We start from the raw sequence: 42,141 nt of genomic DNA, 5'->3' as shown, positions 1-42,141 counted from the left end.
GCCCTCCTCCCCTCTCTCCGCGCCGCCCTCCCCACCGCCACCATCTGGGACGCCGCCGAGCTCGCCTCGCGCGATCCCGGCTTCGACACCCGCAATTTCGGCGCCTCGGCTCTGGTGCGTCCGCGCGATGTCGAAGAGGTCGCGGCGCTGGTGAAATTCTGTTCGGAGCGCGGCCTCAGCCTTGTCGCGCAGGGCGGGCGCACCGGGCTGGCGGGCGGAGCAGCCACTTCGCAAGGGCAGGTGATCTGCGACCTTGGCGGGCTTAACAGAATAGAGGACATCGATCCGTTCACGCGCGTGGCGATCGTGCAGGCGGGCGTGACGCTGGGCGCGCTGCAGGAGGCGGCAGCCCAGCATGGGCTCGACCCGGGCATCGACCTTGCCGCGCGCGGCAGCGCCACGATCGGCGGCATGGTTTCCACCAACGCCGGCGGCATCATGGCGTTTCGCAACGGCACGATGCGCCACCGCGTGCTTGGCTTGGAGGCCGTGCTGCCGGACGGGCGGTTGTTTTGCGATCTCACCCGGGTGCTGAAAACCAGCGCAGGCTACGATCTGAAGCATCTCTTCATCGGCGCGGAAGGCACGCTCGGCATCGTCACCCGCGTGGCGCTGCGGCTCGATCCGGTGGCCGGGGCGAGTGCCACCGCGCTTGTCGGCGTGCCGAATGCGGCCAGCGCCCAGCACATCGTGCGGCATTTTTTGACCTCGACCAGCGCGAGGCTCACCGCCGCCGAGATCCTGTGGCGTAATTTTGCGTCCCTCATGCAGCGGTCGCTGAACTATGCCTCGGGCAGCCTGCCGCTTGATGCGCCCTGTCTGCTGGTGCTGGGCCTAGGCGCCGACTCGATCGAGGCGGCGAGAAGCGCGCTCGAGGGCGGGCTGGCGGCGATCTGGGAAGAGGTCGGCATCGTCGACGGGCTGGTCGCGAGCTCCGAGGGCCAAGCAGCAGCGATGTGGCGGCTGCGCGAGGAGACCGTTGAGATCGAGCGCGCGCACCCTATGGCGCCCTCGTTCGACGTCTCCGTGCCGGCCGGCGCGCTGGACGCCTATGTGGCGCGCATCGAGGCGGGGCTGAAGAAGCTCGACGCCTCATATGCGCCCTATGTCTACGGCCATCTCGCCGACGGCAATCTGCACATCTCCCTCAATTGCGAAGGGCCGGTTCCACATGAGCGGCATGAGGCGATCGAGGGCGTGCTCTATGAGGGGCTGCGCGAGGCCGGCGGTTCGTTCTCAGCTGAGCATGGGGTGGGGCTGGAGAAACGCGAGGCCTATGAGCGGCATGCTGATCCGGTGAAGCGGGGATCAAAGAGTTGATCGATCCGGGCAATGTGATGAATCCGGGGAAGGTCGTGGGCTGAGTTTGGCGGGGGAGCGCGAGAGGCTAGAGCGAACCTGCCTGTGTCGCAGCCCCTCTCCAGTCGCTTCGCGATCACCTCTTCGCTGTCGCGGGCCAGAAACACTACTCGCATTGGCGGCGCGGGCCGCCGTCGAAGGGCTGGTAGGTGTTGTCCTGCGGATCGTAGGAGCGGTAGCGGCTGAAGCAATCGTCGATATGGGCGGCCGAGATCTGCCGGCCCTGTGCCCGCGCGGGCCCAGCCTCGGGCGAGATCTCTTCCGGCGGGCCGCCATAGGTGGTGACGTAGCCGTCGCCCGACGGGGCGTAGCCTTCCATCTCGGCCTGGTCGTCGCTCGTCTGATCATCGGCCGCGGCGGTTTGCCGATCGGTCCCGACGGCTTGGCCACCCTGGCCTTGCCGATCGTTTGAGCCGGTCGAGGCGGTGCGGTCGCCCATCGGGTCGTAATAGGGTGAGATGCAGGGGCGCAGCTCGCCGCTGTAGGAGCGGTAGCTGTTTTCCGCCGGACGGTAGCTGCGATAGCGGGCCGAGCACCATTGCAGATGAGCCACGGGCAATTGCTGCTCGGCCTGCCGATCGGCCGGAGCCGGCTGGGAAGGCTGGGTCGCGTCAGGCTCGGCTGCGGGCTGGTTCGGCTGAGCGGTCGTGGGCTGCAACTGCTGCGGCTGCGCGGGTGCTGTCGGCGCCGCGAGCGTCGCCGTCTGCACTGCGCTGTCGGTCTTGGCCGGCTCGCCCGCTGCGGCGGGCGCGACGGCAGCCTGCTGGGCGGGAATGCGCTGAAGATTCTGCTTTTGCGGATCGACCGGCTGAGCGTCCTTGGTCCAGAGCTCGGAAACGCCGATCGCCGGGGTCGCCTGGCGCACTGGCTTGGCGGCGAGCAGCCAGGTGGCGAAGGCGAGCCCGCTGGCGAACACGGCAAGGGTCAGCACGAAGCCGCCGACAATTCCCAACAAAGCCTTCATGCCGAACTCCTTTAGTCCCCGCTGATAGAATGCGAGGCGCGGAATCCGGTTCCCACAGCAAGAGGGCGATGTTGCGACCCGGCGGTAACAAACGAAGGGCCCCGCGTGCTCCGGGGAGGAGCACGCGGGGCTTCGAGAGGATCGCTAGGTGAACCCAGCTGGGGACTAGGCAGCTAAGGGACTTTACGATGATCCAAACGGATCGATGACAGTGTCGCGCCTTTGGTGCGACGCCGCATCGTGCAAACAGAGGAATAAACGCAGGTCGTTCACATGGCGTTCCACGCCTCGGACTCGCAGCCGGCGGCGGCCGGGCAGCGCCCGAGCGGCATGTGGGCACTCAGCAGTCCGCCACGACCTCGCTGTAGCTCCTCGCCTTCCCGTCCTGGCCGCGAATGCGCCACGTTTCGCCGTCCCGCCCCTCGATATGGCTCTCCGCCAGCGGCACCTTGCCGCCGCCATCCGGCAGATCGATGACATAGGTCGGATTGCAGATTCCGGATAAGCGCCGGCGCAGTTCCGCGACCAGCGCCTGGCCTTGGGCAATCGTCGTGCGGCGATGCGCCATGCCGCGCGCGAGGTCGCCGTGGTGCAGGTAATAGGGTTTTACGCCGAGACGGTACATCAGCTCGCGGCAGAGCTCCTCCAGCACCTCGACCTTGTCGTTGACGCCTTTGAGGAGAACACTCTGGTTGAGCAGCACGAAACCTGCCTGGCGCATCGTGCGGCAGGCCGCCTCGGCTTCGGCGGTGAGCTCGCGCGGATGGTTGAAGTGGGTCACCACCGTCACCATCAGCCGTCCCTGCAGCGCCTCGACCAGGCCGGCCGTTATGCGCGACGGCAGCGCCACGGGCACGCGGGTGTGGATGCGCAGAAGCCTGAGATGCGGGATCGTCTCCAGCCGGGCGCGGATTTCAGCCAGCGCCTTGTCCGGCAGCGACAGCGGATCGCCACCGGTCAGGATCACCTCGCGGATTTCCGGGTGCCCGGCGATGTAGGCCAGCGCCGGCTCCAGCGCTTCGCTTGTGTAGCCGCGGCCGATCGAGGTCAGCGATTCCTTGCGGAAGCAGAAGCGGCAATAGACCGCGCATTGATAGGTCGGGAACAAAAGCACGCGGTCGGCGTGGCGGTGCGTCAGGCGCGGCACCGGGCTGAAGGCATGATCGCCGATCGGGTCGTCGAGCTCGCCTTCGGTGGCGACGAGCTCGCCCGGCGACGGGATCACCTGGGCGCGGATCGGATCGTTGGGGTCGCTCCAGTCGATAAGATCGAGATAGGGTTTGGGCACGCGCACCTTGTGCGCGGTCGCGGCTTCTTGCATGACGGCGCGCTCGGCGGCCGAAAGCGGCAGGGACGCGAGGTCGCGGACATGGCGCACGCCGGCGCGGATGTCGGCTTGCCAGGCGGCGTCGGGGGCGGCCGGCTGTTTGAGATTAGTGGTCATTGCGGTTCTCTGGTTCGCCGTCCCTATCGGCCGGATGGTCGATGTGGTCAACCGCATACCGCCTTACGCCGTGTTGGGAACTTGGAACTCTCACCGCTTGAGCTTCGCAATCGCCTCCGCTGTCACCGGCGTGAAGCAAGCAGCTCGGCGAAATCCTCGGTGTAGACCGTGAGCTTGATGCCCGTGACTGTCTCGTAGAAGTCGACGAGCCGCTTGACGCAAGGCATTCAACTGCCGCAAGGCTAGATATCGGCGTAGATCTCCAGCACATTGCCGTCGGGATCGCGAAAGAAAAGCGTGCGGTGACCCCAGGGCCGGTCGGTCGGCCCACTTTCGATCGCCACGCCCTTCTCACGCAACGTCTCGGCGCATTGGTCAACCTGGCTGGGCGTCACCCGGAAGGCGAGCTGCATGGAGAGCGCGCCCGCCGGGGTCGGCAAGTCGTTGAACATCACGCCGCGCTCAGTGAGCGCCAGCAGGCACGAGCCGACCTGGTAGGCGATCCAGCTCTCGCCCAGGCTGGAATGGACGCGAAAGCCCATCACGTCCTCATAGAAACGCCGCATCTCCTTCATGTCGCGGGCGAAGAGGACGGTGTAGTCGATATTCCTGATGTTTTTCAGCGCATTCATTTGCGGAATCCTTTGTCTGGCGCCGCGTTCCGACGCGGCGTGATTGTCGATGCGCTGCCTCATTATACTGGTAGCAAGGTGGTACAAGATGAGCGGCGCTGCTAGTAGCGTCGCCACCCCCTTCGAGGCACGAGCATGCTGGAACAGACCACCGAGATGGACAGGCGTAAGGAACTCGGCCGCTTCCTGCGCGCCATGCGCGAACGCGTCGAGCCGTCACGGCATGGCATCCGCACCGGCACGCGACGGCGCGCAAGCGGGCTGCTGCGTGAGGAAGTCGCGCTGCTCGCAGGGATCAGCGCCACCTGGTATATGTGGCTAGAACAGGGCCGCGAGGCCAATCCTTCCGCGCAGGTGCTCAATGCGCTCGCCGACGTGCTGGACCTCGTGCCTGTGGAACACCAGCACCTGTTCAAGCTCGCAAAGCCGGAATGGCGGCCTGAGGCGACGCCGCTCGAAGGCCCCTCGCCCGATCCGCGCATTGTCGGATTGCTCGCCACGCTCTCGCCCAACCCGGCCTATGCGCTCAACCGCGCCTGGGACTTCATTGCCTGGAACGACGAGGCGGCGGATTTGTTCGGCGGCTTCGATCAGGACGATCCCGCAAGGCGCAACCTGCTGGCGCGGTTCTTCCTCGATCCCGCCTGGCGCGGCCTGTTCGCCGACTGGGAAGTGGTAGCTCGCTCGGCGATCGCGCAATTCCGCGCCGTGACCGTCGAATACGCGTCTGCTGCCGACATCCGCGCCGTGCTCGATCCACTCAAGGCGCTGAGCCCCCACTTCGCGCGCCAATGGGCCGAGATGCGGGTCGAGGAAGCGCCGATCTGGTCGAAGCGGATGGTCGGTCCGAGCGGCGAAATCAGGGTCTATGATTATTTTATGCTGACGCCCGTGGGCGTGGGCAAGGAGATAACGCTGAGCCTTTATCGGAAGCGTGGATAAGGAGCTCCCCGTAAAACGGGGAGAAAGACGCTGCCGCAATCGACCAGCGCCCTCCTTTCATGCAATCTCCTCCGGCGGCGATCATGGGGAAATGATCCGCCGCCGAGGGAGGATTGCCATGACCGACACGCCAGCGGCGCTGCCGCGCTATGAGGATGCCGTTGCGCAATTCCGCATCGAGGACGAGATCGCACGCCTCCACGGCGATCCGGCGACCGGCATCAACGCCTATGTCGAATGCTGCGGCCGCTATACCGGCGAAAACCGGCTGGCGCTGCGCGCGATCTCGGCTGCCGGTGAATTGCGCGAATACTCCTTCGACGATCTGGCCGACATGGCGGGCTGCGTCGGCACCCTGCTCAAAAGTCTCGGCGTGCGCCCTGGCGACGTCGTCGCCGGCATGCTGCCGCGCATCCCTGAATTGGTGGCGCTGATCCTCGGCACATGGCGTGTCGGCGCTGTGTACCAGCCGCTGTTCACCGCTTTCGGGCCGAAGGCTGTCGAGCATCGCCTGAACTACAGCAAGGCGAAGCTGGTGGTGACCAACCCCGCAAACCGCGCCAAGCTCGACGAGGTGGAAAACCGTCCGCGCATCGCCACCATCGTTGGGCCCGGCGACGCCCTTGCAGCAGGCGACGTCGATTTCCGCGCGGCGCTCGCGGCTGCCTCCCTCGATAGCGAGCCGGTCATGCGCAAGGGCACCGACCTGTTCATGATGATGTCGACCTCCGGCACGACCGGGCACCCAAAGGGCGTGCCGGTGCCGCTCAACGCGCTGCTTGCCTTCGGCGCCTATATGCGTGACGCGATCGGGCTTCGGCCCGACGACATCTTCTGGAACATCGCCGATCCCGGCTGGGCCTATGGGCTCTACTACGCCATCACCGGGCCTTTGCAGCTCGGCATCGCCACCACCTTCTACGAAGGCGCGTTCAACGCCAAATCGACCTACGACATCATCGAGCGCCTGGGCGTCACCAGCCTGGCCGGCTCGCCGACAGCCTATCGCCTGCTAATGGCGGAAGGGCCCGAGGCCGCGGCCCGCGTCAAGGGCAGGCTGCGCGTGGTGAGCAGCGCCGGCGAGCCGCTCAATCCGGAGGTGATCCGCTGGTTCGACGCGCATCTTGCAGCGCCGATCCACGATCATTACGGCCAGACCGAGAATGGCATGATGGTCAACAACCATCATGGTCTGGCGCATACGGTCCGCGCCGGCTCGGCCGGCTTTGCCATGCCCGGCTACCGCATGGTGGTGCTGGACGAGGCAGGCAACGAACTCGGCCCCAACCAACCCGGCGTGCTGGCGGTCGATATCGCCAACTCGCCGCTGCGCTGGTTCGACGGCTACCACCAGGCGGAAACGCCGGCGATTGCGGGCGGCTACTACCGCACCGGCGACACAGTGGAATATGAGCCGGACGGCTCGGTCTCCTTCATCGGCCGGGCCGACGACGTCATCACCTCGTCCGGCTACCGCATCGGGCCGTTCGATGTCGAAAGCGCGCTGATCGAGCATCCGGCGGTAAACGAGGCGGCCGTCGTCGGCGTGCCCGATCCGCAGCGCACGGAGATCGTCAAGGCGTTCGTGGTGCTGGCGCCTGCCTTCAAGGGCAGCGAGGCGCTAGCCGAGGAACTCGCCCAGCATGTGAAGAAGCGGCTGTCTGCGCATTCCTATCCGCGCGAGGTCGAGTTCGTCAGCGAACTGCCGAAGACACCTAGCGGCAAGATCCAGCGGTTCTTGCTGAGGAAGGCCGAGGTGGAGAAACGCAAGGCGGAATAAAGATTTGGCTCTCCATGATTTCCGCCACGCAAAAGCCGCCAAGTCGGGCGATGGCTCGCAAGGGCTTTGATCGCTAATTTGGGGTTGCAGTATGCGGTTGGTCTTGACGCTTCTCATTGCGCTGGCGGGCAACGCGGCCTATGCCGCCTCGCCGGAAGATGATTATATCGCCGCGCGCGACAAGGCGATCGCCGATATCACCGCGCAGGAAAGCGCCAATACGGCGATCGAAACTATCGATGCCCAGAACGAGAAGGCGCTGGCCGACCTCCAGCAGCGCCTCGCCACCATTCTCGGTCCGCTCTCCGTCAAAGGCTTTCCGGCGACCGGTACCATCAATGTTCAAAGCCTCAACGCTTCCGATATCGGCTACGGCATGCTGGACGGGCTGCGATATGCGCAGAGCGACGACGGCCCAAGCATCGTCGCCTCGACGCGCGGCTTGACCGAGCGCTGGCTCAAGTCAAAATCGTCCGAAGCGGAAGCGGATTTCAAGCTGCCCGCCGACATCGGCGCGGCGTTGAAGCTCGACAGTTTTTACACCCAGGCCATCGGCAGCGACGCGGCATTCTCGGGCACGCTCGACTTTTCGTTGAAGAAGCCCGACGGCGCCGATGCGGTGGTCGCGCGGCTCGGTGGCTGGACCCAGGATGTCGGACCGATCTACGATCAGCACGTCGTCGTGGCAGTCGTGAAAGGTGACCGCGTGCTGATTGCCGAGGCACCCGCCTCGCCCGCCGTGCCGAAGATCGCGGCCTGCGATTCAATCTGGGCAGCCGCCGACGCCGCCGCGCAGAAAGCCCAGCAGGCCGACCAGGGTTCGGACCAGGACGATCCGCAGGTCTCCGATCCCGCCAACGCCGCCTGGGAAAAGGGCGACGCCGACTACCGCGCCTGCATGGCCCAGCGCCTGCCCGGCGACCCGTCCTTCCCGGCGCTGCTCAAGCAGGCGCAGGACCTTGCCGACGACATGGCTGGGAAATAGTCCGCCAGGGCAATTCCAGGAAAGCGCAGCGGCTCTCGAAGTGGAGCGGTTTCAAACCATAGAGATAGAGCGGGCCGGCGCTGTCGAAGCCGAGCCGCTCGAAACCCTCAGCCTCCGTTCGCCCGCATGTTGCGCCGAGAAACGCGCCGCGCGACGGGGCGCGCCGCTTCCGCGATGATCCCGTTGGTTTGAGGCGCGGCATCCATGCGCGACCTTGCGTCGGTCACCCGATGCAGGCGCTCATAAGGCAGCAATTCCCGGATGCGGGCGTTGAGCGCTTCGACTTCGGCGCGCAAATCCTCGCATTCCTGCTTCTGGATATCGAGCTGGATCTGCTCCGACGCCTGCTGCAGCGAAAGCCGTGAGAAATTGGTGCTGACCTCGGACAGGTTCTTCTTGTCGGCTTCGCTCTCGTCCTTGAGAACGGCGAGCCTTTTCTCCGCAATCTGGCGTTCGGTGACGGCGTCGTTCAGCTGCGCCTTTAGCCTGGTGATCTCGTCCGTGGCTTCGCCATTGTCGGTCGAGACCTTGTCCAGACGCGACTGCAGTTCCTGGATCTCGGCACGCAAACCGCGCATTTCCGCGTGGCTGCGTGCCAATTCGGCGGTGCTGTCGCTCTCGGCGATCCGCGCCGCCTCGATTGTTTCGGCAAGCCTGGCCTGCGCTGCTTCGAGCGCTTTCTGCAGCCGGGTTTCTTCCTTTTCGTGGTTGCCGATTTGAGCCATCAGCTCGGCGATGTGGGCGGTTTCACTGGCGTGGGTTGCCGCGAACTCGTCGAACTTGTGCCGGGCCTCCGCCTCGCGCTTTTGCGCCTGCTCCAGATCGACCGAAAGGCCGACCTGCTTTTCGCGCAGCAGCTTGTTCTCGGCGCCGCGCCTGTCGACTTCGACGGTCTTGGCCGTCAGGGCTTTAACGATCTCGCCGAACTCCGTCTCGCGCCTGGCGGTCTCATTGCCCATCTCCACCAGCTCCAGGCGCACCGCCGCAAGCGCCGAGCGCAGCTGCTCCCGGTCCTGGACGAGGCTCGCCTCGCGCTGCTGCCACGCTTCGGCCGCGCCGTCGCGTTCGCGCTGCCGGCGGGCGGCGTCAAGCAATTGTTCCGACAATGTCTTGTGTTCGGCGGTGAGAGCGAGGTTTGCCAGCTCCAGCTCGTTGGAGCGCAACACGTCGCGATGGAAGACGTTGAGGACTTCGCGCGTCATATGATGCGCAGTGGCGATCTCCGCCAGCTTTGCCTCGATCTCCTGCAGATGGCCCTGCCCGTCCCGGAAAAGCCCGGTGACGGCCTCCAGGGCGGCCAGCCGCGTCTGGGTATGCGGTGTCAGCCGCGATGCCGATGCGTCGGACGGCTCTTCGGCCGGCGGATTCTCGTCGCTTGCAACCAGTTCCCGACCGGCGACGGCGTCGTCTTCCGACGGCGGCTGTTCGTCATCTTTGAGAACGTCCTCGAACGCCTCCGCCAGATCCGATTGGAGTTCCTGAAATTCCTTATCGACGTCCTCGGCCCGCTTGATCAGAGACTTGAAATTCATCACGGCACATCCCTTACGCTCGACGACACATCTTTTACGCTCGCCCCCGGGCGTACTTAACGAATTACTAATCTATCGCGTTACCTTCCGTTCGGGAAGCCTGTGCAAAGGAAACCAAAATTAAGGTTATCGCCGGTCCCAATCTGATGCGGATCCGCGCTAGGTGAGCCCCTCTCCCGTTCCTAACATATGTTAGCTTTCTCTCCGGATAGGTGCTGAAAGCATGCGCAGCAGAAGGGAAAGACAGCGAGCTGCTTGTCATCATTCAGATGAGCGATGCGAAGACTTCTGGACGGAAAAAAGAAGCTCCCGCCGTATAAATTTTCTCTTCCTCGGCCGCCCATGATCGATCGAGTGGAGTTGCTTGCGCGAGCATCCGGTTGCCGTGGCTCTATGGGAGTCGACGCGGGAGGCGGATGGGCCGACCTCCCGCGTCGGTGCATCAACTCTTGATGTCGATGCGCTTGACCTGCGACTGCGCCTTCTCGCTCTTCGGCAAGGTGACGGTCAGCACGCCGTTCTTGAAGCGGGCATCCACCTCGTCTTCCTTGACCTCGTAGCCGACCGGGATGCGGCGCTCGAAGCGGCCGTAATAGCGCTCGGAGAACTGCCTATCCTTGTCCTCCGTCTCGGAGCGCTTCTCGCCTCTCAGCGTCAGCACGCCGTCGTCGAGCAGGACCTCGATGTCTCTCTGTTCGAGGCCCGGCACCTCGGCCATCACCTTGATCTCCTTCTCGCCGTTGGAGATCTCGACGCTCGGCCAACCGGCGCCGAGGGCGGAGACACCGCCAAGTGACGGCAACCGACTGTCGAAGCCGCGGAAAACGTCGTCAAACAGGCGGTTCACCTCGCGATGCAGCGACAGGAACGGATCGCGCTCACTGTCGCGGAAAATGCTTGGAAGCTGGTTGCCGTTGCTCCGGCCCCAGGGGATCAGATCACGGACACTCATGGTTTGCTCCTTTCTGTTCATCGGCTCGAAAAGCACCTACGCGCCGGGCAGCGCCCGGCGCATAGCGCGGATGCGCTCACAAGAAGCCCTCAGGCGGCGTGCTTCTCGCCTTCGATCTTCTTTGTCGTGCCTTTGAGCGTTGCCTTGTCGGCCGCGATCTCGATCCGCCGCGGTTTCATCTCTTCTGGAATTTCGCGCTTCAGATCGATCGTCAGCAGCCCATTGACCAAGCTGGCGCCAACGACCTTGACGTGGTCGGCAAGCTCGAAGCGGCGCTGGAATGCACGGCCGGCGATGCCACGATGCAGGTACTCGCCCTTGTCCTCGCCGGCTTTCTGGCCAGAGACCATGAGCATGTTCTGCTCCTGGGTAATGGCCAGTTCGTCCTGCGAGAACCCAGCCACCGCCATACTGATGCGGTAGTCGTCTTCTGCGGTCTTGGCGATGTCATAGGGTGGCCAATTATCGACGGTCTCGATCCGGCTCGCCGTCTCGAGCGCGTTCAGCATTCGATCGAAGCCGATGCTCGACCGGAACAGGGGACTGAAGTCAAACGTGGTTCTCATAGCTACATCCTCCATTGAGCAACATAGATACGAGGGGCGCCAAGGAAGCGGCGCCCCTTGACCTTGCCGGTCTCTCTCAAGCACCGGCGTAATCGATCTGGGAATTCAACACGGGCACGTCAAGGCCCCGCTTCGAAGCAGCCTTCAGGTCGTGAAAGTCAGCCCTTTCGTCTGCATGCAGGCAGGCGAATCATGAATTGGAGGCGGCCGCACAACCACGACCGCCTCGCGGAGCTGATCTTCAATGGATCGCGATGATCCCGTCGACGGCCCGCCATTCCGACGCCCTGATGAGCCGATAGTGGGCGACACGGACAGAATGCAAGGCGCCAGCCAGCTCGCGCTCCCAAAAGCCCAGAAAGCCCCTCAGCGCCGGGAAATCCGGGGCAAGATCATAGTCCTGCCAGACGTAAAGCTGGAGCAGGCTGGGATGGTCGGGCAGATGATAATGGATCTCGGCAGTGGTCAAGCCATACCCATTCATCTGCAAGCGGAATTCCCTGCTGACCGCCATCGCCTTCGGGCCTTCACGCGCTCAGCCGGTCGACCACCTGCCGGTGGTCGTCATCGGCAGGGCCGCTGGGCGGCGGAGCCAGCGCATCAAGCCGGCGCAGCGCATCCATGATGTCGTCGAAGGAGACCGGCCGCTCGGTGCCCGGCGGCTGGCGCAGCGCCGGCATCGATTCTACGGCGCAAGCATCGGACGCCCAGGACGAAAGGATCGCCCGCTTTTCCCATATATCGAGCGAGCCGTCCTCCAGCACATCCCGCGGGTGCTGAAAATGCCTGGCCGGCGACAACAGCCGGTCGAGCGAAAGGTCTGATAGTTCGGGAGCTAGGGAAGGAATGATCGGCGAAAGCGTCTGTCGGTCCATTTCTGTCCTCCGTCTCCAAAAACTCCTTGCTTCGGGTTCCAATTTCTCAGCGGTCCCGGCGCTGCCGGGCGCCGATAATCTTGTTCAACTCAATCGCGAATTCAAGCCTCTCCGTTATCGGAGCGGGCCAATTTACCGCATGTTTTCAGCGCGCTAGCACTCAACGGTCGAGAGTGCCAAAAAATTTGCGGTACCCCCTTGAAAGTAGATGAAGGCAAAATTAGCTCGACATGCGCGCGATGCCGAAAGGGTCGCGCGAGCCCCGCTCCGGTCCTGCCGGTCCGGAGCGGAGGAACTGCTCGCAATCTGTTTGTCCTGAAGGAGAACGATATGACGTTCCGTCCATTGCATGACCGCGTGCTCGTGCGCCGCATCGAGGCCGAAGAGAAGACGGCCGGCGGCATCATCATCCCCGACACTGCCAAGGAAAAGCCGCAGGAAGGCGAAGTCATCGCCGTCGGGCCAGGCGCCCGCGACGAGAGCGGCAAGCTCGTGCCCCTCGACGTGAAGGTCGGCGACCGCATCCTGTTCGGCAAGTGGTCCGGCACCGAGATCAAGCTCAACGGCGAGGATCTGCTCATCATGAAGGAAAGCGATGTGATGGGCGTGATCGAGCAGGTCGAGACGCTGAAGAAAGCCGCCTGACCGGGGCTTCGATCGAACCGCAACCAGTCAATGAAAGCTGCCTAAACAAGGAGTGATCCAATGGCTGCCAAGGAAGTCAAATTCCATTCCGACGCCCGCGAGCGCATGCTGCGCGGCGTCAATATCCTCGCCGACGCGGTGAAGGTGACGCTCGGTCCGAAGGGCCGCAACGTCGTCATCGACAAGTCGTTCGGCGCGCCGCGCATCACCAAGGACGGCGTCACCGTCGCCAAGGAGATCGAGCTCGAGGACAAGTTCGAGAACATGGGCGCCCAGATGGTTCGCGAAGTCGCTTCGAAAACCAGCGACCTCGCCGGTGACGGCACCACGACGGCCACCGTGCTTGCCCAGGCGATCGTTCGCGAAGGGGCCAAGGCCGTTGCATCGGGCATGAACCCGATGGATCTCAAGCGCGGTATCGACAAGGCCGTGGATGCCGTCGTCGCCGAACTCAAAGTCAACGCCCGCAAGATCACCAGCAACGACGAGATCGCCCAGGTCGGCACGATCTCGGCCAATGGCGATGCCGAGATCGGCCGCTTCCTGGCCGAGGCCATGGAAAAAGTCGGCAACGAAGGCGTCATCACCGTCGAGGAGGCCAAGACGGCCGAGACCGAGCTGGAAGTCGTGGAAGGCATGCAGTTCGACCGCGGCTATCTCTCACCCTACTTCATCACCAACCAGGACAAGATGCGCGTCGAGCTCGAAGAGCCCTATGTCCTGATTCATGAGAAGAAGCTGGGCAATCTCCAGGCCCTGCTGCCGGTGCTGGAGGCCGTGGTGCAGTCCGGTAAGCCGCTGCTGATCATTGCCGAAGATGTCGAGGGCGAGGCTCTGGCCACGCTGGTGGTCAACAAGCTGCGCGGCGGACTGAAGGTCGCCGCCGTCAAGGCTCCGGGCTTCGGCGACCGCCGCAAGGCCATGCTGGAGGACATCGCCATCCTGACCGGCGGCACGGCCATTAGCGAGGATCTCGGCATCAAGCTGGAGAATGTCACGCTGGAGATGCTCGGCCGTGCCAAGAAGGTCGCGATCGAGAAGGAGAACACCACCATCGTCGACGGCGCCGGCAAGAAGGAGGAGATCCAGGGCCGCATCACGCAAATCAAGGCGCAGATCGAGGAGACCACCTCCGACTATGATCGCGAGAAGCTGCAGGAGCGGCTGGCCAAGCTCGCCGGCGGCGTTGCCGTGATCCGCGTCGGCGGCGCAACGGAAGTGGAGGTCAAGGAGAAGAAGGACCGCGTCGACGACGCGCTGCACGCCACGCGCGCGGCGGTCGAGGAAGGTATCCTGCCCGGCGGCGGCGTTGCCCTGCTCAGGGCGGCCAAGGCGCTCGATACAGTCGCCGTCGACAACCCGGACCAGAGATACGGCGTCGATATCGTGCGGCGCGCGATCGAGGCTCCGGCGCGTCAGATCGCCGAGAACAGCGGGTCGGAAGGTTCGATCATCGTCGGCAAGCTGCGCGAGAAGACCGAATTCGCCTATGGCTGGAACGCCCAGACCGGCGAATATGGCGACCTCTACAAACAGGGCGTCATCGATCCCGCCAAGGTCGTGCGCACCGCGCTGCAGGATGCGGCCTCGGTTGCCGGACTGCTCGTCACCACCGAGGCCATGGTGGCCGAGAAGCCGAAGAAGGAGGCCGCTCCGGCCATGCCGGCCGGCGCCGGCATGGACTTCTGAGACGCCGACGGGAGCCCGCTTCCGGCAACGGGAGCGGGCGTTTCGAAACGCACGATGGGAGGCCCTTATGGATATGATGAGCGGCAATGGCTCGGTTCCGGCACCGACGCGCCCGGCAAGCGAATTCCTCGCTTATGAAGCCGAATGTCGAAGCGCATTGAAGCCGTTGCTGGCAGACTTGCTCGACACGGCCGAATCCGCCGGATGGAACCGGCGGACCGTCGCCTCAACGCTGATGTTTCTTGCCGCACAGCACGTGTCGGCCACCGAAACATCCGCGGGCGGCTAGCGAAATCGGGCCCCGCCTTCAAGGCGGGGCCCATGTGACTGCGAACGGACGAGGATTGCCATGATTGCAGGACGATTGCGCGAATGCCTGAGAATCTTGCGATGGGAAGCTGCCGACGTCGCCGAGGAGCTTGGCTGGCCCAGAAACGACGTGACGCGCTGGCTCGAGGGGCGCGCGCCGGTGCCGCTGGCGGTCGCCGCCTGGATCGAGGCCCTCGCCAAGGCACACAAGGCGCTGCCCCCGCCGCGCCTTAACCGGCATTCAGCGACGCACACGCCGGCAGGCCCGGTGGTTGTGCAGGCGTTCAACGGCGTAGGCCAGCCGCGACCGCACGGCGTCGTCCTGCAACCGCCCTACCCGCGCCGACATGTGCTGGCCGGGACGACCGGCCATCGTCAAGGCGCCATGATGATGCACCCGAATGAGGGTTCTGACCATGAACCACGACCGCTTTGAAGAGCCTGTCACCATCCTCGTCGGAATGGGTTTGCCGGTCCGGCTCGAGACCGTGATGGAAGCCCATGCCCTGCTGCAGGATTGGCCGGCCGCGAGCAGGAGCAGCGCGCATGCGATCGCGCTCAATTCCTGCAGAGCCGGCATTGCCGGCGAGATCGACGCGGAAACGGTGCGGGCAACCCTTGTTGCTTTCGCCCGCCGCCACGATATCCTGGCGCCGGACCTGGTTTCGCTGGCGCCTGCGGCGCTGGCAGGGAGCGCATCCACAAGCAACAATGGCTGAAAATTTGAAACCCGGCGCCTGCTGGCGCGGCGGACAACGCAACGAGCGCAGGAATTCTGAATGACGACGGACACCAAGGCAAAGGAAACCAGGACATTCGAGGCGGACGTCTCGCGGCTGCTGCACATGATGGTGCACTCGGTCTATTCGGACCGAGACGTTTTCCTGCGCGAGCTGATCTCCAATGCGGCGGATGCCTGCGAGAGGCTGCGCTTCGAGGCGGTGAGCCGGCCAGAGCTTCTGGGCGACGATGCCAAGCCGCGCATCACGATTGCCGCCAATCCGGACAACAAGGAGCTTTCGGTCGAGGACAACGGCATCGGCATGAGCCGCGACGAGATGGCGGAGGCGCTGGGCACGATCGCGCGCTCCGGCACGCGCGCCTTCATGGAGCGCGTCGAAGCCGGCAAGGCGGCGGAAGACACGCAGCTGATCGGCCAGTTCGGCGTCGGGTTTTATTCGGCCTTCATGGTCGCAGACCGTGTCGACGTCATCAGCCGCCAGGCCGGCAGCGACGAGGCCTTCCGCTGGTCGTCCGACGGCAAGGGCACCTACGAGATCGCGCCGGTGCCGCTCGAGGCAGCACCCAAGCGCGGCACGCGCGTGGTGCTGCATCTGATGGAGGACGCCTCGTCCTACACCACGCCCTATCGGCTCGAGGGCTTGGCGAAGTCGCAGTCCGGACATGTGCCGGTGCCAATCACATTTGTCGAAAAGCCCGGCGCCGAACCGCGCGACATCGCCGACGGCACGGCGCTTTGGGTGCGGCAAAAGAGCGAGATCAAGCCGGAGGAATATACCGACTTCTACCGCAGCATCGCCGGCCAGTATGACGAGCCCGCCTCGACCATCCATTTCCGCGCCGAGGGCCGGCAGGAATACAGCGTGCTCGCCTTCGTCCCGGGATCGCGGCCGTTCGACCTGTTCGACCAGGACCGCAAGGGCCGCATGAAGCTCTATGTGCGGCGCGTCTTCATCACCGACGAAGCCGATCTGCTGCCGCGCTACCTGCGCTTCGTGCGCGGCCTGGTCGATTCCGCCGACCTGCCGCTCAATATCTCGCGCGAGATGATCCAGGAAAGCCCGTTGCTCGCAGCGATCCGCAAGGGCGTGACCAACCGCGTTCTCGGCGACCTCGCCAAGACGGCCGAAAACGATGCCGAAGCCTACGCCAAAATCTGGGAAAATTTCGGCGTCGTCCTCAAGGAAGGTCTCTATGAGGATTACGAGCGACGCGAGCAGTTGCTGAAGCTTGCCCGCTTCCGTTCGACGACCTCAGGCGAAGGCTGGCGCAGCCTTGCCGACTATGTCGCAGCGATGAAGGAAGGACAGAAAGCGATCTTCTTCATGGCCGGTGACGATCGCGCCCGGCTCGAAGCCTCGCCCCAGCTCGAAGGTTTTCGCGCACGCGGCATCGAGGTGCTGCTCCTCACCGATCCCGTCGACAGCTTCTGGGTGACGATGGCGCCGGAATTCGACGGCAAACCGTTCAAGTCGGTGACGCAGGGCGCGGTCGAGCTCGCCGATATCGCGCTGCCCGAAGATGCGGCGAAGCCCGACGGGGAGACGTCGTCGGATATCGCCGCCTTCCTGGCTTTCGTGAAAACGACGCTTCGCGAGGAGGTTTCGGACGTGAAGTCCTCGGACCGGCTGACCGAAAGCGCCGTGTGCCTTGTCGCGCCGGAGCATGGCCCGGACCGCCAGTTCGAGCGCCTGCTCAACGCCGCCGGCCGGCTCGACAAGGCGGCCAAGCCAATCCTCGAGATCAACCCGCGCCACGAGCGCGTGGCGGCGCTGGCAAAGCTGGGCGACGACGAGAAGGCGTTCAAGGAAGACGCCGCCCATCTGCTTTACGACGAGGCACGTGTGCTCGACGGCGACAAGCCGGCCGACGCCAAGGCGTTCTCGGCGCGGCTTGCGCGGCTGATCGATCGCGGGCTGGCAAAGGGGCAAGCGCCGGCGCTCACCTGATAGGGAACGCGCCGCCGCATATTGCCCCCTACCCCCTCAGCCCCGGCGCTTCCTGGCCGGTGCGGGCGACATATTCCGTATAGCCACCGCCATAGGTGTGGATGCCTTCGGGCGTCAGCTCCAGCACGCGGTTCGACAGCGCGGCCAGGAAATGGCGGTCATGCGAGACGAAGAGCATGGTGCCTTCATATTGCGACAGCGCCTCGATCAGCATCTGCTTGGTGGTGATGTCGAGGTGGTTGGTCGGTTCGTCGAGCACCAGCAGATTGGGCGGGTCGAACAGCATCAGCGCCATCACCAGCCGCGCCTTCTCGCCGCCGGAAAGCACGCGGCACTTCTTTTCGATCTCGTCGCCGGAAAAGCCGAAGCAGCCTGCCAAAGCGCGCAGCGGCGCCTGGCCCGCCTGCGGGAAATTGTCCTCCAGCGTCTGGAAGACGGTGCGCTCACCATCGAGCAGTTCCATCGCATGCTGGGCGAAATAGCCCATCTTGACGCTCGGGCCGCGCACAACCGAACCCTCGTCCGGTTCGGAGGCACCGGCCACCAGCTTCAAAAGCGTCGACTTGCCGGCGCCGTTGACGCCCATCACGCACCAGCGCTCGCGGCGGCGGATCTGGAAGTCGAGGCCTGAATAGATCGAGCGGCTGCCATAGGATTTGTGGATGCCCTTCAGCGTCGCCACGTCCTCGCCGCAGCGCGGCGCCGGCTGGAATTCGAAGGCCACCGTCTGGCGGCGCTTCGGCGGCTCGACGCGGTCGATCTTGTCGAGCTTCTTCACCCGGCTCTGCACCTGCGCCGCATGGGAGGCGCGCGCCTTGAAGCGCTCGATGAAGGCGATCTCCTTGGCCAGCATCGCCTGCTGGCGCTCGAACTGCGCCTGCAGTTGCTTGTCGGCCAGCGCACGCTGCTCCTGGTAGAATTCATAATTGCCGGAATAGGAGGTGAGCGCGCCGGCGTCGATCTCGATGATCTTGGTGACGATGCGGTTCATGAACTCGCGGTCGTGCGAGGTCATCAGCAGCGCGCCGTCGTAATCCTTGAGGAATTTCTCCAGCCAGATCAGGCTTTCGAGGTCGAGATGGTTCGACGGCTCGTCGAGCAGCATGACGTCGGGCCGCATCAACAGGATGCGGGCGAGTGCCACGCGCATCTTCCAGCCGCCGGAGAGTTTTGAGACGTCGCCGTCCATCATCTCCTGGCTGAAGCCGAGGCCGTCCAACACCTCGCGCGCCCGACCGTCGAGCGCATAGCCGTCAAGCTCCTCGAAGCGGTGCTGCAATTCGCCGTAGCGCTCGATGATCTGATCCATGTCGTTGGCGCGGTCGGGATCGCCCATGGCGTGCTCAAGCTCGCGCATCTCGGCAGCGACCGCGCTGACCGGTCCGGCGCCCTCCATGACCTCGGCGACGGCGCTCAAGCCGCCCATATCGCCGACATCCTGGCTGAAATAGCCGATGGTGACGCCGCGATCGCCCGAGACCTGACCTTCATCGGGCTGCTCCTGGCCAATGATCATGCGGAACAGAGTCGTCTTGCCGGCGCCGTTCGGGCCGACAAGCCCGATCTTCTCGCCCTTCTGCAAGGCGGCGGAAGCTTCGATGAAGACGATCTGTCGGCCGTTCTGCTTGCCGATATTTTCGAGACGGATCATGGGACGGTCCGGGAAACTTCGCTGACGTGGCGGGGATTTGCCCGGGGCATTACGCGAATGCGGGCACGAGGGGAAGAGGCAGAAGCGCCGCATGCCGCGCTCGGCCTATTCCCTTTGGGGCAGAACCCAGCCGAGGTAAAATTGATTCGCGTCGCCGACAGATCGAGCGCTTAGTGCTGGAGCCAACCACTTGATGGGCTCTGGCAAGGGAGGTCAACCATGGCCATGTACCTGACGCGCTTCAGCTACACGCCCGAGACATGGGCGCGAATGATCGAAAACCCCGAAGATCGCCGCAAGGCAGCCAGCTCATACATAGAATCGGTGGGCGGAAAGCTGCACGGGTTCTGGTACGCGTTCGGCGAGCACGACGGCTGGAACCTGTGGGAGGCGCCGGACAATGTTTCGATGGCGTCCGTCGTGCTCGCCATCGGTGCCGGAGGGGCGCTCAGCTCCTGCGAGACCACCGTCCTCCTCAGCGTCGAGGAGACGATGGACGCGCTGGGCAGGGCGAAATCGATCCGTTATCGGCGGCCGGGAGCGTAAAAAAACGCCGCCGCGGGGAGTGTCACCTCGCGTCATGGAAGATGATGCCGAGCGTATGTCGCCTGCCCGAGCGCAGGCGGCTAACGCCGTGGCGTAGGTTGACGCGATAGTAACCTCGCGTGCCCTCCACCGGCCGGTTGTGCACGGCGAAGATTACCGCATCGCCGCGCTTGAGCGGCACCACCTCGGCGCGGCTTTGCATGCGCGGGCGCTGCTCGGTGAGCACGAATTCGCCGCCGGTGAAATCCTCGCCGGGCTCGGACAGCAAGATCGCCACCTGCAACGGAAAGGCAAGCTCGCCGTAGAGATCCTGGTGCAGGCAGTTGAAATCGCCGGGGCCGTATTGCAGCAGAAGCGGCGTCGGCTTTACCTGCCCCTCGTCGTGGCAGCGTTTCAGGAAGGCGGCGTGCTCGGCCGGATAGCGCTGGGCAACGCCCATCTTCTCGTTCCAGTCATTGGCAACGGTGGCGAGGCGCCGATAGAGCGCGGTGCGCAGGCCCTCGATCAGGTCCGGCAGCGGATATTTGAAATACCGATATTCGCCCTTGCCGAAGCCGTGGCGCGCCATCACGACATGGCTGCGGAAATGCTCTTCATGCGGGTAGAGCGCGGCGATATCGGCGCATTCTTCCGCCGACAGCATGCCGGGCATGACGGCACAGCCATGGGCGTTGAGTTCAGAGATCAGCGCGCGCCAATCTTGTGCTGCGACGCGGGATTCGGCGGAGCGGCTGGCGCGTTTGGTGTTGAGGGAATGGATGGTCATGGGTTGGCTCCTTCGCTTGGTGTCAAAGTGGGGCGAAGGATGAGCATCGGCCACCCGATTCCTGCGGGGGTGGGCGCCGGCTTTCCCTTCTCCCCTTGTGGGAGAAGGTGGCCTCGCGCAGCGAGGTCGGATGAGGGGTGCTGGAAGGAATGAGGCGGCGGCGATTTCAATCTTATCGCCAAGCTGGAACACCCCTCATCCGTCTCGGCGCTAACGCGCCGATCCACCTTCTCCCACAGGGGGAGAAGGAGAAGTCGCGCCTCACTGCCTCCGATACATCTCCAGCTCCGGATCGAGATCCACCTTCACCGCATTGGTGAATACGCAGGTCGCCACCATGATGCCGGCGAAGGCGGTGAGGTTGACGAGCAGCGTCTCGTCGTAGCGCGCCTTGAGTGCGGCCCAGGTTTCTGCCGGGACGGCATTGGCATCGGCGGCGATTGCCATGCCGAAGGAGATCAGCAGCGTCTCGTCGGCGGTCGGTTCGATCGCTTCGGGGTCGAGCCCGTTCTCGATCAATGCGCGGCGAAAGAACGTCACGGGAATCTCGGCGCGCATCGTTTCGGCGACCGCTTTCGACAACAGCCAGATGGCGCGGTCGTCGAGTGTGAGCTTGAGAAGGTCGCGCAGCGTGAACCATTCGGCGTAGATGCGGTGGGCGGCCGGCGAGTGAAGCAGGATGCGCTTCATGTTGGTCCTGCGGCCGCGCAGCGCGAGCTCTCGGTCGTGCTCGGCGCGGATGTCGTCCGAGGCGGTCGCGTAGTCAATGGGGGATAGATGCGCCATTGCGCTCACCCCAGCGTGGAACGAAGCGCCGGCGCGCCGCGCAGCGTGTTGGAGACGGTGCAGATGTTTTCCGCGTCCGCCAGGATCCGTTCTTTCATTGCGGCATCGAGGTCGCCGGTGATCTCCAATCTGACGGTGAATGTCTCGACCCGCGAGGGCTCGTCCTTCGCCTTCTCGCCGCTGACATCCGCCCTCACCTCGCCGAGCCGGTCGGCGACGCCGAGGCGGGTGGCGGCGATGCGGGCGCTGAGCACCATGCAGGCGGCCAAAGAGGCATGGAGCAGGTCGAGCGGGCTGAAGCCGGGCGCGCTGACCTGCGTGACCACATCGACCGTGCCACCGGTCGGGGTGGTGACCGCCGGCAAGCTGCCCGGCGGCAGGACGGCAAGCGCGCCGGCATTGCGGGTTCTGACTTTAAAGTCTGCCATCGTGTCGTCTCCAGTTTGGAGGCCATTGATAGCGGACGGGAATTCACTGAGGCAATCGCCGAGGCAGGCCGTGGGCGATTGGCGTTTCCTCGCCTCCATGAAATCGGGGAGAGGTGGCTCGGCGAAGCCGAGACGGAGAGGGGGAGCGCCCTGCGAAGCCCCCTCGCCGTCCACTTTGCGGACACCTCGCCCCCGGCTCTGGCGGGGGCGAGGAACCCGGGTTCTGAGAGGCTACTTCGTCAGGTCGAGCGCTGCCGTCAGATCGCCCATCGGCGGCTGGTCGTTGTTGCGCAGCGCCTTGTCGCGGGCGACGATGCCGGGCAGCACAGGCAGGTCGTAGCGGGCGGTGATGAAACGCAGGATCGAGGTCGTGTCGTACTGCGTGTGATCGACCATCCCCATCTTCGCATAGGGCGAGATGATGAAGGCGGGGATGCGGTTGCCCGGGCCCCAGCGATTGGCTTTGGGCGGCGCGACGTGATCCCAGAAACCGCCATTCTCGTCATAGGTGACGACCACCAGCATATGGGCCCATTGCGGGCTCTTCTCCAGATGCGCGACGAGGTCGGCCAGGTGCTGGTCGCCGGAGGTCACGTCGGCATAGCCGGCATGCTCGTTGAGGTTGCCCTGCGGCTTGTAGAAAGAGACCGCCGGCAGCTTGCCGTCATCGATCGCCTTGATGAACTCAGTGCCGCCGAGCCCGCCGTCTTTGAGGTGCTCGGCCCGCGCGGCCGTGCCCGGCGCATAAGCCGCGAAATAGTTGAAGGGCTGGTGGTGGAACTGGAAGTTCGGCACGGGCGTCGCGTTCTTGCCGTCGAGCGCCGCCTGCCAGGCGCCCGAATACCACGCCCAGGAAATGCCCTTGAGCGACAGCAGATCGCCGATGGTGATCTCGTGCTGCGGCGGCAGCGTGGTCGGCTGCGCCGGATCGGCCAGCGCCTTGTCGCCACCCTCGGCCGGCTTGTTGGCGCTTGGCTGGTAAGGCGGCTGCATGGTGTTGACGGCGTAGAAGTCGGGCGTGATGGCGCCGTCATTGGTGAATTTCGGCACGCCGCCCAGCGCCGAGGGCGGCGAATTGTCGGCCGGTTTCAGCGTCACGCCATCCGGCTCGACGACGGCAATCTGGGCCTTGACCGGGCTGGTGTCGGCATTTGGATAGTAAGGCACGCAGGCGCAGGCCAGCATGAAATGGTTGAGGAAGGAGCCGCCGAAGGCGCCCTGGAAGAAATTGTCCGCCAGCACGTATTTTTTGGCGATCGCCCACATCGGCAGGATCGAGCCGTCATAATGGCCCATCACCAGCGCGCCGGAATCGGCCCAGGCGACGAACTTGTCGTTCCGGCCGCCGTCGATCTGCATCTGCTCCTGATAGAAACGATGCCACAGATCATGGGTGATGACGCCGGTATTCTCGTTGAAGCCCTTGGGATCGTCGATGGCGAATGTCGCATTGGGCAGATGCGCGCTCTGCGCCTCCGTCACCGCCGGCGTGACGCCCTTGCCGGTCAGTCCGCCCCAGGCCGGCGGCAGTTCGGAAAGCGGCTTGCCGTCGCGGTCGAGCTGGCGCGCCTGTTCAGGCGAAACGTTAGCCAGGCCGTTGGCGCCGGGGAAGCCGCCATAAAGGTTATCGAAGCTGCGGTTCTCGGCGTAGATGACGACGACGGTGTCGATCTTGTCGTAACCGGCAGGCGCCGCTTGGGCAGCGGCAGAGAGCGATGCCAGCGCCGTGGAGGCGAGGCAAAGGGAGAGAAAGGACCGGATCATCAGGAAATGCCTCGTGGCTTGGGAATGGCTGGAGGACGGCAATGCAGGAACGCAACTGCATCAATGCCCAGCTACTTCGACGCCTTGTCACCTTTGTGACAGTTCGGCCCCGGCCGAACACGGTTTCGTGAGCGGGAAGACCGGTCATCAATCCGTTGCACTCGATCCTTACGCCGCCAAAGAAACCGGGCGGAGAAATCAGGGATATCGCCGAAGACGATGGGACATCGGAAAAATCACGCGATCGCCATTGCAGCGGCCACGATCGTCGCCTCCACCACGCCCGCCAACACCGAGGAGCCATCCGGTGTCCATCCCGGCCCGATGACGCGGCAGGAAGCCTTCGCCCGCGCCGAGGCGCTGACGGCGCTGGGGCGACAGATGTTCTTCGACTCTTCGCTCTCGGCCTCGGGCAAGCAGGCCTGCTCATCCTGCCACGATCCCAACCATGCTTTCGGGCCGGCCTCGGCGGCACCGGTCGAAATGGGCGGAGCCAATCTTGACCAGCCCGGCGTTCGCGCCGTGCCGTCACTGCGCTACCTGCAGGCGGCGCCCGCCTTCACGGAGCACTTCTACGACTCCGAGGACGAAGGCGACGAAAGCGTCGACAATGGCCCGACCGGGGGGCTGACCTGGGACGGCCGCGCCGACCACGGCAAGGACCAGGCAAGAATCCCGCTGCTGTCGTCCTTCGAGATGGGCAATAAGGACGCGGCCCAGGTGGTCGCCAGCCTGCGTAACGCGCCTTATGCCGGCGCCTTCAAGGCGGCCTTCGGCGCCGATGTCTTCGACGATCAGCAAGACGCCTTCGACGCCGCTGTGGAAGCGCTGGGCACCTTCGAGCAGAGCAGCGCCGATTTCTATCCCTATTCCAGCCGCTACGACGCCTTCCTCGCCGGCAAGGCGCAACTTTCCGCGCAGGAATTGCGCGGTCGCATGCTGTTCGAGGACGCAGCGAAGGGCAATTGCGCGAGCTGTCATCTCAGCGAACCGGCCAATGACGGCGAGCCGCCGCAATTCACCGATTACGGCCTGATCGCGATTGCCGTGCCGCGCAACCCGGCGATCCCCGCCAATGCCGATCCCAATTATGTCGACCTCGGCCTGTGCGGTCCGCTGCGCACCGATCTCAAGGACCGCGTCGAATATTGCGGCCTGTTCAAGACGCCGACGCTGCGCAACGTTGCCTTGCGGAAAAGCTTCTTCCACAACGGCTATTTCCACACGCTGCGCGACGCGGTCGCCTTCTACGCCAGCCGCGATACGGATCCTGGGCGCTGGTATCCGAAGAAGACCGACGGCACGGTCGACAAATTCAACGACCTGCCAAAGGCTTACTGGGGAAACCTCAACACAGATCCGCCCTTCAACGGCAAAAAGCCCGGCGATAAGCCGGCGCTGACCGATGCCGAGATCGACGACATCGTCGCCTTCCTCGGCACGCTGACCGACGCCGACCAGGCCGGGCAGTAGGGCAAGCAGCCAAGGAGATTGGTGGCTTGCAGCCGCAGCGGTGCTATCCACCGTAAATGTGTGCCAATGTGAACCACGTCATAGGAACGCCAAGTCGCGCCTGCTATATTGCCCATCTCTTCACAGATGGAGTCTCCGATGAGGTTCGTCCCGGTGCAGGAGCCGCCTGGCAGCAGTTGGACGGTGTTCGATGCGGCCAATGGCGCGCCGGCCGAATATGCCGGCCGGGTGCTTATCGGCCTGACATCGTGCGAAGCCCGCTGGTTTGCCGCCGTGGGCAACGGCCGCGCCGCTTGGCAGCGGTCCATCACGCCAGGCGTGCAGTTGCGGCTGGTCAGCGGGGGCGGTTGCCAACCCATCCGGGAAAGGCATGGCCAGACAGGTAGTTAGAAAGCCGCGCTGCCAGATTGATTCAGGCAGAGCGATCTCCCATCGATTGCCTTCTCACCTCGCCGGCGCGTAGCGGCTCACCACCATGCCGCTGGCATAGGGCCTGGAGCCGAGGAGCCTCAGCCTGCCAAAGCCGCCCTTGTCGAAGATGCGGCGGCCGCTGCCCAGAACGGCCGGATTGATGAAGAGCTGGAACTCGTCGACAAGGCCGGCGGCGATCAGCGCCGAGGCGAAGCCGGCGCCGCCGAACACGGCGATGTCGCCGCCCTCGCCTTGCTTCAGCGCGTTGACCTCACGCGGCAAGTCGCCGCTTACGACGCGCGTTCGTTCCCAGCGCGAGGCCCCGAGCTTATCGCTCGCCACCACCTTTTCGGCCTCGACGATGCGCTGGGCGAAGGCAAAGAAGCGGTCCTTCGGATATTTCCTCGCCGCGTTGCCCCAATGGGTCAGATAGCCTTCCTCAGCCATCTTGCGGCTCAACAGGATGGTATCGATGGTCGTGAAAACGGCGTTGAAGTCCCGTTTAAGCTCCTCGTCCCAGGCGCTGTCGTCGCCCCACTCCCAGAGTTGCCAGCGACGGTCCTCGTCGGCGCCGACAAAACCGTCGACCGATAACTGCATCTGCAGGATGAGCTTTCTCATGTCCGGTCTCCCTGGTCAGGAATTGCTGCCTGTGACGACTCGCGCCGCGGCGGGCGAGCGGGCGAAAGCCTGCGCCCAGGCTTCGAAGCTGGTCGGGGTGGCATTTTCGGCTGAGGGTGCTTCCAGCGCCCAGCGCTCGCCCCTGTTGAAGCTTGCCGCCGTCTCGCCCAGCGCATCGGCAAAACTCGCCGATATGTCATTGGCGACCATACCGGCCCGCGCATCGGCGAACGGCACTTCATGGTAGGCGACCGCCTTGCCGATCGCCCTGCCCAGGATCGCGGTAGCCTGTTCGAGCGTGTAGGAGCCGCCGCCGTGCAATTCGACAACGCGCTGGATCGGAAAGTGTTCGGCACTCAATAGAGCGGCGGCGCGTTCGCCAACGTCCTTGGCGGCAATCAGCGGCATAGGCAGGTCGCCGCGGAAGGGCGAGGCGAAGACGCCGGACGCCGCCTGCTCGACGAAGCCCATGCCCTTGATGAAATTCTCCATGAAGAAGGAGGCGCGCAGATAGACGAGTTCCTCCAGGCCCAGCGCGGCAAGTCGCTTTTCCATCAGCGCGGCGCCAAGCGACGTACCCATTCTGAGATGGGCATTGAGGCCGCTGAGCAGCACGATCCGGCGCAGGCCCGCCTTGGCGATGGAGGACGCCAGCCGTGCGCCGACCTCGTCCTCAAAGTGATGCAGATCGGGCGCGGTGACATCGAAGGGGATCATCACGTAAGCGCTGTCGGCACCCGAGAAGGCGGCGTCGAGCGCCGCCTGATCGTCGAGTGCGACGCCGAGGCTCCGGGCGATGCCGCGCACCTTATGCCCTGCCCCGGTCAGTCTGGCCGAGACCTCGGCGCCCACTTCGCCGGTTGCGCCGACGACCACCACCGTACGCTTGACTTGCCGGTTCATATCGATCTCCTCTCTCAAATGATTTACTTCTGGAACCATTTGACGCAAGGCAAGAACGATGTCAATAGTAAAGTGATTTAAAAATGGAACCATACTGATGTCGACCAAGGAACGATCCGGCTGCCCGATCAGCCTCTCGCTCGAACTACTCGGCGACCGCTGGACGCTGCTCATCATTCGCGACCTGGCCTTCGCCGGGAAAAGGCACTTTCGCGAGTTCCTGCAATCCGACGAAGGCATCTCGTCGCGCACGCTGGCCGAGCGGCTGCAGACGCTGGTCGACGAAGGCATTCTCACCCGCAGCGACGACCCGAGCCACGGTCTGAAGGCGATCTACCGGCTGACCGAGGCCGGCATCGACCTTTTGCCGGTTCTGGCAACGCTCGGCGCCTGGGGCAGCAAATACCGCAAGGCCGACGATAAGTTGGCCCGGGTCGCCAACGATCTGGCGGCCGGCGGTCCGCCGGCGCTTGAACGGATGAAAGAGAGGCTCAGAGCCGAGCATCAGGGATAGGTCTGTTCCGACCTCAGCGATTGGCGTGGTCCGGCTACTCCTCGCCCGTCAGCGAGCCCGCCCGTGTGGGAGCGGTCCGACTGGCTCTTCGGCCGGCGGCTCGCCCGGCAGCCCCAGTCGCAGCCGCTCCTCCTCGGCGAAGATCTCGGCCTGCGCGTGAATGTCGAACACTTGCTGCTTCAGCCTGCCGCCGTCGACGACGCGCACGATCCATTGGCCATTAACGGTTTTTACGCGGACACTGTCTGGCTCGCTTGTTACCATATACAGCTCCTGCTCTTCATTCGAAGAACTGCCTATCTTCGACCCGCAATACAATCTAGCGCGTCTGGAATTGCCGAAAAGCGTGGCTTATTGTTCTTTAGTGCAAGAGAACCCGCCGTTATTCGGCATATTTGCGAGTTTCACGAATAAAAGCGAGCGTGGCGGCGAAGACATGCCATTGCGCCTAGGTGCAGCCGAGTTCGACTTCGACATGGCGTTCGGTCTGCGAGACGATGCAGCAACGGAATTCGAAGGCGTCCGAGCGGTACTGCAGATTTAGGCAGTGCGGCAGTTGGCCGTGGACCAGCGCGGAAGAATTCGCCGGATGGCGGCGGCCCGGCAGCCTTTGGGGGGGTGATACTGGGTTCGGCGGCCGGGCCTGACCGGAGTTTGCGAGGCCGCCGGCTGCCACCAGCATGCGCTTGGGCCCGGCCAAGGACAAGAACGACCTAGGCCCTAGGACCAAAGCTGCAAGGAGGATGTCGAGACGACAATTGCACTTGGGCCGGCTGGAAATAGCGTGCCGGACGCCGGCCCGTCAAAAGCCGAAGAAATGCCGGCCGATGAGATAGCCAAGCGCCGCGACGAGCAGCGGAAACAATGCCGGCGCGGCCTTGCCGAACAGCGAGGGGTTCATCTCCTTGGCAGGAGCGCTGGGTTTGGCATTGCCGAGGTTCTTGGTCATGGGCTCATTACCGGTTGGGGCCAGGGTAATTCCGGACGGAAAACCGTGACACACTTTTCCTTGAATTGGGCTCCAGCTGCCGGCTGAGCCATTAAATTAGAGATTGCTTATTAAATTTCCGGCAAGCCCAAAACTACAATTCGCGGCAATTTATTCCGATTGCTGGGTACGCTCGGCAAGCGCGAAGGCCTGAAGGTTGCGCGACTTGCCGGGATCCTGGTCGGCGTTGGCGATAATGGCGTGGAAGGCCGCGCGGGCAATATCCCTCTTCTTGGCGTCCGGGTGCAGTTTTCGCACCGCCTTGAGCAGGTCTTTCGGTTTCATATCGGGGGTGACGACGCGCATCAGCGTATCGCCTATGGCCTGCAATTCGCTGGCATCCATAATGATGAACCCTGCTTTAGCGCATCCAGCCTAGCATATAGCGGTGAGAGCGCGTCATTTTTGTGATGCCCCTGGCGGACTCGGAGCCGCCTCTCTCAGTATCGCGAGGCGGCGCCAAGCCGCCGGCAGACGCTACGGCGGCCTGGAGGGGATTGTTCACAATGCGTCCATGTCGCCGCGGTCATCGCCCGGCTGGCCCTTGGCCCCGCCGGCGCCGCCTTGATGGAGGCGGCGCTCCGCAATGTCTCGCAAGCACTGACCTTGGGCGCACAACTCAGCGGCAAGACGAGGTTGGTCCCTGGTTCGGCTAAGGCGCGCCTCGCGCATCGTCTTCCGCGCGAATTTTCCCAAGCCTCGGCTGGACTGGCGTGGCAACCGATCGTCCGGCCGGATGCCATCCTGCTAGGCAGGTATCAAGACTGCGATGCGATGCACGCCCACCTCCTTGCTTGTATTCGTCGCCTCGTCGGTCTTGCCCTTGGAACAGGTGTACATGTCGCCTTCCTTGAGCTTGAATTCCTTGTCCTTTTTCTTGATCGTGAAAGCGCCCGACGTAATCGTGCATACCATGTCGTTGTCCATCACCATTGCGGGCGCGTGCGCTCCGGGCTGGAAGACCACGTCGACAATTGAAATGCTCTTGTAGGCGGGAATGTCGGAATTGCCGGTGCCGACCTCAACCACTCTGATGCCGGGCGCTATCTCCTTGCCATCCTTCGGACCGTATTTCTTGGTCTTTGCGGATGCCATCAGGGTGAACAAGGGCGTGACCGCGGCGGCCGTCATGCTGAGAGCAATTGCAGACCTGCGATTCATGGTTTTCATCGCATCCTCCCAATATGTTGGCTACGCACGAAAGTGCGTAATCGTTATATATTAGCACAGACGCAAGTATGATGCTGGGAATTCGGAAGCGCAGGCCCGCACCGTGTTGGTTAGGAACATTCCGCTAAAAGCCGCGTCCTGACGTGGTTCGGCCAGTCCGTTGGTCGGCGCGGCGTTGGGAACCCCGGCATTGTCGCCGAGTTTAGAGTCCAAGGCGAATTGCCATGGAAGACAGACCGCCAGCCGAAAACCCGAGCAGGACCCTCGTCACGGTGCTGGCAATCTGCGTTCTCATCATCGTCCTATTTTTTATCGGCTTCAAATTTTCGGGACCTGACCAGGGCGCTCTGATCGTGCCCGGGGCAGTACAGCAAGGCAGCAAGTGAATGACTGGCGAGCACCAAGGCCCGACCAAGCTAGGGCGAGCGCCTAGCAATCCTCGACGATTTCGCCCGGCTGCGAGGCCAGTGGGGTCGGGCTGACTGCTCTGTGCCGCACCGAGCTCGCCCCGCGTGCGGCGAGGATGACTTCTTTTGGGGCAAGCCGACTGCCATCGAACCCCTCTTCGCCTCGCCCACAGGTCTTGCAACTGAACGCATCCGGCCTCATTCGATTTTCCGCCGGAACTTCGAATGGCAGGTCGTGCAGTCCTGCAGAATGAGGTGCAGGAGATGCTCCGCCGGCATTTTTGCGGGATCGGCCTCGGCGACGCCCGGGCGCTTGCCAAGCAGGCTGCCGCCATCTGCGGGCGGTCCCGTCATTCGCATGTCGGCAGTAATCTCGGCGGGCGCGTTCCCGGCCTTCGCGGCGAGCGCATCGGCAAGCCGGCCGATATGGCGGGCGAGCGCCTCGAACTCCGGCCGGGCCTGGTCGATCTCCCGTTTGGCGGCCGACGGCGCGCCAACTGTGCCCCGCGGGAATCCTGCAATCAGAGCACCGCCGGTGCGGGCGCTGAGTGTGCCCGCCGCTGCCTTGAAGGCCGCCCGCTCATAGGCGCGCTTGCCGTCGAACATCTCGGCAATCGCCTTGGCTGCGGCGGCCATCTCCTTCATCGCGGCCTGGCGCGTCGTAACGATCGCGTTGTCCGGGTCCCGAGCCAGCGACGGTGCGGCTACCGGCAACACGGCGAGGGCCAGCACCGCGGCCGCGCAAACGATGCCAGACCTCATGCCTGCACGTCGACGACGCCCATCATACCCAGCTGCTCATGCTCGAGGATGTGGCAGTGATACATGCGCGTCCCTGGCCGCTCCTGGCGCGTGACGAGCCGCACCGTCTCCCCGCGCGCCACGTTGACCGTGTCCTTCCACGCCAGATAGGGCGGCTTCGAGACCTTGCCGTCGCGCTCGCGCTCGATGAGCTGGAACTGTGTGCCGTGGAGATGGAAAGGATGGTCCATGTCGGCCTGGTTGACGATCTCCCAGAGCTCGGTGTCGCCGGCCCTGGCGACGATATCGACGCGCCCCATGTCGAACGCCATGCCGTTGATCAGAAAACCCATCTCCATACCGGTGGGCTTCATCGCCATGATCTCGGTGAAGACGAGATGGCGGCTAACCGTCGGCTGGCCAAATCGCGCGATCGGCCGCAGCCGCTCGGGCAGCGGCGGCATCGGCTCGGCCTGCGTGTCCGAGACGTCGGCCGTCAGCAGGGCGAGCCCCTTGTCCTCCGGCCGGCCCGGCCCCATCCAGCCGCGGTCGTAGTCGAGCGTGGTGAGGATTGCTGTCCCCGGCTTGTCGAAAGCGACGACCAGCTCGACGCGCTCGGCCGGGCTGAGCAGGATCTCGTCGGCCGCCACCGGCGCCTCAAGCAGGCCGCCGTCGCTGCCGATCAGCGTCATTGCCGCGTTGACGAAAGCAAGCCTCAGGAAGCGCGCATTGGTGGCATTGTAGAGCCGCAAGCGCCGTTTCGTGCCCATTGCCACGGCGAGCCGCGGGTTCTTCTGGCCGTTGACCAGCACGTGATCGCCGACGCGGCCATTCATCATGTCGGTCATGGTGTTTTCGGGCATTGAACCGTCGGCGGCGAGGCGAAGGTCGGTTAGGAAGAGCGTGGTGTCTCCATAGGCGGCCGGGATCGGATCGGCCTTGGCCTTGACGAGGAACGCACCGGCAAGGCCGCGATAAACCTGCTCGGCCGTCCGACCATGCGGATGCGGATGATACCAGTAGGAGCCGGCCGAGCCTTCGGGCAGTTCGAAGGCGTAGACACGGTCGGCGCCCGCCGCCACCGGGTCCATCGGATTGCCATCTTGGTCCGCCGGCACCGGCATGCCATGCCAGTGGATGGTGCTTGGCTCGCCCTCGATCCGGTTCGAGAAGGTGATCTCGACGCGGTCGCCCTCCTGGGTCTCGATCAGCGGTCCTGGGCTGATCCCGTTATAAGCAAGAATCGGCGTGTCCCGGTCGGCGGCAAAGCGCGCCGTGGCCGACTCTGCTGTCGGCCTCGCCTTGAATAGGCCGGGCCCGGCTGCTTCATTCGCCAGCAGCGGCAATTCGCGCAAGGGCTGGTTCTGGGGCAACGCCACGGGGCCTTGACCCATCGCGCCCATGTCATGGCCGGCATGGTCCATACCGGGCATGTTCGACATGTCGTCCATCTTCATCTGCGCCAGCGCGCGCGGGCTCGCCAGAACCGTCGCCAGGCTTGCCGCCAGAAAACCGCGTCGATGCATTTTTCGCTCCTCGATCTCGATTGAGAGCCCGCCGCAGGCCTCGCCGCCGACGCTAAGGGTTCCAGTTGCTGGAAGGTCAAGCTCGATCGAAGGCTGAGCCGCAAATTCCGCAAGATGGATCGTAGTGGCCTCGGCCGCGTTCATCCGCGGGGATGCAACCAGCCGTTTCATCGAGCAGAGGCCACATCATGCTCATCCAACCGATCGATTATTTCCTCGTTGCCTGGTTCGTGCTCGCGGCCGCTTCGACGCTCTATGTCGGGTTCGACCAATACCGCAACAATCCCGAGCCGGTGGTGATGAAATGGGGCTTCATCCTGGTGACGCTCTATATGGGCCCACTCGGCCTGCTGCTTTATGTGCTGGCCGACAAGGAACCGCGCCCCGGCGAGCATGAGGCCTTCACAAAGCCTCTTTGGAAGCAGGGCATCGGCTCGACCATTCACTGTGTCGCCGGCGACGCCACCGGGATCATCCTTGCCGCGGTCGTCACCGCCACGCTCGGCCTGCCGATGTGGCTCGACCTCATCGTCGAATATCTCGCCGGCTTCGCCTTCGGCCTGTTCATCTTCCAATCGCTGTTCATGAAATCGATGATGGGCGGCAGCTATTGGGAGAATGTGAAGAAGAGCTTCCTGCCCGAGTTCATCTCCATGAACTTCATGATGGCCGGCATGGCGCCGGTCATGAGCTTCCTGATGATGGGCCGCGACATGCGCGCCATGGAGCCCACCGAACTTCTGTTCTGGGGCGTGATGTCGCTGGGCGTCATCGCCGGCTTCACGCTGGCCTATCCCGCCAATGTCTGGCTGGTCGCGCGCGGCCTCAAGCACGGGCTGATGACCGAGCGCCCGCAACCGGCCGAAGCGAGCGGGCACGGCCATGCCCGGCAGGGCCACGAACCGGCGGGCGAACAGCGCGCCGCCGGCCATCACATGCGCTCCGACGCGACCACACCGCAAATCGCGGCGCTCGGTACGGTGTCTGCGCTCGCCCTGGCGATCGGCATGGCGGCGCCTGCGAACTGGCTGAACCTCAGGCTCTCGGCCCGCGACGTCGGCGGAGTGATCATGCCCCAGGGCATGATCATGGATCGCGACACACCGGCCGATACCATGCGCGACATGGCGGCGGCCGATCCTCGGCTGGTGAGCGCATCTTACGGTCTGGCTGCGAAGGGCGACCAAGACCTGCCGTTCCGCATGGAAAACGGCGTGAAGGTGTTCGAGCTGAGGCCGTCGGTGATCCGCTGGCACATCCTGCCGGACGTGACGGTCGACGCCTATGCCTATAACGGTCAGATTCCGGGCCCGCGCATCCATATCCGTCAGGGCGACCGGGTGCGCATCAACGTCACCAACACCTTGCCGGAGGAAACAACGGTGCACTGGCATGGCCTGATCCTGCCCAATCAGATGGACGGGCCGGCCGAGATCACCCAGGCGCCGATCGAGCCCGGGCAGACCTATTCCTACGAGTTTACCGCCACCCAGCACGGCACTTACTTCTATCATCCGCACGCCAAGCCCGACCGCACCCAGGCACTCGGCCTCTATGGCGCGCTGATCATCGATCCCGCCAATCCCGCCGACGAGGTCGCCGCCGACCACGATTACGTCATCGAGCTGCAGGAATGGCTGGTCCGCGAAGGCTTGACTTATCCATCGATGCCGATGGATGGCGGCATGCCGAACTTCTTCACCATCAACGGCAAAGCCTATCCGTCGACCGATACGATCCATATGAAGGTCGGCGAGACGCTAAAGGTCCGCTTCATCGGCACCAACAACGGCTTCATACACCCGATGCACATCCATGGCGGCCCGTTCGAAGTGGTCGCCCGCGACGGCGAGACGATTCCCGTCGCCGCACGTTTCCTTGCCGATACGGTCAATGTCGGCCCGGGCCAGCGATATGATATCGTCTGGACAGCGAGGCGTCCGGGCAAGTGGCTGATTCATTGCCACATCCCGCATCACACCACGAATAACAATGCCGAGGAGAAGGGCGGCGGCGGTCTGATGGTCGTCATCGACGTTCGCTGATGAAGACCGGACCGTCGGTCGGCTACATTGGGGACCGAACCGAGCACCGAAAAGCTTCTGCCGACAAACAGCCGAGCTTCGCGGTTCATCGGCGCAAGGCGTCGGCGCGGCGCTGCGAGCGGCCGGCGCGCAAATGGAACATTCCACCGCCGCCGGGGTTTCATGTTCTCTGTCGCGGCTGGCCAGCTCCGTTGGTCAGGGACGGTCGGCCCAGCTTGGAGGCGTCGCCATGACCCACTATCCGCGCAGCACCGCAAGCATCGGCGGCCATCCGATCCACCCGATGCTGATCCCCTTTCCCATCGCGTTTTTCGTCGCAACTTTCTTTTGCGACCTGATCTTCTGGCGAACCGGCAACCTGGGTTGGGTAAGTGGCTCGCTCTGGCTTCTCGGGGCCGGCCTGATCATGGCGGCCTTGGCCGCTGTTGCCGGCCTGACGGATGTGTTGGGCGATGACCAGATCCGCAATCTTCAGGATGCGTGGCTTCACGCCGGCGGCAATGTACTTGTCGTTCTCATACAGCTCTACAATTGGTATTCGCGCTATGCCCATGGCGATGCAGCCGTAATTCCGGTCGGCCTCGCGCTGTCCCTGCTCGTGGTTGTCATCCTTCTGTTTACCGGATGGAAGGGCTGGGAGATGGTCTATCGCCATCATGTCGGTGTCGCCGACAGCCCTGACGAACGGCGCTGACGTTTCCGGCTTTGTCGCTGCTCGGTCGGCAACCAGCTCCAAGCGCGGTAACGGCAAGGCTGTGACAGTCGGTTGGCGTTCAGATCGCCCGCAGTCAGCGGGTGGCTTTTCAGGGCGATCCTCGCAATAAGGAGACCGCGCCGGCCGCCAGCACTCCCCACAACCTGGTCCAAAGGTTTTGCGACTGGCTTGTTCCGCAATTCTTCAGACCGTCGCATTTTGACCCCAATCGGCCTCTAGCCGGCTGCAGATGCTGCGGTTCCAGCCTTCACGTTTTCTTGACAGAGGCCGGAAAAACGGGCAGCAAAGCGGGTGAGGAAGAGCATTTTTACCGTGGCGCAGACCGTGGAGGGCTCTTTTTTCGTATGGACCGTCGCCAAATCGGCGATTGGTGGAGGGATTGGTTAACCAACTTTGTCCATCTTTTGAATCAATCGGCAACAGACGCGTGAAGGTGCAGGGGGCACCAGCGAACTGTGATCGTGACGGGTGCCAGGTCCGCAAACCGGCATGCCGATTGAGAGTGGTCGTATGGCGTTTTTGCGTTTGAAGAACCGGGGTGACGCTCCTCTTGGGGGGGTAACTTCGCAAAAGTCTGGTCATCGTTGGGTCGTGGTGCCTGCTGTCGGCGCCGCCCTCGTGCTGTGGTCCGCCGCCACCTTGGCGGGGCTCCATTCGGTGAGCACCTCGCTGAGCGCCGCTTCCAACGGATTGCCGCAAGGCCTGCTTTCGCCGCGCAACATCGCGCTTGGCGACCAGCGCCGGCAGATCGCCAACGCCTGGGCGCCGCACCTTGCCGTCAATGGCGGCTACAAGGCAGGCTCGCTCACCGGCGGCTGCGATTCCGGCTGCTTCAGCCTCGCGACAAGCTTCAGGCATGACGGCCAAGCTCCTGAAAAATTGAAGAAAGAAGGCCATGCCGGCAAGACGGCGCGCCTCAAGCTGCCGGCGCCGGATAGCGTCGCGCATGAAAACGTCGTGGTGGCTTCGGCCGCCGGGGCCGTCGACCGCTTCGACGGCGTTGTAAAGCGCGCCGCGCTTTCGCCGCAAAAGCTTGCCGATGCCTTTGCCCGCGCCGAGAAGGCGCCGTTCCTGCTGGCCAGCCTGCCTACGGCGAGCCGCTTCGGCGGCGCGCTGCCGGGAGCCCCGGCGGAAGCCCGCTTCGGTTCGCGGCCGGCCGAAATCGCCGGCGCTTCCGACTTGGCGCTGGCGCTTGCCAACATAGCGCCGGAGGACACGGCCGACCTTCCGACCGCCGTCGCGCTCGAAAACGCCGACGCGCCCGATGTCGCCGCCAAACCGGACAACGGCAAGGACGGCACGTATCAGGTCGCCTCGCTGCCGCCGCAGGACGATCTGCCCGACACCATTGCCGTGCCCGGCCTTCGCCCGCGCGCCACGCTCGAACGCGCCACCGAAGCGCCCGAAGAAAACGCCGCCAGGACGCAGAAGCCCGAAACCGCGAAGCCGCAGGTTGCCAAGGCCAAGCCACGGCCGGCCGCTGCCGATACCGCGCAAGGCGCACCGACGGCGGTCTCGCCGAGGAACGGCGATCAGGCCCTGCCGGGCGTGACAGACTCGAAACCGCTCGTGACCGACTCCAAGCCAGGCAAGCGCAAGGCGCAGGCGTCCGAGATGCTCGCCTATGCCAAGCCCGACACGCCGGAGCGCGGCGGACTCGGCAGCGCGTTCCGCAACCTTTTCAATGGACCCACGACGGGCAATGGCGTTGCCGTCTACGATATTTCGGCGAGGACCGTTTACATGCCCGACGGCTCGAAGCTGGAAGCGCATTCAGGGCTGGGCTCGATGGTCGACCAGCCGCGCTTCGTCAACCGCAAGAATGTCGGCCCGACGCCGCCCGACACCTACAATCTGTCGATGCGCGAGTCGCGCTTTCACGGGGTCGAGGCAATCAGGCTCACGCCGACCAGCGGCAACAACAAATATGGCCGCAACGGCCTGCTTGCGCACACCTATATGCTGCGCGGCGGCCGTGCGGAATCCAATGGCTGCGTCGTCTTCAAGGACTATCACCGCTTCCTTGCCGCCTACAAAAACGGCAAGATCAAGCGTCTCGTCGTCGTCCCGCGCCTCACAAGCTCCCCCACCCGGGTCGCCCAGGAAGGCCGCCAGGGTTAAACCCTATCCGGCCGGCGAGCTTGTCTCCGGCACTGGCCGATCCCCACTTGCCGATCCGAAGGGCTTCGCGCCGATGCGCGCGGATGCTGGTATGTCGTCGCCGCTTCGAATTGCGATCGCGACCTCAACCGAGGACGCAACAACGAGCCTTCCCAGAAGGTAGATATGGCGCAGCCCGGGCTTGCGGCAAGCCCCCGGCCATGGCGTATCAACGCTGCTCCGAAAAACGACACGGAGCATGGAATGCGTATCTTGTTATCGACTTATGGCTCGCGCGGCGACGTCGAGCCTTTGGCGGCGTTGGGCGCAGCGTTGCAGGCGCATGGCGTCGAGGCCAGGGTCAGCGCGCCGGGCGACGAGGAGTTTGCCGCCCTTCTGGCCCGCTCCAGCGTGCCGCTGGCACCGGCCTTCGCGCCGGTGCGCGAATGGGCGAAGGAAATGGTCAACCGGTCGCGATCGGCCTCGCCCGAGGACCGGGCCCGGCTCATTTCCGGCCAGGCGGCCGAGATCGTCGCCAGGCAATATGAGGCGCTGAGCGCGGCCGCCGAAGGCTGCGATGCAGTGGTGGCGTTCGGCCTCCTCCCGTCCTGCGCGGCCGCGCGGCTGGTCGCGGAACAACGCGGCATGCGTTACATGCTCGGCACGTTCTGCCCCATCTGGCTGCCCTCGCCGCACAACCGGCCGCATGAATATCCGGGCCATCCGCTGCCGGCCGGCGTGACCGACAACCGGCTGCTGTGGGAGCTGGACATCCGGACCAAGAACGCCCTCTTCGGCGAGGCGATCAACGGCCATCGCGCATCGCTCGGACTGCCCCCGGTGGAAAATGTCCGGGACTATGTCTACGGCAATCCCGTCCTGCTCGCCTGCGACCCGACGCTGGGACCATGGCCGGGCTCGGACCTGATCGACGTCGTGCAGACCGGCGCCTTCATCCTGCCGGACGAGCGGCCCCTGCCCGACGGGCTCAAAGCCTTCCTCGATGCCGGCCCGCGGCCGGTCTATGTCGGCTTCGGTTCCATATCGGTCGCGAGCGAAGCCGGCTCCGCCGCCATCGAGGCGATCCGCGCCAAGGGCCTCCGTACGGTGCTCGCGCATGGCTGGGCAGAGTTGGGCCCCGTCGACGATCACGACGACTGCTTTGCCGTCGGCGAGGTCAACCAGCAGGCGCTGTTCGGCCGCGTCGCCGCCGTCATCCATCACGGCGGCGCCGGCACGACCATCGCCGCCGCACGGGCGGGAGCGCCGCAGGTGATCGTGCCGCAGATCGGAGACCAGCCCTATTGGGCAAGACGGGCGGCCGAGCTCGGCATCGACGCCGCGCATGACGGTCCGGTGCCGACGGCGCAGTCGCTGTCGGCGGCGCTGGAGGTGGCGCTGGCGGCCGGCGCCCGCGCGAGCACTATCGCCGGCATGATCCGCACCGACGGCGCCAAGGCAGCGGCGAGACTGCTGGTCGAATTGCTCGGCCAGCCCGGCCGGTAAACTCATTGCGTCGTCAGTTCAGCCAGCGCCCGTTGCAGGGGCGCCGGCGAGACCTGGATCGGGCCTGAGAACGGGCTGTCCATGTCGACGATCAGATAGATCGCCGCGGCGACCAGCGCCCCGGAAACGAGGCAGGTGAAGACGATGGTGCCGTTGCGCGGCGCCCGGAAGCCGAAGCTGGCGAAGATCAGCGTCAGCCAGGCGACGAGCAGAACGATCAGCGGCGCGGGTATGGCGCCCTCGGACTGTTCGGCCAGTATCCAGCGCTGCTCGATCAGCCTCTGCAGTTGCTGTGTCGCGGCCTGTTGTGCGGCGGTCTGCCTAGCATCCGCCGGCGTCAATCCCGCCAGAATGTCGCCGACTTGGTTGAGCAGCAGTTCCGCCAACCTGTTCGGGACGACGGTCGTGTCGCTGTCGGCGGCAGAGGTGTCGACTACGCGCTGGACGTATGCGGTCAGCGATTGCCGGGCACTGTCTGCTTCCGGTCCGTAATGTCGAAGCGTTCGATCAAGCAGGATGAGATCGGTGGCGAAGGTGTGGACGTTACCGTTGATGGCCTCGAATGTGTTCTTGGCTGAATTGATCATCAGGCCGAGCATAAGCGACGACATCACCACGAACAGGTTCGCGGCAAGCCGCACCACCGCGCTGGTGTCGTCCTGAAGGTGGTGAGCAGGGAAACGCTCGTGCACCATCAGGCTGACCAGCGAGGCCCCGGCCAGACAAGCAAAGATCGCTGCGCCTACAAGCACTTCGCCCATGGCCAATATTGCGCACGGGAAGGGAAGCTTGCCAATCGGCCTCGCGAACTCATCATCCAGCGCGAAGCAAGGAGCGTAGCGGCGCAGGCCACAGGTTGATAACTCCACAGGCATTCACCGCATTACGAAAACCGCTTCCAATGCCGGGCGAAGGCGCTATCTATGGCGCGGGGCGGCTCCCAATCACTCACGAGGCAATCCATGACAATTCGCGCTGTCGTCTGGGGCGAGAACATCCACGAGCGGACCAATGAGGTGGTGGCCTCGATCTATCCGGAAGGCATGCACGCGACCATCGCCAAGGCGCTCTCCGCCGACAAGGCAATCTCCGCCTCGACCGCGACGCTGGAGCAGCCGGAGCACGGCCTGCCCCAATCCCGCCTAGCCGAAACCGACGTGCTCGTCTGGTGGGGTCACAAGGACCATGGCGCGGTGGCCGACGAGGTGGTCGAGCGCGTAGCGCGCAGGGTCTTCGAAGGCATGGGGCTGATCGTGCTGCATTCCGGCCATTTCTCGAAGATCTTCAAGCGGCTGATGGGCACGCCCTGCACGCTGAAGTGGCGCGAGGCCGGCGAGCGCGAGCGGCTCTGGGTGACGAGCCCAAGCCATCCCATCGCCGAAGGCATCGGCGAGTTCTTCGAGCTCGAGAACGAGGAGATGTATGGCGAGCAGTTCGCCGTGCCGGAGCCGCTGGAAACCGTCTTCATCTCCTGGTTCCAGGGCGGCGAGGTGTTCCGCTCGGGCCTCACCTACCGGCGCGGCGCCGGCAATGTCTTCTACTTCCGCCCCGGACACGAAACCTATCCGACCTATCACGACGCCACCGTGCAGAAGGTGCTGCGCAATGCGGTGAAGTGGGCGCACAACCCGCAAGGAGCGAAGCCCGCCATCCTCGACGCGCCGAACGTGCCGGTGGAAAAGGCGCTGGAGCCGATCGAGGAGCGCGGGCCCAAGCTGCATGCGCATGGCGAGGCCGGTTTCCGCTAAAAAGCGCCTCTCCGCTTCGTTTGGGATTGCGCCAAAACAGCGCCCGGGTCACATTCTCCCCCCGTTGTTGAATCGAACCAAATCGCTCAAAGGGACAAAAAATGCGGCTTTTGATACTCGGTACCGGCTGGATGGCGCAGGAACATGCCCGCCGCTTCGGCGCGATCGAGGGCGTCGACATCGTCGGCGCCGTCGATGTCGATGCGGCCCGCGTCGGCGAATATGCCGACGCCTACAAGATCCCGAAGCGCTTCACCTCGCTGGAGGCGGCGCTCGACTGGGGCGATTTCGACGCGGTTGCCAATGTCACGCCCGACCGCATCCATCATCCGACCACCATGGCGCTGGTCGCCGCCGGCAAGCCGGTGCTGTGCGAGAAGCCGCTGGCGGAAAATTTCCGCAAAGCCAACGAAATGGCCGATGCCGCAGAAGCCGCCGGCATCGTCAACATGGTCAATCTCACCTATCGCAACGTCGCCGCGTTGCAGAAGGCGCGCCGGATGGTGCAGGCCGGCGAGATCGGCACGGTGCGCCATGTCGAGGCGTCCTACCTACAGAGCTGGCTGGTGTCGAAATTCTGGGGCGACTGGCGCACCGATCCGAAATGGCTGTGGCGGCTGTCGCGCGGCCACGGCTCGAACGGCGTGCTCGGCGATGTCGGCATCCACATCCTCGATTTCGCCAGCTATGGCGCGGCGCTCGATATCGACCATGTCTTCTGCAGGCTGCGCGCCTTCGACAAGGCGCCGGGCAACCGCATCGGCGAGTACCAGCTCGACGCCAACGACAGTTTCGCCATGACGCTCGACTTCGCCAACGGCGCCTTCGGCGTGGTGCATGCCAGCCGCTGGGCCACCGGCCACATCAACGAGTTGCGCCTGCGCATCCATGGCGACAAGGGCGGCATCGAGGTGGTGCACAATCTCGAGGGCTCGATGCTGAGGGCTTGCGTCGGCGACAATGTCGAGAGCGCCAAATGGGAAGAGCTCGACGCCGGCACGGTGCCGACCAACTACCAGCGCTTTGTCGAGGCGGTGAAGAGCGGCGCGCAGACCGAGCCGACCTTCCGCCACGCGGCGGGCCTGCAGAAGGTGCTGGACCTTGCCGTGGTGTCGGACGAGAAGCGGGCGGAGTTGAGGGCCATCGCGGATACGCAGTAGCGCTTTCCTCTCCCCCGCCAAAGGCGGGGGAGAGGTGTCCGCGAAGCGGACGGAGAGGGGGTCTCCCCCTCTCCGTCTCGGCTTCGCCGAGCCACCTCTCCCCCACTTCGTGGAGGCGAGGAACAAGATCACCGAGCGCGGTAAATCGCCACCGCCGCAGCCACTAGCGCGGCGTTGCCGTCCGCCACGCTTCCGTCCGGCAATTCCTTGCCGTCCTCCAGCCCGACCCGCGTCGACAGCTTCCGCGCAGCCGCCCTTTCCACGAACGGCCATACCGTGGCGTTCTCGCCATGCAGCAGGATGGAGCGGCGGATGCCGGCGCGCTCCAGCACGGTCTCGATGCCGTCTGCCACGGCAAAGGCTTCATCCAGCGCCTGCTCGGAAATCTCGACCAGCACGCGCAGCACCCGCCCGCCATGGTCGAGGCCGACCAGGCGCTCGGCGTCGGCAATGGAGGCCAACCCCGCCTCAATGCCGATGCCGCGCTGGCGCAGACTTTCCATGACGACGGGGGCCGCCGTCTCGCTGAGATTGACCGAGGCATAGTCGGGCAGTTCGCGCCAGGCAGAGATGGCAACCAGCGTGCGCAAATCGTCCTTCTCGATCCAGGCGCCGGTGGAAACGCCGATCAGCGTGCCCGGACAGGCGCGGCGCAGTGCCGCGACCGTGCTGTCCATCGCCTCTGGCGCCAGGCTCTCCCGACCGTCGGCGCCGCGCGCGTGCACGTGCAGCTCGGCCGCGCCCGCCGCGATCGAGGCCGCGGCATCGCGCGCCATCGCCCCAGGATCGAGCGGCAATGCGAGGTGGA

At 64.5% G+C, this 42,141-nt stretch carries 44 protein-coding genes (1 of these 44 only partly in view); 21 read left to right on the top strand and 23 right to left on the bottom strand.

Annotated elements, in window-relative coordinates:
- A partial coding sequence (locus CK219_RS13070) for an FAD-binding oxidoreductase (RefSeq protein WP_095767148.1) occupies window positions 1–1,320 on the top strand: 1,320 nt, incomplete at its 5' end.
- 145 nt (window positions 1,321–1,465) lie between these two features.
- Here the strand turns inward: CK219_RS13070 and CK219_RS13065 are convergent.
- The 3 genes from CK219_RS13065 to CK219_RS13055 all read right to left on the bottom strand — a co-directional run bounded on the left by CK219_RS13065 (window position 1,466) and on the right by CK219_RS13055 (window position 4,399).
- Window positions 1,466–2,323, bottom strand: coding sequence for a BA14K family protein (locus tag CK219_RS13065; RefSeq protein ID WP_095767147.1), 858 nt, complete (start codon window positions 2,321–2,323; stop codon window positions 1,466–1,468).
- 340 nt (window positions 2,324–2,663) lie between these two features.
- A complete protein-coding gene (locus CK219_RS13060; protein ID WP_095767146.1) occupies window positions 2,664–3,767 on the bottom strand; it encodes a KamA family radical SAM protein in 1,104 nt (367 codons plus the stop codon).
- Window positions 3,768–4,009: 242 nt separating this feature from the next.
- A complete protein-coding gene (locus CK219_RS13055) occupies window positions 4,010–4,399 on the bottom strand; it encodes a VOC family protein (protein ID WP_095767204.1) in 390 nt (129 codons plus the stop codon).
- Between the two features lie 135 nt (window positions 4,400–4,534).
- Here CK219_RS13055 and CK219_RS13050 point away from each other — a divergent pair, with 135 nt between their 5' ends.
- The 3 genes from CK219_RS13050 (at window position 4,535) to CK219_RS13040 (ending at window position 8,106) form a co-directional block, all read left to right on the top strand.
- Window positions 4,535–5,341: a helix-turn-helix transcriptional regulator gene (locus CK219_RS13050; RefSeq protein WP_095767145.1), complete on the top strand. Its 807-nt coding sequence runs from the start codon at window positions 4,535–4,537 to the stop codon at window positions 5,339–5,341.
- Window positions 5,342–5,459: 118 nt separating this feature from the next.
- Window positions 5,460–7,121, top strand: coding sequence for an acyl-CoA synthetase (locus tag CK219_RS13045; protein WP_095767144.1), 1,662 nt, complete (start codon window positions 5,460–5,462; stop codon window positions 7,119–7,121).
- A 103-nt stretch (window positions 7,122–7,224) separates the two neighbouring features.
- The gene (locus tag CK219_RS13040) at window positions 7,225–8,106 is read left to right on the top strand and encodes a hypothetical protein (protein ID WP_245340467.1); all 882 of its coding nucleotides are present in this window, start codon (window positions 7,225–7,227) and stop codon (window positions 8,104–8,106) included.
- 107 nt (window positions 8,107–8,213) lie between these two features.
- Here the strand turns inward: CK219_RS13040 and CK219_RS13035 are convergent, their stop codons facing one another.
- The 5 genes from CK219_RS13035 to CK219_RS13015 all read right to left on the bottom strand — a co-directional run bounded on the left by CK219_RS13035 (window position 8,214) and on the right by CK219_RS13015 (window position 12,031).
- Complete coding sequence (locus tag CK219_RS13035) at window positions 8,214–9,638, bottom strand: hypothetical protein (RefSeq protein WP_095767142.1); 1,425 nt, start codon at window positions 9,636–9,638, stop codon at window positions 8,214–8,216.
- 442 nt (window positions 9,639–10,080) lie between these two features.
- Window positions 10,081–10,590 (bottom strand): Hsp20/alpha crystallin family protein, encoded by a 510-nt coding sequence (locus CK219_RS13030; protein WP_095767203.1) that lies wholly within the window; start codon window positions 10,588–10,590, stop codon window positions 10,081–10,083.
- 89 nt (window positions 10,591–10,679) lie between these two features.
- Entirely contained in the window at window positions 10,680–11,156 is a 477-nt protein-coding gene (locus CK219_RS13025; RefSeq protein WP_095767141.1) for an Hsp20 family protein, read from the bottom strand.
- A 241-nt stretch (window positions 11,157–11,397) separates the two neighbouring features.
- Window positions 11,398–11,670, bottom strand: coding sequence for a protein usg (locus CK219_RS13020; protein WP_095767140.1), 273 nt, complete (start codon window positions 11,668–11,670; stop codon window positions 11,398–11,400).
- A 13-nt stretch (window positions 11,671–11,683) separates the two neighbouring features.
- Window positions 11,684–12,031 (bottom strand): hypothetical protein, encoded by a 348-nt coding sequence (locus CK219_RS13015; RefSeq protein ID WP_224524793.1) that lies wholly within the window; start codon window positions 12,029–12,031, stop codon window positions 11,684–11,686.
- 330 nt (window positions 12,032–12,361) lie between these two features.
- On the opposite strand from CK219_RS13015, the gene groES reads away from it, so the two are divergent.
- The 6 genes from groES to htpG all read left to right on the top strand — a co-directional run bounded on the left by groES (window position 12,362) and on the right by htpG (window position 17,364).
- A complete protein-coding gene (gene groES / locus CK219_RS13010) occupies window positions 12,362–12,676 on the top strand; it encodes a co-chaperone GroES (RefSeq protein WP_095767139.1) in 315 nt (104 codons plus the stop codon).
- Between the two features lie 60 nt (window positions 12,677–12,736).
- Window positions 12,737–14,365: a chaperonin GroEL gene (gene groL, locus CK219_RS13005; RefSeq protein WP_095767138.1), complete on the top strand. Its 1,629-nt coding sequence runs from the start codon at window positions 12,737–12,739 to the stop codon at window positions 14,363–14,365.
- Window positions 14,366–14,432: 67 nt separating this feature from the next.
- The gene (locus tag CK219_RS13000; protein ID WP_095767137.1) at window positions 14,433–14,654 is read left to right on the top strand and encodes a hypothetical protein; all 222 of its coding nucleotides are present in this window, start codon (window positions 14,433–14,435) and stop codon (window positions 14,652–14,654) included.
- Between the two features lie 60 nt (window positions 14,655–14,714).
- Window positions 14,715–15,110: a helix-turn-helix transcriptional regulator gene (locus tag CK219_RS12995; RefSeq protein WP_141245336.1), complete on the top strand. Its 396-nt coding sequence runs from the start codon at window positions 14,715–14,717 to the stop codon at window positions 15,108–15,110.
- A complete protein-coding gene (locus CK219_RS12990) occupies window positions 15,091–15,393 on the top strand; it encodes a DUF982 domain-containing protein (RefSeq protein WP_095767135.1) in 303 nt (100 codons plus the stop codon). The genes CK219_RS12995 and CK219_RS12990 overlap by 20 nt, the downstream gene beginning before the upstream one ends.
- Window positions 15,394–15,453: 60 nt before the next feature.
- Window positions 15,454–17,364: a molecular chaperone HtpG gene (gene htpG, locus CK219_RS12985; RefSeq protein ID WP_095767134.1), complete on the top strand. Its 1,911-nt coding sequence runs from the start codon at window positions 15,454–15,456 to the stop codon at window positions 17,362–17,364.
- 28 nt (window positions 17,365–17,392) lie between these two features.
- Here htpG and CK219_RS12980 read toward each other — a convergent pair whose 3' ends face one another.
- Complete coding sequence (locus CK219_RS12980; RefSeq protein ID WP_095767133.1) at window positions 17,393–19,015, bottom strand: ABC-F family ATP-binding cassette domain-containing protein; 1,623 nt, start codon at window positions 19,013–19,015, stop codon at window positions 17,393–17,395.
- Window positions 19,016–19,234: 219 nt separating this feature from the next.
- On the opposite strand from CK219_RS12980, the gene CK219_RS12975 reads away from it, so the two are divergent.
- Entirely contained in the window at window positions 19,235–19,561 is a 327-nt protein-coding gene (locus CK219_RS12975; protein WP_176477003.1) for a GYD domain-containing protein, read from the top strand.
- A 22-nt stretch (window positions 19,562–19,583) separates the two neighbouring features.
- Here CK219_RS12975 and CK219_RS12970 read toward each other — a convergent pair whose 3' ends face one another.
- The 4 genes from CK219_RS12970 to CK219_RS12955 all read right to left on the bottom strand — a co-directional run bounded on the left by CK219_RS12970 (window position 19,584) and on the right by CK219_RS12955 (window position 23,305).
- Entirely contained in the window at window positions 19,584–20,327 is a 744-nt protein-coding gene (locus tag CK219_RS12970) for a 2OG-Fe(II) oxygenase (protein WP_095767132.1), read from the bottom strand.
- 261 nt (window positions 20,328–20,588) lie between these two features.
- Window positions 20,589–21,113, bottom strand: a complete 525-nt coding sequence (locus CK219_RS12965) for a hypothetical protein (protein WP_095767131.1) — start codon at window positions 21,111–21,113, stop codon at window positions 20,589–20,591.
- 5 nt (window positions 21,114–21,118) lie between these two features.
- Window positions 21,119–21,541, bottom strand: a complete 423-nt coding sequence (locus CK219_RS12960; RefSeq protein ID WP_095767201.1) for an OsmC family protein — start codon at window positions 21,539–21,541, stop codon at window positions 21,119–21,121.
- A 231-nt stretch (window positions 21,542–21,772) separates the two neighbouring features.
- Window positions 21,773–23,305 carry an acid phosphatase gene (locus CK219_RS12955; RefSeq protein WP_095767130.1) on the bottom strand — a complete coding sequence of 511 codons (1,533 nt, stop codon included), beginning with the start codon at window positions 23,303–23,305 and terminating at the stop codon, window positions 21,773–21,775.
- A gap of 219 nt (window positions 23,306–23,524) precedes the next feature.
- On the opposite strand from CK219_RS12955, the gene CK219_RS12950 reads away from it, so the two are divergent.
- On the top strand, window positions 23,525–24,778 hold the full coding sequence (locus CK219_RS12950; protein WP_095767129.1) for a cytochrome c peroxidase: 1,254 nt from the start codon (window positions 23,525–23,527) through the stop codon (window positions 24,776–24,778).
- A gap of 138 nt (window positions 24,779–24,916) precedes the next feature.
- Window positions 24,917–25,168 (top strand): hypothetical protein, encoded by a 252-nt coding sequence (locus CK219_RS12945; protein ID WP_095767128.1) that lies wholly within the window; start codon window positions 24,917–24,919, stop codon window positions 25,166–25,168.
- A 54-nt stretch (window positions 25,169–25,222) separates the two neighbouring features.
- Here CK219_RS12945 and CK219_RS12940 read toward each other — a convergent pair whose 3' ends face one another.
- Complete coding sequence (locus CK219_RS12940) at window positions 25,223–25,810, bottom strand: dihydrofolate reductase family protein (RefSeq protein WP_095767127.1); 588 nt, start codon at window positions 25,808–25,810, stop codon at window positions 25,223–25,225.
- Window positions 25,811–25,825: 15 nt separating this feature from the next.
- A complete protein-coding gene (locus CK219_RS12935; RefSeq protein ID WP_095767126.1) occupies window positions 25,826–26,713 on the bottom strand; it encodes an NmrA family NAD(P)-binding protein in 888 nt (295 codons plus the stop codon).
- A gap of 97 nt (window positions 26,714–26,810) precedes the next feature.
- Here CK219_RS12935 and CK219_RS12930 point away from each other — a divergent pair, with 97 nt between their 5' ends.
- Entirely contained in the window at window positions 26,811–27,227 is a 417-nt protein-coding gene (locus tag CK219_RS12930; RefSeq protein WP_095767125.1) for a helix-turn-helix domain-containing protein, read from the top strand.
- Between the two features lie 48 nt (window positions 27,228–27,275).
- Here CK219_RS12930 and CK219_RS12925 read toward each other — a convergent pair whose 3' ends face one another.
- The 4 genes from CK219_RS12925 to CK219_RS12905 form a co-directional block, all read right to left on the bottom strand.
- Window positions 27,276–27,491 carry a hypothetical protein gene (locus CK219_RS12925; protein WP_141245335.1) on the bottom strand — a complete coding sequence of 72 codons (216 nt, stop codon included), beginning with the start codon at window positions 27,489–27,491 and terminating at the stop codon, window positions 27,276–27,278.
- A gap of 538 nt (window positions 27,492–28,029) precedes the next feature.
- A complete protein-coding gene (locus tag CK219_RS31675; protein ID WP_095767122.1) occupies window positions 28,030–28,176 on the bottom strand; it encodes a hypothetical protein in 147 nt (48 codons plus the stop codon).
- 150 nt (window positions 28,177–28,326) lie between these two features.
- Window positions 28,327–28,560 (bottom strand): hypothetical protein, encoded by a 234-nt coding sequence (locus CK219_RS12910; RefSeq protein WP_095767121.1) that lies wholly within the window; start codon window positions 28,558–28,560, stop codon window positions 28,327–28,329.
- 402 nt (window positions 28,561–28,962) lie between these two features.
- On the bottom strand, window positions 28,963–29,385 hold the full coding sequence (locus CK219_RS12905) for a hypothetical protein (protein WP_095767120.1): 423 nt from the start codon (window positions 29,383–29,385) through the stop codon (window positions 28,963–28,965).
- Window positions 29,386–29,609: 224 nt separating this feature from the next.
- Between CK219_RS12905 and CK219_RS31670 the strand changes: the two genes are divergently transcribed.
- Window positions 29,610–29,771, top strand: a complete 162-nt coding sequence (locus CK219_RS31670) for a hypothetical protein (protein WP_176477002.1) — start codon at window positions 29,610–29,612, stop codon at window positions 29,769–29,771.
- 219 nt (window positions 29,772–29,990) lie between these two features.
- Here the strand turns inward: CK219_RS31670 and CK219_RS12900 are convergent, their stop codons facing one another.
- Together CK219_RS12900 and CK219_RS12895 are read right to left on the bottom strand one after the other, a co-directional pair.
- The gene (locus CK219_RS12900) at window positions 29,991–30,524 is read right to left on the bottom strand and encodes a cytochrome c (RefSeq protein ID WP_224607321.1); all 534 of its coding nucleotides are present in this window, start codon (window positions 30,522–30,524) and stop codon (window positions 29,991–29,993) included.
- 26 nt (window positions 30,525–30,550) lie between these two features.
- Complete coding sequence (locus CK219_RS12895) at window positions 30,551–32,059, bottom strand: multicopper oxidase family protein (protein ID WP_095767200.1); 1,509 nt, start codon at window positions 32,057–32,059, stop codon at window positions 30,551–30,553.
- Between the two features lie 188 nt (window positions 32,060–32,247).
- On the opposite strand from CK219_RS12895, the gene CK219_RS12890 reads away from it, so the two are divergent.
- The 4 genes from CK219_RS12890 to CK219_RS12875 all read left to right on the top strand — a co-directional run bounded on the left by CK219_RS12890 (window position 32,248) and on the right by CK219_RS12875 (window position 38,425).
- Window positions 32,248–34,104, top strand: coding sequence for a DUF4396 domain-containing protein (locus tag CK219_RS12890; RefSeq protein ID WP_095767118.1), 1,857 nt, complete (start codon window positions 32,248–32,250; stop codon window positions 34,102–34,104).
- Between the two features lie 229 nt (window positions 34,105–34,333).
- Complete coding sequence (locus CK219_RS12885; protein WP_095767117.1) at window positions 34,334–34,798, top strand: DUF2231 domain-containing protein; 465 nt, start codon at window positions 34,334–34,336, stop codon at window positions 34,796–34,798.
- Between the two features lie 615 nt (window positions 34,799–35,413).
- The gene (locus CK219_RS12880; protein WP_245340466.1) at window positions 35,414–36,940 is read left to right on the top strand and encodes a tlde1 domain-containing protein; all 1,527 of its coding nucleotides are present in this window, start codon (window positions 35,414–35,416) and stop codon (window positions 36,938–36,940) included.
- A 243-nt stretch (window positions 36,941–37,183) separates the two neighbouring features.
- Complete coding sequence (locus CK219_RS12875) at window positions 37,184–38,425, top strand: glycosyltransferase (RefSeq protein ID WP_095767115.1); 1,242 nt, start codon at window positions 37,184–37,186, stop codon at window positions 38,423–38,425.
- Window positions 38,426–38,427: 2 nt separating this feature from the next.
- Here CK219_RS12875 and CK219_RS12870 read toward each other — a convergent pair whose 3' ends face one another.
- Window positions 38,428–39,186, bottom strand: coding sequence for a DUF4239 domain-containing protein (locus CK219_RS12870; protein ID WP_095767114.1), 759 nt, complete (start codon window positions 39,184–39,186; stop codon window positions 38,428–38,430).
- A 201-nt stretch (window positions 39,187–39,387) separates the two neighbouring features.
- Between CK219_RS12870 and CK219_RS12865 the strand changes: the two genes are divergently transcribed.
- A complete protein-coding gene (locus tag CK219_RS12865; RefSeq protein ID WP_095767113.1) occupies window positions 39,388–40,173 on the top strand; it encodes a ThuA domain-containing protein in 786 nt (261 codons plus the stop codon).
- Between the two features lie 101 nt (window positions 40,174–40,274).
- Complete coding sequence (locus CK219_RS12860) at window positions 40,275–41,333, top strand: Gfo/Idh/MocA family oxidoreductase (protein WP_095767112.1); 1,059 nt, start codon at window positions 40,275–40,277, stop codon at window positions 41,331–41,333.
- A 128-nt stretch (window positions 41,334–41,461) separates the two neighbouring features.
- Here CK219_RS12860 and CK219_RS12855 read toward each other — a convergent pair whose 3' ends face one another.
- Window positions 41,462–42,141: the 3' portion of a 3-keto-5-aminohexanoate cleavage protein gene (locus tag CK219_RS12855; protein ID WP_095767111.1), read on the bottom strand. Its footprint extends 43 nt past the window's final position; the window shows 680 of its 723 coding nt (coding positions 44–723); its start codon lies beyond the right edge, outside the window; its stop codon occupies window positions 41,462–41,464.

Source organism: Mesorhizobium sp. WSM4313 (assembly GCF_002294725.1).
Lineage (GTDB): Bacteria > Pseudomonadota > Alphaproteobacteria > Rhizobiales > Rhizobiaceae > Mesorhizobium.
Note: the sequence above shows the minus strand (reverse complement) of the source record. Positions and strands in the feature narration are given on the sequence as shown.

Coding starts and splice junctions, on each gene's coding strand:
- CK219_RS13065 (WP_095767147.1), bottom strand. CDS start 2,323: ATGAAGGCTTTGTTGGGAATTGTCGGCGGCTTCGTGCTGACCCTTGCC.
- CK219_RS13060 (WP_095767146.1), bottom strand. CDS start 3,767: ATGACCACTAATCTCAAACAGCCGGCCGCCCCCGACGCCGCCTGGCAA.
- CK219_RS13055 (WP_095767204.1), bottom strand. CDS start 4,399: ATGAATGCGCTGAAAAACATCAGGAATATCGACTACACCGTCCTCTTC.
- CK219_RS13050 (WP_095767145.1), top strand. CDS start 4,535: ATGCTGGAACAGACCACCGAGATGGACAGGCGTAAGGAACTCGGCCGC.
- CK219_RS13045 (WP_095767144.1), top strand. CDS start 5,460: ATGACCGACACGCCAGCGGCGCTGCCGCGCTATGAGGATGCCGTTGCG.
- CK219_RS13035 (WP_095767142.1), bottom strand. CDS start 9,638: ATGAATTTCAAGTCTCTGATCAAGCGGGCCGAGGACGTCGATAAGGAA.
- CK219_RS13030 (WP_095767203.1), bottom strand. CDS start 10,590: ATGAGTGTCCGTGATCTGATCCCCTGGGGCCGGAGCAACGGCAACCAG.
- CK219_RS13025 (WP_095767141.1), bottom strand. CDS start 11,156: ATGAGAACCACGTTTGACTTCAGTCCCCTGTTCCGGTCGAGCATCGGC.
- CK219_RS13020 (WP_095767140.1), bottom strand. CDS start 11,670: ATGGCGGTCAGCAGGGAATTCCGCTTGCAGATGAATGGGTATGGCTTG.
- CK219_RS13015 (WP_224524793.1), bottom strand. CDS start 12,031: ATGGACCGACAGACGCTTTCGCCGATCATTCCTTCCCTAGCTCCCGAA.
- groES (WP_095767139.1), top strand. CDS start 12,362: ATGACGTTCCGTCCATTGCATGACCGCGTGCTCGTGCGCCGCATCGAG.
- groL (WP_095767138.1), top strand. CDS start 12,737: ATGGCTGCCAAGGAAGTCAAATTCCATTCCGACGCCCGCGAGCGCATG.
- CK219_RS13000 (WP_095767137.1), top strand. CDS start 14,433: ATGGATATGATGAGCGGCAATGGCTCGGTTCCGGCACCGACGCGCCCG.
- CK219_RS12995 (WP_141245336.1), top strand. CDS start 14,715: ATGATTGCAGGACGATTGCGCGAATGCCTGAGAATCTTGCGATGGGAA.
- CK219_RS12990 (WP_095767135.1), top strand. CDS start 15,091: ATGAACCACGACCGCTTTGAAGAGCCTGTCACCATCCTCGTCGGAATG.
- htpG (WP_095767134.1), top strand. CDS start 15,454: ATGACGACGGACACCAAGGCAAAGGAAACCAGGACATTCGAGGCGGAC.
- CK219_RS12980 (WP_095767133.1), bottom strand. CDS start 19,015: ATGATCCGTCTCGAAAATATCGGCAAGCAGAACGGCCGACAGATCGTC.
- CK219_RS12975 (WP_176477003.1), top strand. CDS start 19,235: ATGGCCATGTACCTGACGCGCTTCAGCTACACGCCCGAGACATGGGCG.
- CK219_RS12970 (WP_095767132.1), bottom strand. CDS start 20,327: ATGACCATCCATTCCCTCAACACCAAACGCGCCAGCCGCTCCGCCGAA.
- CK219_RS12965 (WP_095767131.1), bottom strand. CDS start 21,113: ATGGCGCATCTATCCCCCATTGACTACGCGACCGCCTCGGACGACATC.
- CK219_RS12960 (WP_095767201.1), bottom strand. CDS start 21,541: ATGGCAGACTTTAAAGTCAGAACCCGCAATGCCGGCGCGCTTGCCGTC.
- CK219_RS12955 (WP_095767130.1), bottom strand. CDS start 23,305: ATGATCCGGTCCTTTCTCTCCCTTTGCCTCGCCTCCACGGCGCTGGCA.
- CK219_RS12950 (WP_095767129.1), top strand. CDS start 23,525: ATGGGACATCGGAAAAATCACGCGATCGCCATTGCAGCGGCCACGATC.
- CK219_RS12945 (WP_095767128.1), top strand. CDS start 24,917: ATGAGGTTCGTCCCGGTGCAGGAGCCGCCTGGCAGCAGTTGGACGGTG.
- CK219_RS12940 (WP_095767127.1), bottom strand. CDS start 25,810: ATGAGAAAGCTCATCCTGCAGATGCAGTTATCGGTCGACGGTTTTGTC.
- CK219_RS12935 (WP_095767126.1), bottom strand. CDS start 26,713: ATGAACCGGCAAGTCAAGCGTACGGTGGTGGTCGTCGGCGCAACCGGC.
- CK219_RS12930 (WP_095767125.1), top strand. CDS start 26,811: ATGTCGACCAAGGAACGATCCGGCTGCCCGATCAGCCTCTCGCTCGAA.
- CK219_RS12925 (WP_141245335.1), bottom strand. CDS start 27,491: ATGGTAACAAGCGAGCCAGACAGTGTCCGCGTAAAAACCGTTAATGGC.
- CK219_RS31675 (WP_095767122.1), bottom strand. CDS start 28,176: ATGACCAAGAACCTCGGCAATGCCAAACCCAGCGCTCCTGCCAAGGAG.
- CK219_RS12910 (WP_095767121.1), bottom strand. CDS start 28,560: ATGGATGCCAGCGAATTGCAGGCCATAGGCGATACGCTGATGCGCGTC.
- CK219_RS12905 (WP_095767120.1), bottom strand. CDS start 29,385: ATGAAAACCATGAATCGCAGGTCTGCAATTGCTCTCAGCATGACGGCC.
- CK219_RS31670 (WP_176477002.1), top strand. CDS start 29,610: ATGGAAGACAGACCGCCAGCCGAAAACCCGAGCAGGACCCTCGTCACG.
- CK219_RS12895 (WP_095767200.1), bottom strand. CDS start 32,059: ATGCATCGACGCGGTTTTCTGGCGGCAAGCCTGGCGACGGTTCTGGCG.
- CK219_RS12890 (WP_095767118.1), top strand. CDS start 32,248: ATGCTCATCCAACCGATCGATTATTTCCTCGTTGCCTGGTTCGTGCTC.
- CK219_RS12885 (WP_095767117.1), top strand. CDS start 34,334: ATGACCCACTATCCGCGCAGCACCGCAAGCATCGGCGGCCATCCGATC.
- CK219_RS12875 (WP_095767115.1), top strand. CDS start 37,184: ATGCGTATCTTGTTATCGACTTATGGCTCGCGCGGCGACGTCGAGCCT.
- CK219_RS12870 (WP_095767114.1), bottom strand. CDS start 39,186: ATGGGCGAAGTGCTTGTAGGCGCAGCGATCTTTGCTTGTCTGGCCGGG.
- CK219_RS12865 (WP_095767113.1), top strand. CDS start 39,388: ATGACAATTCGCGCTGTCGTCTGGGGCGAGAACATCCACGAGCGGACC.
- CK219_RS12860 (WP_095767112.1), top strand. CDS start 40,275: ATGCGGCTTTTGATACTCGGTACCGGCTGGATGGCGCAGGAACATGCC.